50 protein-coding genes, 1 tRNA gene and 30 pseudogenes (1 of these 81 cut by a window edge) are annotated in these 55,390 nt (G+C 60.9%); 48 read left to right on the top strand and 33 right to left on the bottom strand.

The window, feature by feature from the left end:
• Nucleotides 1-220: the 5' portion of a type II toxin-antitoxin system VapC family toxin gene (locus CAF53_RS25405; protein WP_100239987.1), read on the bottom strand. Its footprint begins 170 nt before the window's first position; 220 of the gene's 390 nt are visible here — the first part of the coding sequence; it begins with the start codon at nucleotides 218-220; its stop codon lies off the left edge, out of view.
• Entirely contained in the window at nucleotides 217-465 is a 249-nt protein-coding gene (locus CAF53_RS25400; protein ID WP_100239986.1) for a type II toxin-antitoxin system VapB family antitoxin, read from the bottom strand. The genes CAF53_RS25405 and CAF53_RS25400 overlap by 4 nt, the downstream gene beginning before the upstream one ends.
• 211 nt (nucleotides 466-676) lie before the next feature.
• On the opposite strand from CAF53_RS25400, the gene CAF53_RS25395 reads away from it, so the two are divergent.
• Together CAF53_RS25395 and CAF53_RS25390 are read left to right on the top strand one after the other, a co-directional pair.
• A complete protein-coding gene (locus CAF53_RS25395; protein WP_100240028.1) occupies nucleotides 677-922 on the top strand; it encodes an AbrB/MazE/SpoVT family DNA-binding domain-containing protein in 246 nt (81 codons plus the stop codon).
• A complete protein-coding gene (locus tag CAF53_RS25390) occupies nucleotides 919-1,329 on the top strand; it encodes a type II toxin-antitoxin system VapC family toxin (RefSeq protein ID WP_100239985.1) in 411 nt (136 codons plus the stop codon). The genes CAF53_RS25395 and CAF53_RS25390 overlap by 4 nt, the downstream gene beginning before the upstream one ends.
• An 80-nt stretch (nucleotides 1,330-1,409) precedes the next feature.
• Here the strand turns inward: CAF53_RS25390 and CAF53_RS27705 are convergent, their stop codons facing one another.
• Together CAF53_RS27705 and CAF53_RS25380 are read right to left on the bottom strand one after the other, a co-directional pair.
• Nucleotides 1,410-1,775, bottom strand: a complete 366-nt coding sequence (locus CAF53_RS27705; protein WP_197707581.1) for a hypothetical protein — start codon at nucleotides 1,773-1,775, stop codon at nucleotides 1,410-1,412.
• Nucleotides 1,776-1,826: 51 nt separating this feature from the next.
• Complete coding sequence (locus CAF53_RS25380; protein WP_100239983.1) at nucleotides 1,827-4,760, bottom strand: Tn3 family transposase; 2,934 nt, start codon at nucleotides 4,758-4,760, stop codon at nucleotides 1,827-1,829.
• Between the two features lie 147 nt (nucleotides 4,761-4,907).
• Between CAF53_RS25380 and CAF53_RS25375 the strand changes: the two genes are divergently transcribed.
• From CAF53_RS25375 to CAF53_RS25360, 4 genes and pseudogenes are all read left to right on the top strand, one after another.
• Nucleotides 4,908-5,513 (top strand): recombinase family protein, encoded by a 606-nt coding sequence (locus CAF53_RS25375; RefSeq protein WP_026109404.1) that lies wholly within the window; start codon nucleotides 4,908-4,910, stop codon nucleotides 5,511-5,513.
• Nucleotides 5,510-6,868 carry a hypothetical protein gene (locus CAF53_RS25370; protein ID WP_007015766.1) on the top strand — a complete coding sequence of 453 codons (1,359 nt, stop codon included), beginning with the start codon at nucleotides 5,510-5,512 and terminating at the stop codon, nucleotides 6,866-6,868. The genes CAF53_RS25375 and CAF53_RS25370 overlap by 4 nt, the downstream gene beginning before the upstream one ends.
• A 19-nt stretch (nucleotides 6,869-6,887) precedes the next feature.
• Nucleotides 6,888-7,667, top strand: coding sequence for a TonB-dependent receptor (locus tag CAF53_RS25365; RefSeq protein WP_100239982.1), 780 nt, complete (start codon nucleotides 6,888-6,890; stop codon nucleotides 7,665-7,667).
• Nucleotides 7,668-8,123: 456 nt separating this feature from the next.
• Nucleotides 8,124-8,224 (top strand): annotated as a pseudogene (locus CAF53_RS25360) (transposon DNA-invertase); the annotation flags it as partial.
• A 46-nt stretch (nucleotides 8,225-8,270) separates the two neighbouring features.
• Here the strand turns inward: CAF53_RS25360 and CAF53_RS25355 are convergent.
• Nucleotides 8,271-9,176, bottom strand: a complete 906-nt coding sequence (locus tag CAF53_RS25355) for a LysR family transcriptional regulator (RefSeq protein WP_197707579.1) — start codon at nucleotides 9,174-9,176, stop codon at nucleotides 8,271-8,273.
• Nucleotides 9,177-9,528: 352 nt separating this feature from the next.
• Between CAF53_RS25355 and CAF53_RS25350 the strand changes: the two genes are divergently transcribed.
• From CAF53_RS25350 to leuD, 14 genes are all read left to right on the top strand, one after another.
• On the top strand, nucleotides 9,529-11,730 hold the full coding sequence (locus tag CAF53_RS25350) for a TonB-dependent receptor (protein ID WP_157801377.1): 2,202 nt from the start codon (nucleotides 9,529-9,531) through the stop codon (nucleotides 11,728-11,730).
• 94 nt (nucleotides 11,731-11,824) lie between these two features.
• Nucleotides 11,825-12,523, top strand: a complete 699-nt coding sequence (locus CAF53_RS25345; RefSeq protein ID WP_197707587.1) for a dienelactone hydrolase family protein — start codon at nucleotides 11,825-11,827, stop codon at nucleotides 12,521-12,523.
• A 315-nt stretch (nucleotides 12,524-12,838) separates the two neighbouring features.
• A complete protein-coding gene (locus CAF53_RS25340) occupies nucleotides 12,839-13,786 on the top strand; it encodes a LysR family transcriptional regulator (RefSeq protein WP_157801376.1) in 948 nt (315 codons plus the stop codon).
• The gene (locus CAF53_RS25335; protein ID WP_100239977.1) at nucleotides 13,786-14,733 is read left to right on the top strand and encodes a LysR family transcriptional regulator; all 948 of its coding nucleotides are present in this window, start codon (nucleotides 13,786-13,788) and stop codon (nucleotides 14,731-14,733) included. Before CAF53_RS25340 ends, CAF53_RS25335 begins: the two co-directional genes overlap by 1 nt.
• Before the next feature lie 303 nt (nucleotides 14,734-15,036).
• Entirely contained in the window at nucleotides 15,037-16,311 is a 1,275-nt protein-coding gene (locus CAF53_RS25330; protein WP_100239976.1) for a hypothetical protein, read from the top strand.
• A 79-nt stretch (nucleotides 16,312-16,390) separates the two neighbouring features.
• Nucleotides 16,391-16,894 carry a VOC family protein gene (locus CAF53_RS25325; RefSeq protein ID WP_100239975.1) on the top strand — a complete coding sequence of 168 codons (504 nt, stop codon included), beginning with the start codon at nucleotides 16,391-16,393 and terminating at the stop codon, nucleotides 16,892-16,894.
• Nucleotides 16,891-18,078 (top strand): alpha/beta hydrolase, encoded by a 1,188-nt coding sequence (locus CAF53_RS25320; protein WP_242443656.1) that lies wholly within the window; start codon nucleotides 16,891-16,893, stop codon nucleotides 18,076-18,078. Before CAF53_RS25325 ends, CAF53_RS25320 begins: the two co-directional genes overlap by 4 nt.
• A gap of 281 nt (nucleotides 18,079-18,359) precedes the next feature.
• Nucleotides 18,360-19,454, top strand: a complete 1,095-nt coding sequence (locus CAF53_RS25315; protein WP_100239974.1) for an aromatic ring-hydroxylating dioxygenase subunit alpha — start codon at nucleotides 18,360-18,362, stop codon at nucleotides 19,452-19,454.
• A 25-nt stretch (nucleotides 19,455-19,479) separates the two neighbouring features.
• On the top strand, nucleotides 19,480-19,650 hold the full coding sequence (locus tag CAF53_RS27315; RefSeq protein ID WP_157801375.1) for a hypothetical protein: 171 nt from the start codon (nucleotides 19,480-19,482) through the stop codon (nucleotides 19,648-19,650).
• Nucleotides 19,651-19,837: 187 nt separating this feature from the next.
• Complete coding sequence (locus CAF53_RS27310) at nucleotides 19,838-20,173, top strand: hypothetical protein (protein WP_157801374.1); 336 nt, start codon at nucleotides 19,838-19,840, stop codon at nucleotides 20,171-20,173.
• Entirely contained in the window at nucleotides 20,148-21,371 is a 1,224-nt protein-coding gene (locus CAF53_RS25310) for a CaiB/BaiF CoA-transferase family protein (RefSeq protein WP_100239973.1), read from the top strand. The genes CAF53_RS27310 and CAF53_RS25310 overlap by 26 nt, the downstream gene beginning before the upstream one ends.
• Nucleotides 21,368-22,288: a hydroxymethylglutaryl-CoA lyase gene (locus tag CAF53_RS25305; protein ID WP_100239972.1), complete on the top strand. Its 921-nt coding sequence runs from the start codon at nucleotides 21,368-21,370 to the stop codon at nucleotides 22,286-22,288. Before CAF53_RS25310 ends, CAF53_RS25305 begins: the two co-directional genes overlap by 4 nt.
• Nucleotides 22,289-22,291: 3 nt before the next feature.
• Entirely contained in the window at nucleotides 22,292-23,707 is a 1,416-nt protein-coding gene (gene leuC / locus CAF53_RS25300; protein WP_100239971.1) for a 3-isopropylmalate dehydratase large subunit, read from the top strand.
• The gene (leuD, locus tag CAF53_RS25295) at nucleotides 23,704-24,363 is read left to right on the top strand and encodes a 3-isopropylmalate dehydratase small subunit (protein WP_100239970.1); all 660 of its coding nucleotides are present in this window, start codon (nucleotides 23,704-23,706) and stop codon (nucleotides 24,361-24,363) included. Before leuC ends, leuD begins: the two co-directional genes overlap by 4 nt.
• Before the next feature lie 159 nt (nucleotides 24,364-24,522).
• Here the strand turns inward: leuD and CAF53_RS25290 are convergent, their stop codons facing one another.
• From CAF53_RS25290 to CAF53_RS25280, 3 genes are all read right to left on the bottom strand, one after another.
• Nucleotides 24,523-25,083 (bottom strand): recombinase family protein, encoded by a 561-nt coding sequence (locus CAF53_RS25290; protein WP_100239969.1) that lies wholly within the window; start codon nucleotides 25,081-25,083, stop codon nucleotides 24,523-24,525.
• A 190-nt stretch (nucleotides 25,084-25,273) separates the two neighbouring features.
• Nucleotides 25,274-25,543 (bottom strand): WGR domain-containing protein, encoded by a 270-nt coding sequence (locus CAF53_RS25285; protein WP_100239968.1) that lies wholly within the window; start codon nucleotides 25,541-25,543, stop codon nucleotides 25,274-25,276.
• A gap of 194 nt (nucleotides 25,544-25,737) precedes the next feature.
• On the bottom strand, nucleotides 25,738-28,695 hold the full coding sequence (locus CAF53_RS25280; protein ID WP_031286087.1) for a Tn3 family transposase: 2,958 nt from the start codon (nucleotides 28,693-28,695) through the stop codon (nucleotides 25,738-25,740).
• 139 nt (nucleotides 28,696-28,834) lie between these two features.
• Here CAF53_RS25280 and CAF53_RS25275 point away from each other — a divergent pair, with 139 nt between their 5' ends.
• From CAF53_RS25275 to CAF53_RS29165, 3 genes are all read left to right on the top strand, one after another.
• Complete coding sequence (locus CAF53_RS25275) at nucleotides 28,835-29,386, top strand: recombinase family protein (RefSeq protein WP_004213210.1); 552 nt, start codon at nucleotides 28,835-28,837, stop codon at nucleotides 29,384-29,386.
• On the top strand, nucleotides 29,383-30,168 hold the full coding sequence (locus tag CAF53_RS25270) for an SDR family NAD(P)-dependent oxidoreductase (protein WP_004213209.1): 786 nt from the start codon (nucleotides 29,383-29,385) through the stop codon (nucleotides 30,166-30,168). Before CAF53_RS25275 ends, CAF53_RS25270 begins: the two co-directional genes overlap by 4 nt.
• Nucleotides 30,169-30,277: 109 nt before the next feature.
• The gene (locus CAF53_RS29165) at nucleotides 30,278-30,553 is read left to right on the top strand and encodes an RES family NAD+ phosphorylase (RefSeq protein WP_100239967.1); all 276 of its coding nucleotides are present in this window, start codon (nucleotides 30,278-30,280) and stop codon (nucleotides 30,551-30,553) included.
• Between the two features lie 201 nt (nucleotides 30,554-30,754).
• On the opposite strand, the gene CAF53_RS25260 is transcribed toward CAF53_RS29165, so the two are convergent.
• Complete coding sequence (locus CAF53_RS25260; protein ID WP_100239966.1) at nucleotides 30,755-31,042, bottom strand: WGR domain-containing protein; 288 nt, start codon at nucleotides 31,040-31,042, stop codon at nucleotides 30,755-30,757.
• Nucleotides 31,043-31,190: 148 nt separating this feature from the next.
• Here CAF53_RS25260 and CAF53_RS25255 point away from each other — a divergent pair.
• A tRNA-Gly gene (locus CAF53_RS25255) sits at nucleotides 31,191-31,264 on the top strand.
• 159 nt (nucleotides 31,265-31,423) lie between these two features.
• Here CAF53_RS25255 and CAF53_RS25250 read toward each other — a convergent pair.
• The 3 genes from CAF53_RS25250 to CAF53_RS25240 form a co-directional block, all read right to left on the bottom strand.
• Nucleotides 31,424-32,596: a type II toxin-antitoxin system HipA family toxin gene (locus CAF53_RS25250; protein WP_242443655.1), complete on the bottom strand. Its 1,173-nt coding sequence runs from the start codon at nucleotides 32,594-32,596 to the stop codon at nucleotides 31,424-31,426.
• A 122-nt stretch (nucleotides 32,597-32,718) separates the two neighbouring features.
• Complete coding sequence (locus CAF53_RS25245) at nucleotides 32,719-33,066, bottom strand: helix-turn-helix transcriptional regulator (RefSeq protein ID WP_100239965.1); 348 nt, start codon at nucleotides 33,064-33,066, stop codon at nucleotides 32,719-32,721.
• 197 nt (nucleotides 33,067-33,263) lie between these two features.
• Entirely contained in the window at nucleotides 33,264-33,833 is a 570-nt protein-coding gene (locus CAF53_RS25240; protein WP_011607925.1) for a recombinase family protein, read from the bottom strand.
• A gap of 140 nt (nucleotides 33,834-33,973) precedes the next feature.
• On the opposite strand from CAF53_RS25240, the gene CAF53_RS25235 reads away from it, so the two are divergent.
• Nucleotides 33,974-36,943 (top strand): Tn3 family transposase, encoded by a 2,970-nt coding sequence (locus CAF53_RS25235; RefSeq protein WP_100239964.1) that lies wholly within the window; start codon nucleotides 33,974-33,976, stop codon nucleotides 36,941-36,943.
• Between the two features lie 60 nt (nucleotides 36,944-37,003).
• Here the strand turns inward: CAF53_RS25235 and CAF53_RS25230 are convergent.
• The 3 genes and pseudogenes from CAF53_RS25230 to CAF53_RS25220 all read right to left on the bottom strand — a co-directional run.
• Nucleotides 37,004-37,453: pseudogene (locus CAF53_RS25230) on the bottom strand (recombinase family protein); the annotation flags it as partial.
• A gap of 127 nt (nucleotides 37,454-37,580) precedes the next feature.
• Nucleotides 37,581-37,925 carry a type II toxin-antitoxin system VapC family toxin gene (locus CAF53_RS25225; protein WP_100239963.1) on the bottom strand — a complete coding sequence of 115 codons (345 nt, stop codon included), beginning with the start codon at nucleotides 37,923-37,925 and terminating at the stop codon, nucleotides 37,581-37,583.
• Nucleotides 37,926-37,935: 10 nt separating this feature from the next.
• Nucleotides 37,936-38,693, bottom strand: a protein-coding gene (locus tag CAF53_RS25220) for an IS5 family transposase (RefSeq protein WP_100239962.1) whose coding sequence is annotated in 2 segments (ribosomal slippage) — nucleotides 37,936-38,360 and nucleotides 38,360-38,693 — 759 coding nt in all. Because the reading frame shifts where the segments join, the coding sequence is not laid out codon by codon here.
• A 46-nt stretch (nucleotides 38,694-38,739) separates the two neighbouring features.
• On the opposite strand from CAF53_RS25220, the gene CAF53_RS25215 reads away from it, so the two are divergent.
• A protein-coding gene (locus tag CAF53_RS25215; RefSeq protein ID WP_206780928.1) for an IS5 family transposase occupies nucleotides 38,740-39,533 on the top strand; the annotation gives its coding sequence in 2 pieces (ribosomal slippage) (nucleotides 38,740-39,445 and nucleotides 39,445-39,533; 795 coding nt in all).
• A gap of 17 nt (nucleotides 39,534-39,550) precedes the next feature.
• On the opposite strand, the gene CAF53_RS25210 is transcribed toward CAF53_RS25215, so the two are convergent.
• Entirely contained in the window at nucleotides 39,551-40,306 is a 756-nt protein-coding gene (locus CAF53_RS25210) for an SDR family oxidoreductase (protein WP_100239961.1), read from the bottom strand.
• A gap of 2,496 nt (nucleotides 40,307-42,802) precedes the next feature.
• On the opposite strand from CAF53_RS25210, the pseudogene CAF53_RS25200 reads away from it, so the two are divergent.
• From CAF53_RS25200 to CAF53_RS25165, 16 genes and pseudogenes are all read left to right on the top strand, one after another.
• Nucleotides 42,803-43,123 (top strand): annotated as a pseudogene (locus tag CAF53_RS25200) (transposase); the annotation flags it as partial.
• Between the two features lie 423 nt (nucleotides 43,124-43,546).
• Entirely contained in the window at nucleotides 43,547-44,866 is a 1,320-nt protein-coding gene (locus CAF53_RS25195; protein WP_157801373.1) for a Gfo/Idh/MocA family oxidoreductase, read from the top strand.
• A 25-nt stretch (nucleotides 44,867-44,891) separates the two neighbouring features.
• Nucleotides 44,892-45,928, top strand: a pseudogene (locus CAF53_RS25190) (aromatic ring-hydroxylating dioxygenase subunit alpha); the annotation flags it as partial.
• A 1-nt stretch (nucleotide 45,929) separates the two neighbouring features.
• A pseudogene (locus tag CAF53_RS28680) lies at nucleotides 45,930-45,972 on the top strand (hypothetical protein); the annotation flags it as partial.
• A gap of 2 nt (nucleotides 45,973-45,974) precedes the next feature.
• A pseudogene (locus tag CAF53_RS28675) lies at nucleotides 45,975-46,087 on the top strand (hypothetical protein); the annotation flags it as partial.
• 1 nt (nucleotide 46,088) lies between these two features.
• A partial coding sequence (locus CAF53_RS28670; RefSeq protein ID WP_242443665.1) for a hypothetical protein occupies nucleotides 46,089-46,217 on the top strand: 129 nt, incomplete at its 5' end.
• Between the two features lie 215 nt (nucleotides 46,218-46,432).
• Nucleotides 46,433-46,540, top strand: a pseudogene (locus CAF53_RS28655) (aromatic-ring-hydroxylating dioxygenase subunit beta); the annotation flags it as partial.
• A gap of 1 nt (nucleotide 46,541) precedes the next feature.
• The coding region (locus CAF53_RS28650) for an aromatic-ring-hydroxylating dioxygenase subunit beta (RefSeq protein ID WP_242443654.1) at nucleotides 46,542-46,723 on the top strand (182 nt) is incomplete at its 5' end.
• 824 nt (nucleotides 46,724-47,547) lie between these two features.
• Nucleotides 47,548-47,769: pseudogene (locus tag CAF53_RS28645) on the top strand (hypothetical protein); the annotation flags it as partial.
• A 37-nt stretch (nucleotides 47,770-47,806) separates the two neighbouring features.
• Nucleotides 47,807-47,870: pseudogene (locus CAF53_RS28635) on the top strand (hypothetical protein); the annotation flags it as partial.
• Between the two features lie 22 nt (nucleotides 47,871-47,892).
• Nucleotides 47,893-47,937 (top strand): annotated as a pseudogene (locus CAF53_RS28625) (hypothetical protein); the annotation flags it as partial.
• A gap of 1 nt (nucleotide 47,938) precedes the next feature.
• Nucleotides 47,939-48,193, top strand: a pseudogene (locus CAF53_RS28620) (2,3-dihydroxyphenylpropionate 1,2-dioxygenase); the annotation flags it as partial.
• Nucleotide 48,194: 1 nt separating this feature from the next.
• Nucleotides 48,195-48,335: pseudogene (locus tag CAF53_RS28615) on the top strand (hypothetical protein); the annotation flags it as partial.
• 1 nt (nucleotide 48,336) lies between these two features.
• Nucleotides 48,337-48,405: hypothetical protein (locus CAF53_RS29160; protein ID WP_277949231.1), on the top strand; the 69-nt coding region annotated here is incomplete at its 5' end.
• A complete protein-coding gene (locus CAF53_RS25170) occupies nucleotides 48,402-48,632 on the top strand; it encodes a hypothetical protein (RefSeq protein WP_100239957.1) in 231 nt (76 codons plus the stop codon). The genes CAF53_RS29160 and CAF53_RS25170, both read left to right, overlap by 4 nt.
• 84 nt (nucleotides 48,633-48,716) lie before the next feature.
• Nucleotides 48,717-49,547, top strand: coding sequence for an IS5 family transposase (locus tag CAF53_RS25165; protein WP_100239956.1), 831 nt, complete (start codon nucleotides 48,717-48,719; stop codon nucleotides 49,545-49,547).
• Between the two features lie 161 nt (nucleotides 49,548-49,708).
• Here the strand turns inward: CAF53_RS25165 and CAF53_RS28610 are convergent.
• From CAF53_RS28610 to CAF53_RS28530, 17 genes and pseudogenes are all read right to left on the bottom strand, one after another.
• Nucleotides 49,709-50,000 (bottom strand): annotated as a pseudogene (locus CAF53_RS28610) (oxidoreductase C-terminal domain-containing protein); the annotation flags it as partial.
• A gap of 1 nt (nucleotide 50,001) precedes the next feature.
• A pseudogene (locus tag CAF53_RS28605) lies at nucleotides 50,002-50,077 on the bottom strand (hypothetical protein); the annotation flags it as partial.
• A gap of 1 nt (nucleotide 50,078) precedes the next feature.
• Nucleotides 50,079-50,176 (bottom strand): annotated as a pseudogene (locus tag CAF53_RS28600) (hypothetical protein); the annotation flags it as partial.
• 1 nt (nucleotide 50,177) lies between these two features.
• Nucleotides 50,178-50,442: pseudogene (locus CAF53_RS28595) on the bottom strand (FAD-dependent oxidoreductase); the annotation flags it as partial.
• A gap of 1 nt (nucleotide 50,443) precedes the next feature.
• Nucleotides 50,444-50,659, bottom strand: a pseudogene (locus CAF53_RS28590) (NAD(P)/FAD-dependent oxidoreductase); the annotation flags it as partial.
• Nucleotide 50,660: 1 nt separating this feature from the next.
• On the bottom strand, nucleotides 50,661-50,823 hold a 163-nt coding region (locus CAF53_RS28585), incomplete at its 3' end, for an FAD-dependent oxidoreductase (RefSeq protein WP_242443664.1).
• A gap of 45 nt (nucleotides 50,824-50,868) precedes the next feature.
• Entirely contained in the window at nucleotides 50,869-51,183 is a 315-nt protein-coding gene (locus CAF53_RS25155) for a 2Fe-2S iron-sulfur cluster-binding protein (protein ID WP_100239955.1), read from the bottom strand.
• A gap of 81 nt (nucleotides 51,184-51,264) precedes the next feature.
• Nucleotides 51,265-51,319: pseudogene (locus tag CAF53_RS29155) on the bottom strand (hypothetical protein); the annotation flags it as partial.
• Nucleotides 51,320-51,337: 18 nt separating this feature from the next.
• Nucleotides 51,338-51,793: pseudogene (locus tag CAF53_RS28580) on the bottom strand (nicotinate-nucleotide diphosphorylase (carboxylating)); the annotation flags it as partial.
• A gap of 1 nt (nucleotide 51,794) precedes the next feature.
• Nucleotides 51,795-52,037: pseudogene (locus CAF53_RS28575) on the bottom strand (nicotinate-nucleotide diphosphorylase (carboxylating)); the annotation flags it as partial.
• Nucleotides 52,038-52,145: 108 nt separating this feature from the next.
• Nucleotides 52,146-52,220, bottom strand: a 75-nt coding sequence (locus tag CAF53_RS29150) for a hypothetical protein (RefSeq protein ID WP_277949230.1), incomplete at both ends; no start/stop codon positions are given.
• 10 nt (nucleotides 52,221-52,230) lie between these two features.
• Nucleotides 52,231-52,496: pseudogene (locus tag CAF53_RS28570) on the bottom strand (MarR family transcriptional regulator); the annotation flags it as partial.
• Nucleotide 52,497: 1 nt separating this feature from the next.
• Nucleotides 52,498-52,622, bottom strand: a 125-nt coding sequence (locus CAF53_RS28565; protein ID WP_242443663.1) for a hypothetical protein, incomplete at its 3' end; no start/stop codon positions are given.
• A 1-nt stretch (nucleotide 52,623) separates the two neighbouring features.
• Nucleotides 52,624-52,710: pseudogene (locus CAF53_RS28560) on the bottom strand (hypothetical protein); the annotation flags it as partial.
• A gap of 1 nt (nucleotide 52,711) precedes the next feature.
• Nucleotides 52,712-52,995: pseudogene (locus CAF53_RS28555) on the bottom strand (MarR family transcriptional regulator); the annotation flags it as partial.
• A 1-nt stretch (nucleotide 52,996) separates the two neighbouring features.
• A pseudogene (locus tag CAF53_RS28550) lies at nucleotides 52,997-53,228 on the bottom strand (MarR family transcriptional regulator); the annotation flags it as partial.
• A 76-nt stretch (nucleotides 53,229-53,304) separates the two neighbouring features.
• Nucleotides 53,305-53,384, bottom strand: an 80-nt coding sequence (locus CAF53_RS28530) for a hypothetical protein (protein ID WP_277949229.1), incomplete at its 3' end; no start/stop codon positions are given.
• Nucleotides 53,385-53,593: 209 nt separating this feature from the next.
• On the opposite strand from CAF53_RS28530, the pseudogene CAF53_RS29145 reads away from it, so the two are divergent.
• From CAF53_RS29145 to CAF53_RS28500, 6 pseudogenes are all read left to right on the top strand, one after another.
• A pseudogene (locus tag CAF53_RS29145) lies at nucleotides 53,594-53,715 on the top strand (hypothetical protein); the annotation flags it as partial.
• A gap of 1 nt (nucleotide 53,716) precedes the next feature.
• A pseudogene (locus CAF53_RS28520) lies at nucleotides 53,717-54,072 on the top strand (Gfo/Idh/MocA family oxidoreductase); the annotation flags it as partial.
• Nucleotide 54,073: 1 nt separating this feature from the next.
• Nucleotides 54,074-54,137, top strand: a pseudogene (locus CAF53_RS28515) (hypothetical protein); the annotation flags it as partial.
• Nucleotide 54,138: 1 nt separating this feature from the next.
• Nucleotides 54,139-54,366: pseudogene (locus tag CAF53_RS28510) on the top strand (gfo/Idh/MocA family oxidoreductase); the annotation flags it as partial.
• Between the two features lie 423 nt (nucleotides 54,367-54,789).
• Nucleotides 54,790-55,116: pseudogene (locus tag CAF53_RS28505) on the top strand (ABC transporter substrate-binding protein); the annotation flags it as partial.
• Nucleotide 55,117: 1 nt separating this feature from the next.
• Nucleotides 55,118-55,390 (top strand): annotated as a pseudogene (locus CAF53_RS28500) (ABC transporter substrate-binding protein); the annotation flags it as partial.

Below are 55,390 nucleotides of genomic sequence, written 5' to 3'. Positions count from 1 at the left end.
CGACTGTCACCGGCTCGATCATGATGCCGGCGCGCCGGAAGAAGGCTTCAGCCTGCCGCATCCCTTCCGGCCCCAGCTGGTTTTCGATCACCATGGACAATTCGAGATGATTGGCGACGCTGATGCGACAGGCATCGGCATTATGGATGGCTTGGACGAACGCCTCCGCTTCAGGTTCGCGGTAGAGGATTGCGACCAGTGCCGATGTGTCGAGGATCATTTCGGCAGGCCATTCTCATCGTACAGCAACTCGGCATGATCGGCATAGGGCTGCGTCACATGCGCGGCCGCCCGATCGGCGATGGCCAGCAGTTCGTGCACGCTTGCCTTGCCTTTGCGGCGCTTGATGCTGGCATAGCGTTCGCGCAGCGCCTCCGTGACGACCCGGGTCATGCTCTCGCCGGTCGCTTGGGCGATGGCTTGGGCAAGCCGGTGCGCTTCGGGGTCTTTGATGTTGAGGCTCACAAAGCACCTTTCTAGAAATATAGGTATTTTTCTACCATATAGACACTAAGGGGCAAAGGCTTTGATAAAGGACATTATCAAAGGATCATACGCATGCTGGGTGCAGATGGCGCAATTACGCCATCTACCCACAGTCGTGACATAAAAAGCAGAAAGTGCCATAAATTGGAAAAATGGCAAAATCGGCAGTCAATGGATTTTGGTGGGCAATATGACCTTTCAGGTAAACGTCACCGCAAATGGCCGCATGAGCCTTCCGGCGGATGTCAGGAAACGTTTGGGCCTCACAGGCGGCGGGGCGTTGATCGTGGAGGAAACGCCCGATGGCGTCATTCTGCGCACAGTCGCTCAATCCGTTGCCCATGCCCGTGCGCTGGCCCGCAAATATACGGTCGACAAGCCAGAGGCGTCGGTCGATAGCTTCCTTGCTAACCGTCGCGCGGAAAGCGGCGAATGACGTCGATCGTCCTCGACGCCTCCGCCTTGCTCGCCATGCTGCGTGATGAGCCGGGCGGTGACAAGGTTGCGGGTGCACTGATCGGCTCGCGCATGTGCACGGTGAATCTCGCCGAGGTGATAAGCCACTTTGTGCATAACGGCATGCCGCCCCAGGAAGCGGACGCGATGCTACGCCCCCTGCCCGTCACTTGGGTGGAGGCAGACGCGGAGCTTGCGAGAATCGCAGGCCATCTGCGCGCCGCAACGTCCGAAGCAGGACTGTCGCTTGGTGATCGCTTCTGTCTGGCCTTGGCTCTTCGTGACGGATTGCCAGCCTGGACGGCAGACCGACAGTGGGCCTCAGTCGCCGAGACAACGGGCGCTAAGGTGAAGATTATTCGTTCCCTTAGACGATCAAGCCAATGATCCAATGATGAGCGCCTTATTCCGTTCGTGTGGAACTTGCACGAGCAGCGACGATAGGGTTAATCCACTATGACGATAGATTACTGCCGCCAGCGTAACCAAATGACGATAGCGGCGGTGATGAATGTATAGACCCCCACCCCTATCCACTGCGAAGGCAGAAACGACCTGCCAATACTAGGCATCATCGTTGATGAGGTGTCGATCGGCCAGCCCCCGTTTTGTCGGCCGCCAGCAACTCTAAGGACGGGGACCGCGAACGATGATGCTATCAACATTGACAAATGTACATACAAATGCCATTTTTCAGCATGGATAGCAAAAATGTCGCTGGCTTCGATTGGGATGAAGGCAACCAGGCTAAATGTCAGAAACATGGTGTCACGCTTGCGGAAATCGAAAGCGTGTTCGCCGGTACGCCGTCCATAGGGCCAGATGTCGCCCATTCGACGGTGGAGACGCGCTTTCTGGCCCCTGTGCATTATCAGGACACGGATTCACGGTAGCGGTTTGATGAGCAGCGGCATGAGGCCGTTGGCGTCGAGATCGAGGTGATCGGACCAGACATAATCGCCGGTGAGATTGATGCGATCCCAACCCAACGGCGAGAGCCGGGACAGCATAGCTGGATCGATGGGGCTTCCTCGACGACGCATTTCGTCGACGGCGCGCCCCAGATAGCGACAGTTGAACAGGATAATCGCTGCGGTGACGAGGTTGAGCGCGGCCGCTCGGGTCTGCTGGTTCTCCAGGCCACGGTCGCGAAAACGGCCGAGCCGATGGAAGGCGACCGCCCGGGCAAGGCTGTTGCGGGCCTCGCCCTTGTTCAACTCGGCAGTGACGGTACGGCGCAGAGCCGGATCCTCGAACCAGCGGAGCGTGAACAGCGTGCGCTCGATCCGCCCGATCTCCCGCAGCGCCGCAGCGAGGCTGTTCTGCTGGCGGTAGGCGGACAGCTTCTTCAGGATCAACGATGGCGTGACGGTGCGGTGACGGATCGCGCCAATGACACGTTCAATATCGGGCCAGTGGCTGACGATCAGGTCCCGGTTGAGCCTGTGACCGAACAGTGGCGCAAGCCTGCCATAGCGCTTCGAGGGTTCGAAAGCGTAGAGGCGCCGGTCGGACAGGCGAGGAATGCGCGGCTCGAAATCGAGCCCGAGGAGATGCATCGTCGCGAATACGATGTCGGAAACGCCGCCTCCATCGACGTGCAGCGCGGTCAGATCGGCGTTGCTGTCATGGCCGAGGAGCCCATCGAGCGCATGGATGGCTTCTCCTGCCGTGCCGGCGATCACCGTCTGGTGCAGCGGCGCGTAGCGGTCGGTGATGGTGGTGTAGATCTTGACCACTGGGTCGCGACCATAATGGGCGTTGACCGCTCCGCCGGCTTCGCCCGGCCCGCCCAGGTAGAAGGCCTGGCCATCCGCGGAAGCCCGGTGTCCTTGCCCAAACCAGGCGGCGATCGGCTCGGCGTGGATGGCGTCGGTCAGACAGGCGAGCGCCGCCCGAAAGGTTTCCTCGCGCATGTGCCATGTCTGCATGCGCAGCAGCGCGCGGCGTGACCCTGCGCCGCATACCTCGGCCATGCGCGACAGCCCAAGATTGGTCGCTTCGGCAATCAGAGTGGCGAGGAAGGCCTGCTCATCGCCAGGCGGCAACCCGGTCGAGACGTGCCCGAAGTGCCGGGTGAAGCCGGTCCAGCGTTCGACTTGCGACAACACGTCGGTGATACGCGTGGCAGGCAGCATGTCGTAGCAGGCAAGCGTCAGGCGCCGTCCTTCGTCGTGCCTGGCATCATCGTCCTGCAGTTCCTTGGGAAATCGCAATCGCTCGCCAGCGAACAGGGCAGCATCGCGTCCGGCCAGATTGTGGGCGACGTCGCGCAAGGCGCTGTCGAGCTGCGCGGCGCGCTGATCGAGCCATGCGTGTGGATTACCGAGCGAGAACGGCGGTTGCAGCGCTGCGCCGGATAACGGCGCGAGCAGCACGTCCAGCGACCTGTGCAGCCTTGACCTCGGCACCCAGATATCACCCGAGGCCAGTGCATTGGTGAGCGCGCCGTAAGTCGCCATCTCCCAGTGCGTCCGGTCGATCTTGCCGGCGACCACGACATGGCGGTGCCAGCGCCGCTCGACATGACCGAGCGGAACGTCGGCAGGGAGGGGCTTGCGCCAGTCGCCATCAAGATTCGACAGGATCGCCATCGCGTCGCGCAATGCCGCGGTGCCGGCCCGACCGTGGAAATCGAGCGCTTGCAGGAATAGAGGCCCTGTTCGCTTGAAGGTCCGGTATTCGGCTGCGATCTCGCTCAGCACATCGTCCCTGTGAGGTGCCGCGGTACGACGGATGATTGCGGCATCAGCATCGAGCATGTCGAGAGGCACGATATCCCTGAGGGCCGCACCGATATCTCCGCCGGCGCGTGCTGCCTGGCTAACTGTTTCCAGCACAGTGGCGATCCGCATCAGCCGATCGCGGCCTTCGCGTCCCGAAATCGCGACCCTCTGCTCCAGGCGTTTGCGAGCACGAAGGTGAGCGCGTCCCATCAAGGCGCTGAACATGGCGATCGCCGCGTCGGTAAGCGTGGCCTCCATCTCGCGCAGCGTTGCAAGCAGGATGACCCGCCTGCGGGAGACGCGCATCTGTTGGAAAGCCTGGGCTGTATATCGCACGCCTTCGCGGGCGAACTGCGTCAGGCGGGGCTCGTGCAGGGGATCGACCGGAATGCTGGAAATACCGGTCCTATGGATTATCGCGACCTTCTCGAGGATTTCGGCAAGCGAGGCTGACGCGACGCGGGGCTCTGGTTCGCGCAGCCAGGACAAGCGGCTCTGCCGGTCATGTACCTTCTCATCGATCAGCATATCGAGACGCTGACGCATATCCGCATCGAGTTTAGCATCGACCGCGGCGACCAGATCGGTTTCCGTCCGAAGCATCGCCTCGGCCGCCATCCGCTCAACGACGCTGATGCCAGGGATGACGATGCGTCGCGTGCGCAGCTCGTCCAGCAATCGATCAAGCAAAATGCGCCCGTCCACGATAGCCATGGCTTCGGTTTCCAGCCAAGTCATCATGATGCCGCGCGCTGGCCGGCTCAGATCGGTGAATCCGAAGCGCGCCTTGATGGCGGCAAGCTGATCGTAGCGGGTCGGCGCTCGCCGCGCGAAGTCGGCGACGACGCCTGCATCCACTCCGACCTGTTCGGCGATGTGGTCGAGCATGATTGCAGGCAACAGCTCGCCTGTGCGCAGATGTCGCCCCGGATAGCGCAGGCAGCAGAGTTGCAGGGCATAGCTCAAGCGGGTCGCCGGAGTGCGTGCGAAGCCGATCGCAGCAAGGTCCTCGGCATCGAGGCCATGATGTCGCACCACCGCCGCCTCGCTGTCGGGCAAAGCAAGCAACGCGGCGCGCTGCCGCTGGGTCATCGGAATACGTGCGGGCATGTTTCATCCTCCAAAAACCTCTTGCCTTTTGTTGGCTTAGTGAAAGAGGATTGTGAAAGACCCAAGGCTGCGGAAATTGGTGCATGCTGTTTCCGCCTCCAGATACGGCCGTTTGTGAAAGAGACGCAGATGACGCGCGAACCCTATCTGATCGGTTATGCCCGCGTGTCGAAGGGCGACGACCAGTCGAACGCCGCGCAGCGGCGCGCGCTCGATGCGGCCGGCTGCAAGCGGGTGTTCGAGGAGACCGCCAGCGGTGGGCGGTGGGACCGACCCAAGCTTCTGGAGATGATCGGCCAGTTGCGCGACGGAGACGTCGTCGTCGTCTGGAAGCTTGACCGGCTGTCGCGCAGCCTAAAGGATATGCTGCACATCATGGAGCGGATCGAGCTGGCAGGCGCGGGCTTCCGCTCACTGACCGAGGCGATCGACACCACCACCGCGGCAGGGCGGATGATGATGCAGATGGTGGGAAGCTTCGCCGAGTTCGAGCGGGCCATGATCCGCGAGCGTACCAGCGCCGGCCTTGCCCAGGCTCGCGCAGAAGGACGGATCGGCGGGCGTCGGCCCAAGCTCGGCGACAAGCAGCGCCGCGAAATCGCCGAGTCCGTCACGTCCGGCCGCAAGTCCGGTGCCGAGATGGCGCGGCTCTACGGCGTCAGTGAACCCACCGTCTCGCGCATCGTCGCCGCGCACCGCCAGCAATTCAGTCAGCAGCAGAGGGAACAGGCATGAAGCGTGGTCACGATCTGTCCGGCGTCATGAAGTTCGCCACCTCGCCGGCCTGGGGCGAGCATCTGGGCGAGGCGCTCGGCGATCATCTCGGGCTGGCGATGGAGGAGTTCGACTTCGAAGCGGACGAGCTGGCGGACATCGTCGGCGATCATTGGGCCGGCGTGTTGTGGGGATGCGCGTTCGAGGATCTGCTGACGCGCACCATCCAACCCGACCGGAACATCGTCGATGACTATATTCGGCGCCGGGGCTGGAATGAGAGCGGCCCGACCAAAATCTACCTGCGTGCCCTTCGATCGTCAGTGATGAGCCTCCACGAGGTCAGCGAGGTCGAGCCCGGCAGCGGCTTCCTCGTGCGCGACCTGATCCGGGGCGGCGAGCCGCTTCGAGTATCCGAGCGCAGCGCCTCGCAGACGCTGAAGCAATGGGACAGGATCGGTGCCCGCGTCGTGCAGGTCGGAGGCAAGCACCTCCTGTCGGGCGGCGTGCTGTCGTTCACGATGGAGGCGGCCGAGGCGCTCGTCGCCGATCTACGGCGCTCGAAGGGCAAGCGCAGCCCGCGCACCGCGTTGAACCTAGACGCCGACGATCTGGCTGCACTTCCGGCCCTCATCAGCACGGCATGGCTGTTCGATGTCGTTCCCAAGACCATGGGACCGGCGCCCATCCCCACGCTGCACAACATTGATGGCGAGGAGGTGATGTTCCACCGCGTGCGCTTTCCCTTCGCACGCGGCGTGACCCAGGCGCTGGTCGGCGAGCGGCTTGATACTGTCCCTGCGCTTCAGCGGGAAACCACGCACTTTTGGAACTGGCTGGGCGAGAAACCGAACGGAAAAGCGAAAAGCACCGGGCGCATGGCGTGGGGTGTGACGATGGCGGACGGCACCCCGGTGCTCGGCAATGTCGAATTGAAAGGCCGCGCCCTGATGCTCGCCGTCACCTCGGCCGAGCGAGCGAAACGCGGCACCGCGCTTATCAACGATGCGCTCGCCGGGTTGGTCGGCTCGCCGCTGACCACGATTGAGACGGTCGAACAGGCCATGGCGGCGCGGGCCGAGGGGCTGACATCATCCGAACCGGCACCCGCCATTGCGCCAGAGGTTGCAACCCCGCTCATCCATGCCATGCTCGACCGTCAGTACCGCGCGACGCTCGATGAACCCGTCGGCATGCTCGGCGACATCACCCCGCGCGCAGCCGTTCAAACTGCCGCAGGCCGGCACCGAGTAGCCGGGTGGCTCAAGCATCTCGAAAACCGCAGCAGCAGCCAACTCGACGCGAACGACCCGATGGCCACCTACGACTTCACTTGGATATGGCGCGAACTTGGCATCGAGAACCTGCGCAAATAGTTCGCTACCCCTGACGTCGATGCCTACCGTGAATCCGTGTCCCTACAATGCACAGAGGCCTACTGTCAGTCGTGGCTACAAGGGCGGATCCTTCCCGATTTCGGGAGCGACATCCTATCTGCAATACCGCCCTGTTAAGCAGGAAAGCCTTCTCGACTTAGAGGCAGGATTAAAAGCGAGCCTGTTTGACCGCCGCGCTCAGCTGAATTTGGCAGGCTTCTATTATGAATACCAGGACAAGCAGGTTCGCGGTAAATTCATTGACGCAGCTACGAAACTGGCATTTAGCGGCCTTGTCAATGTGCCCAAGTCGCGGCTTTACGGTGCCGAAGCGCAACTTTCATTGCGCTTGTCCCGTGCGTTGACGATCGGCGCTGATGCGACCTATGTGAACTCGAAGATCAGCGCACCGTTCGCAAACGTGGATTTCTACGGCTTCTCCAAGGATTTTGAAGGTGAACCTTTGCCGTTTGCGCCGAAGTGGTCAATGGTTGGCCGCGCCGACTTCGATCAGCCGGTCACCGAGCATCTGACTTTCTTTGCTGGAGCTAACGTCAATTATCAATCCTCAACCAATGCTGCGCTCGGGCAGCAGCCAGCGGCAGACATACGGAGTTTTTATACGCTGGACGTCCGCGCTGGCATCAGGACGTTGGACGATAAGGTTACGGTCAGCGTTTGGGGCCGCAATATCACCAACCAATATTACTGGACTGGCGTCAATCTCGTTTTGGACGTGGTCAGCCGGTACGCAGCTCAGCCCGCAACCTATGGCATGACGCTATCCTACAAAATCTAGCAGGAACCGCCTGTGAGCCGACCGGGTCGGCTCGGGAGGTGGGGGCAGGGGTCAGGCGGCATCGCGGGTTTTGAAGCAACAGCGTTCATGCCAGTCTCGACGATGTCGCAATGGTGGGTGACCTTATCCATCAATTATTGAGGCAACCGATCTCTTCTTTTCAGGGGCCGGCGAGCTTTCGCCGGCTCTTTCCTAAGGCGCTTGCAGCGCGATGCTGCGCAGGACTCCGCACACTGACCAAAGTTTCAGAACCGACTCGGGGACCTCGCCGGCGGATTTCCATCAAGGCCAGCGGTCACCAAATGCCGCACAAACAGGCCGGACATATGAAAGCAACCGATCAAACCCATCCCGACAAACGACCCTTGCCCAGGGGGCGTCCACATATGAATCACGACACCCTGCCATCCGCCAGAGGTTTTTAGAGGCGTCCAATCGCATTGAGGGTGCGCATGCGTGTCGAAAGCCGATGGCTCGCAGTCGCTCGACCTCCAACACGATGCCCTCACGCAGCCGGCGTCGAGCCCGACAATGTCTATGACGATCGCGCGTCCGGCATGATCCGCAGATTATCGCGACCAGCCTGATTTTCGAAACCGACTCTCAGCGGATTTCGGCGCCGGATCGGTTGAAGCCTTCCTTTACCAGCTCGCGAAGCCAGCGGTTCGCCGGATCAAGGTGGAAACGCCGGTGCCAATATTGGCGAAGTGCGAAGGCCGGGAGCGAGATAGGCGGGTCGCGCAAGGCAACGATGCCGTACCGGCTGAACTTTACCCCGAGGGATCGGGGCACCGTCGCGACATAATCCGAGTGCTGCGCGACCAACCAAGGCACGCTGAGGAAGTTGGTCGTTGTGATGGAAACATTCCGCTTCACGCCGGCCTCGTCGATGGCGGCGTCATGGCGAACGATCACGCCGGCTCGGCCAACGTCGACCACGACGTGCGATAAAGCAGAAAACTCCTCCTGTAGGATAGGCGCCCCGCCCGCTGCGTTCGAAGGATGCACGATGCTGAGATAGTCGTGCATGAAGAGCTCCTGCTGGACGAGTTCTTCGGGCAACTGTCCCAACCGTCCAATCGCGAGGTCGGCCTCGCCCGTGCCGAGCACGGTGTCGAGTTGCCGGCCGGCGGCCTGCATTGTGCGCACCTCTATCAACGGGGCGTCCTGGCGGAGCCGCTCGACCAGAGCGGGTAGGAAGACGAGCTCGCCCATGTCGCTTAGGCAAAGCGTAAAGGTTCGGCGCGAATTCCGTGGGTCGAACGGCACAATCGGCAGCACCTCGTCGCGGAGTGTAGCTACCAGGCGCGACACGGTCGTACCCAGTGCCCGGCCCTTAACCGTGGGAACGACGCCGGAACCCGACCTAACGAAGAGCGGGTCCCCGAAGAAAACTCGGAGCCGCTTGAGGGCATGGCTCGCGCCACTCTGGGTGATGCCCAAGCTCTGGCCCGCGCGGGTTAGGGTCTTCTCGCGCAACAGCGCATCGAACACGAGCAGAAGGTTCATGTCGAACTTTGCAAAATCATGCCGATTAGTCATAGTCTTAATATATATTATTCACCTCCCGAATGTCAAAGCAGGGCCTTTGCCTCTACAAAGAACGGATCGCGCACGCCTCCTGCATCGTGGTCGATGGAGGCCGTTCGGTGCTCTAACACGAATAAACGAGCCGGGCCGCTCCGCGAAGCGACTGACCGAATAAATGAATGGGATTCATGAAGAAGATGATATCTACTCGCTTGCATAATGATGGAAGACTGCGGTAGATTTGTTGAAACAATACGAGAAAACGGATTGGACTCGATACGAAGGGGGGGGTATGGTTGGAAGAGGGGCCGGCATAATTGCCGCGGCATCAATGATCTCGGCCGCCGCGCAGGCGCAAACCACGTCAGGCACGAAGCAGCACGCCATTCTACCTGCCGAGCAATCCACCACCGATAGCGCCAGCACCAGCGATGTCGCGGCTTCCTCGACGCAAGGCCTCGAAGAGATCGTGGTGACCGCGCAGAAACGTTCGGAAAATCTTCAGCGAGTACCGATCGCAGTTACGTCCTTGTCGGCGAACCGAATCCAGACTGCCAACATCACCAGCACCGTCCAACTCGCGGCGGTCTCGCCAGGTGTCAACATCGAACTCGTCAATGCCAATTTTCAACCACGCATCCGCGGCGTAGGCACCTCGTCGCAAGGTCCAGGTGTCGAGAACCCAGTCGCCCTTTATGTCGACGGTGTCTACTATGCCTCGCAGCAGTTCGGACCGGGCGATCTGAGCGACGTCCAGTCGCTGAACGTGCTCAAGGGCCCCCAAGGCACTCTGTTCGGTCGCAACGCCACCGGCGGTGTTATCCAGATCAATACCCGTGATCCGTCGCGGACGTTCAACGGCGAGCTCGAGGCCCGCCTCGACTCTTACTTGACCAGCCGCATCTTTGGCTACGTGAGTGGCAGCCTAACTGACGACGTCCAAGCTGGACTGTCGATCGCTTATGCAAAGCAGTTTGATGGCTGGGGCGAGAACTTGGCGGACGGCAAGGACGTCCACCGGGCCGACAACGACCTCAACGTGCGTTCGAAATTCTTCTTCGAACCGACGTCGTCGACGACCATCAAGCTCTTGTTCGACTACGCCCACAGGGATGGCACGAACGGACTCAATTTCAGGCCCTACCCCGGCACCAAACCACTTTTGCCGGGCTACCGGCAGGGCGGTAGCAAGTGGGATATCGACAACGCCCAGGCCGGCGATCTCCGGTTCGATGGCGGCGGCGCGGCCCTAACGATCGAGCAGGACGTCGGCTTTGCGCAGCTGGTCAGCACGACCTCCTACAGGCGCTACTCCTCCTTCACCAATTTCGCGGCGTCAATGGTCCCGCAGCCTGCCCAGATCATCGACATCAGCCGTAGCGGGAACCAAGAAACAGAGGAGCTCCAGCTTCTCTCGAAAGCGAGTTCCAAGCTAAAATGGGTCTTTGGCGTGTTCGGGATACGGTCCAGCGAGACGGTGGACCCGCTTAGCGTAAAACTTTTCGGTCCGCTTGCCCCCGCACCGGACTCGCTGGCGCTGATCGACATCAGCGCCAAGACGGTCGCGAAGTCGATCGCGGTCTTCGGGCAGTCTAGCTACGAGGTGCTCCCCCGTCTGAACTTCACCGCCGGCTTGCGCTACACTTACGAGCACCGCAGCTTCACCGGCGGCGAGACCGGGATGTTGAACAACGGCTTTGACCTCGGCGCCCTGCCGATCCCGGCGGTGCCGCCAACCGTCTCGTTTAATAACGTCTCTTGGCGGCTCGCGCTGGACTACCAGCTCACCCCGTCCACCCTGCTGTACGCGTCCAACAATCGCGGCTTCAAGAGCGGTGGCTACAACGGCCTCGATCCGACCAACCCGCCCTACCTTCCAGAACGACTCGACGCCTACGAGGCAGGTATGAAGACCGAGCTGTTCGATCGGCAGCTGCGACTCAATGTTGCGGGCTTCTATTACAACTACCAGAACATCCAGGTCAGCCGTTTCCTTCAGACGGCAACGATCTACAACGGCGGCCAAGCGCATCTGTATGGCGTCGACATCGACGTCGATGCCAAGTTGGGCGCATTCACTATAGAGGGCGGGCTCGAGTACCTCCACAACAAGTTCACCCGGTTTCCCGATGCGCAGTTCAGCGTGCCCCAGCCTAACGGGGGCAGCCTGATCACCTCTGGCGACGCAGCGGGCAATCATCTTCCTTTCGCCTCGACGTTTTCGGGCAACCTCAGCCTGACCTACACCACGGCGCTCGCCGGAGGCGACTTGGCGCTCAACGTCAACGGCTCCCACAATAGCGGCTACTGGCTCGAGCCGGACAACATCCTCAAGCAGCCCGACTATGATCTTCTTGGCGCCAGCATCAGGTGGGCTCCGTCCAACGCCAGGTATACCCTTCGCCTCTGGGCGACCAACCTCCTCAACAAGGCGGTGATCGGCTTTATTGCAAGCAGCGCGCTCGGTTCGGAGACCGACTACAGCAATCAGCCGCGTACTTTCGGCGGGACACTCACCATCAAGTTCAGATAACGATAAGACAGGAACAAACAAGCATCTGGAACGGAATATGATAGAAAAGACGATCGACATCAAAACGCCAGACGCCAGCCCAATCGGCGGAGGAATGACGACCCTGATATTTCATCCCGAGGACGACCCATCGCCGGTGATCATCCTCTACATGGACGCCTTCGGTATTCGCGAGGAACTGCGGAACATGGCGCGGCGTCTCGCAAGCGTCGGCTACTATGTAGCGGTTCCCAACCTTTATTATCGTTCGTCGCTATTGGAAGTCGATCAGATCGCCAGCATGCCGGACGAAGACGGTGCTCCCAAGATTATGCCGCTCGTGCGGGAGGTAACCGTCCCGCGCGTGATGGCCGACAGCGACGCGCTCCTGGGCTTCATCGACCAGGACTCCGCAGCAGCGAAGGGGCCGATCGGTACGGTGGGCTATTGTATGAGCGGTCGCAACGCGATTGCTCTGGCCGCCCGGCATCCCGATCGTGTCGCGGCAGTGGCATCGATCTACGGCACTTGGCTGTTCGAGGACAGCCCGACTAGCCCCGCCAACATGCTGCCATCGGTCCGGTGCGCGCTCTACATGGCCTGCGCGGAGCACGACCCGTTCGTGCCGCTGCACGAGGTAGAGGCGCTTCGGAATATGCTGATGACCCGCGACGCGCCCACCGAGGTCGAGCTCTACGCGGGCGAGCATCACGGTTTCGCCTTCCCCCAAAGGGCGAGCTACAGCCGCGTCGCCGCCGAGCGTCACTGGGAGCAGCTCTTCCGCCTGTTCCGACCGCTTCTGGCAACTGCATGATCGCAGGCAGTTCTCAGACCCACTGTCTGGACGCCGGTCGATGCGCCTGAGTAGACGTCTGGGACTACCCCCGTCGACACCAACAGAACAGATTTGAGGGTTGTGATTTAAGGAGGATTTGGGCTTCGCCGTAGTGACGAAGGAGCGAAGATGAAGCCCAAATCCTCCAATGCAAAATAGCCGACCAAGGCCTCTACCAAAACGGGATAAAGGACATTTGGCGGCAGACCCGTCGGCATTTCTAGGCCAAGAACAGCATTTCGAACTATGCCAACAAGGAAGGCATCGTTCAGAGCTTGTAGGTCAAAAGAGTTCATGAGAAGCCTGCGCGCCACCAACCTGAACCTGCTGCCCGTGCTGCGCGCGGTGCTGCGTTTCAAGAACGTCACTCGAGCGGCACGAGCGCTTGACCTGAGCCCATCCACGGTGAGCGAGATGCTAGGGCATCTGCGCCATATGTTCGACGACGAGTTGCTGGTGGCGCGAGGCAAGACCTTTCGCCTTACGGTCGTTGCGGAACGTCTGGACCAGCAGCTCCGTACCGTGCTCAAACCGCTTGACCACCTCATCGACCTGGAAATCTCCGCCACCTCGCACGAGAGCCCGAAACTCGACATCGCCATCAACGACTATTCGATGCTGGTGGTCGGCGAGCAACTGGTCCGCTTCTGCGCCGAACTGCATCCGGAAATAATCCTCAACCTCCACGATGTGAACGAGGAAACTGCGATCGCGCTGTTGCAGGGAGACCTAGATTTCCTCATCTCGCCCGAAATTCCGGCGGGGCTGACCGATCCACAATTCGCCCGGCTTGCCCTCGTCGACGATCGGATGATGGGTCTCGTTGACGCAGGGTCGCCAATCATTGGCAACATCTCGGAAGAGATGTACTGGCGCGCGCAGCATATCTTCCTGCATCATAACCCCGGCCACTACAACGCTAGTCGCACCACGATTTTGCAGCATATCGGTGAGAACCGCGCCGATTCAATACTAGTCGAGAGTTACCCGCTCCTTGCCTTTTTGGTTGAAGGAACGGAGAGCATCGCCCTGGTGCTGGAGCGTGCTGTCGCCGCGTTGATGCCGCAACCCAGTGTTCGGCTAGTCGAGGTGCCGTTCGAAGTGACGCTCAGGACCTTCGCTTATTGGGATGACACCTATCCTCGGGACCCGGTGCAGCGCCGGTTCGTTGAGATCCTCCGCGACTTCGCCTCACAGATTAGTCGTCGGGCGACGACGCGCGCGAAGGCGTTCTATCCCTGATGGCCAATCGACGAGACGTCCCCGGACTGGACAAGCAGAAGCGCGGAATTGCGCGCGGGGCGGCCTTGGACCGCTCACGTCAGACTGGGCGCTTTCCCGGGCTCAACCACAATCTCCTTCCAGCCCTGCGCGAGCTGCTCAAGTCGCGCAGTGTTGCCAAAGCTTCCACCGCACTGAACATGAGCCAGTCGGCGATGAGCGATTCCCTCGCTCGGCTGCGCGGCTATTTCGACGACCCGCTTCTGGTCAGCGCCGGCCGCAAGTTCGTACTTTCGGATCTTGCTACCCAGATCGAGCCTGTCATCGATCAGATGTTGAGCCGCGTCGAAGTGCTGCTTGGCCTGCAGCCGTTCGATCCTCAGGCCTTCCTCGGGCGGGTCAAGGTGTCAGCGCCGGAAAACGCAGTGCTCACGCTGCACCCTAAGTTCCTAATCGAGGCGCGGCACTTGGCTCCGACAATGTCGATCCATTTCGTGCGCGATTGCGCCGACGTTCTGCCGACACTCGCGAGCGGTCTGCTGGACTTCGCGCTAATCCAGGCGATCGAAGCACCGGAAGTGGACAGGTCTTTGGGAATCGAGCTCCTATATGAGGAGGAATTGGTCTTGCTGAGCGATCGCGCTGATGCGGCGGACGATCGCGTTGCCGAAGTGCGCGACCTCTTGCTGTCTACGCCCTCGGCAGTGTTGCGCGAATGCCGAAAGATTACGCACAGTCATAGTGCGCCTGAGGTTCTGATCCTTCCGGCGTTGCAGCTCGTAAAGTTGGCGCAGGCGCGTAACATAGTGAGCGTGGTGCCTCAGCGCCTGGCCCAGCGGCTAGGCGCGAGCGTGGCTAGGCCGAATCTGCCGCGCCTCTCGACCTTCATGGTGTCACGGCGTTTGCGTGAGAAAGAGCCATTGCAGATCTGGGTATCGACCCTACTGAAGAACAGTGTCGTTAGTTGACCGCCTGCGGCGAAGGCCGAAAGTAACATACCTGCCGATACCTACCGTCCCTATTTCCGATTGTTCTTTTTCGATCGGCACGCCTAGTCTTCCCAGCAGCCAAAATCGATCCACAGCGTGCAGCAGCTGCATAGTTGAGTTCGGCACGAGGGCGGCGATTGATAATCGGGCCATGAAACGCGCAAGCCATTGATATTGATCGGCTGTGGGTGCGGTCCGAGCATATCATGTGGCCATCTCGCGAAGCGCAGTCACAGTGCCCCGAGTCGCCCTGATGCGATAAGAGGTTTAAGGAGAAGTTCGATGGTTTCGATGATAGCTCGCGTAGCGGCGCCCGCTGGCCGCCAGTGGGACTGGCTGGACAAGGAAGATCTAGCGCAGCTGACGCCGGCACTATTGCTCGACCGCGCGCGCGGTATCCGTGACCTTGCGGCGCAGTGCGCCGAGGAGACCGAGCGGCAGCGTCGCCCGCTCGATCAGGTCGTCGATGCGATGCGCGCTGCTGGGATATTCTACCACTTCGTGCCCAAACGCTTCGGCGGGCTAGAATTCGGCCTTCAGAGTTTCATCGATATCGTCACAACGGTGGCAGAGGGCTGCATGTCCAGCGCGTGGATCATGTCCTTTTACATGCAGCACAATTTCCTGATGAGCCAGATGCCTAGGCAAGCGCAAGACGAAGTCTACGGCGCCTATCCCTACATTTGCGCGCCTGCGACCACCGCTCCTCCGGGCAATGCCATCCCAACCGACGGAGGCTATACGGTCAGCGGGCATTGGAAATACGCTTCTGGCATCATGCATGCCGATCTGCTGCAGCTGATGGCCATTGTGCAGCGCGACGGCAAAGCGGCCGAGATGCGTATGTTCGTGTTGCCAGTCGATCAGGGGCGGGTAATCGACACCTGGTATGTTGACGGCCTTTCGGGGACAGGAAGCGCCGACGTGGTGGTAGACAGCGTGTTCGTGCCCGAGCATATGTCGGTGGATTTCGAGCAGGTTCGCGCTGGCGAAGGCTTCGGTCGGGACTACCACGACAACCCGCTGTACGGCATCGCGGTCGACATCCTTCTCAACATCTCGTCCGCCTCACCGGCTATTGGCGCGGCCCGGGCCTGTGTCTCGGCGTTCAGTAAGCGGCTGCAGGAGCGCAGTCCTCGCGGGACCGATGGCGCGCCACAAATCAAGCCAACGGCGCTCGTTCGCCTAGCCGAAGCGAACCTCGCCGTAGAGGTCGCCGAAGTGCTGCTGCGCGATGCCGCGCAGCGCACGGAGGAGGTAGCGCGCGCCAGGCGCGTCCCGACCGCCGAGGAACGGCTCCTCATCCGCTCGCACATCGTGTTCGCGGTGGATCAGTGCAAGCGGGCGGTACGGACCGTCTCGGACGCGGCGGGGACGAGCGCGCACAATCTGGACAACCCGATCCAACGCGCAGTGCGCGACGTAACGGTGTTGGCCAGCCATGCGGTGTACGACTGGGACAACTCAATGGAGTTGTTGGGCCGCACCATCACCGGAGTGGCAAACGCCAACATGTTCAAGCACCATTCCCACACCCAGGCTTCCAAGGCGGCCTGAGGGGGAAGTCCCTGATGCCCATGGCGACCAGAGGCCGCTGGCGGCTGTGCTCGCAGATTTAGGAAGAGGATCCAGAACGATGCTCAAGAAACTTCATCATGTCGCCTATCGCTGCGTCGATGCCGAGCAGACGACCAAATTCTACACCGAACTGCTCGGTCTCAAGCTCGCAGCGGCCTTGGTCCACAATTATGTCCCGTCGACTAAGAAATCGGACCCGCACAATCACATCTTCTTCGAGATGGATGACGGCAGTTTCATTGCCTTTTTCGACGTTATGAATGACACGAGATCGTCGTCAGTTCCTGAAAACGACTGGGCGCAGCATCTGGCGCTGGAGACCGAGTCGCACGAACGCGCCGAACTGCTCGCCCAGCGGCTGCGGGACAATGGCGTCGAAGTGATCGGTCCCATCGGTCACGGCTTCTGCGACTCCTATTACTTCTATGATCCCAACGGTCATCGCCTAGAGATGACCGTGCGCACCGATTCAGCGACGATGTGGGATGATTTCGCGCGGGCCGCCGGCGACGAAATGACCAAATGGCGTGAGCGGAAAGCCACCGGCAAGGCAGTAGCGTGAAGGTAGAGGAACTGCGCGAGCAGTTGGAACGCCGCGCCTTCACGATCTCGTTCGAGGAAAGCGCGCTCTTCACCGAGGTGTACGGCTTTGTCGGCCGCAGCGGGCGCATTTTCCTGGAGGGACAGCTGTTGCTTCCCGGCAATGCGCCGTCCGACACTGTGCTGCTGTTCATGCACCCGTCGTCCGCGCTCAACCTCCTGCCACTGCCGCGCGCCTTCGCCGAGGCCGGGCTACACGTCATGTGCTGCGGCAGCCGCTACATCCGCAACGATACATCGCTGATCATGGAGAAGGCGATCATCGATATGGGCGCCTATGTGCGCTACGCGAAGGAGGTTCTGGGCTACGGAAAAGTGGTGCTGGTTGGCTGGAGCGGTGGCGGCTCGCTTTCGATAGCCTATCAAGCGGAGGCTGAACAGCCTACCATCACGGAAACGCCGGCCGGTGACCCGATCGACCTCGCGGCTGCCGGACTGATCCCCGCCGACGCAATCTGGAGCGTCGCCGCGCATCTGAGCCGCGCCGAAACACTGACCGAATGGCTCGACCCTTCCGTGGTTCACGAAGGCGATCCCGACCACCGGGACCGCGCGCTGGACATCTACACCTCCGAGGCGCTGGCGGCGATGCCTTTCGATCCGGCCTTCGTAGCGCGCTTCAGAGCATCGCAGGTCGAGCGCAACCGTCGGATCACGTCATGGGCCGACGCCATGCTGCGTGACCTTCGCGCGCGTGGTACCGACGAGATGGAGCGCGGCTTCATCGTCCACCGCACGATGTGCGATCCGCGCTGGATCGACCCCAGCGTCGATCCCAACGGACGCAAGCCCAACTGGTGCTATCTCGGCAATCCCCGCACGGCCAATGCCGGCCCGGTGGGTCTTGCCCGCTACACCACACTGCGCTCATGGCTGTCGCAATGGTCTTATGATCGTTCCAACGCCAGGACCTCCCTTAATGCGCCGCGGATCACCGTGCCGGCGCTGGTAATCGAGAACGGCGCCGACGACGCAACGCCCGCGACGCACCCGCGCAAGATCTTCGAGCTGCTCGGCAGCGCCGACAAGAGCTTCGAAAAGATCGACGATGCGACCCACTACTTCCAGCAGCAGCCTGCGTTGCAGGAGCGTGCCGTGGCGATCTGTAAAAACTGGCTGAGAGAGCGCTGTATGATTAAAGCGTGACCCGAAGAAAGTGCTCTCGAAACATCGACACAATCGGAAATGGACGAGCCGCCCGGTTGCCCGTGCCCAAGCACGAGATCTGACCGGTGCCACTTCGCTCGCTCCGCAGTCTTAAGGGGCACAGTCCATTCTTCCCGAAACTTAGTGTCGGAAAACAGGGGACTGGGTGCCGGTTGGATCGTCAAAGCCGCGCGTATATGAACACACATAATGACACTAATTATGCTTAGGCTAGACGATTGTCGGTCGGAGCATAACCCAAACCATAAGGAGACCATAACATGCGCGCGACAGGCAAATTAGCGCCCACTACTCAGTCGTTCGGCGCGTTCCAGCGCTATCCACGCAACGCTTGGTATGTAGCGGCGGGCGACACCGAAGTGACGCGCAAGCCTATGGCGCGCAAGCTCCTGGGCGAGGTGGTAGTAATGTATCGGACCGAGGCGGGTGAACCGGTGGCGATGCAGAATGCATGTCCACATCGCGGCTTTCCTTTTTCGGAGAGCCGAGTGGTCGGGGACAGCATCCAGTGTGGCTATCACGGGATGGTGTTCGATACGCAGGGGCGCTGCACGAAGATCGCTGGTGGAGCTTCACCTCCCCGGGCGATGCGCGTCCGGTCCTATCAGGTTGTCGAGCGCCGGAACTTTATCTGGATTTGGATGGGCGATCCGGATCTAGCTAATCCCGCCGACATCCCCCATGCACCACATGAGGCGGACGACCATTTCGATCACGTCTATTACTTCCCGCTACCCATGGCTGCGAACTTCATGCTGGGCCACGATAACCTATTCGACACTACGCATGTCAGCTTTCTCCATGCCGGTATGATGGATAGCGGTGACGACCGGGAGATTCTGACCGCAACCATCAACCAGGATTATGAGCAAGACGGGCGAAAATTCACACGGATATTGCCAATGCCCAACTTCATCGCCCACGAAAATGTTGCCCGTATTTGGCATGTACCGACAGGCCGCCCACTGAATCGGACAATCACGATGATTCATGAGTTGCCCGGCAGCGTTAAGATCTACAACCAGTTTACGGATCCCGCGGACGGCAATCGTATCATAAGCCAGCGCTGTACTAACGTTGGCCTGACCCCCGCCGACGACAGTCACTGCTATCACTTTACGGCGGTCAGCTCGAGCTTCCGACAAACCGAAGACGACAAGGCCGCCCAGTTGGAGGTCTTCTCGCAGGACCTGTCTGCCTGCGAAGCAATCCAGAGTCACTTCAACGCAAACCCGGATACGGCCTCAGAGATCAGCGTCATGTCCGATAAACTCGCTATCGTCGCACGACGCCTGATCGACGAGATGGTAGAAGCGGAGAACAAGGCCACTCGACTGCAAATCATCGGGAGCTGATGGGCCGGTTTCACTGTCGGACGCGATGCCGGTGTTGATCATCGGTGATTTCTCGCGACGCGAGATCGCTGCGGATTGCGCCTGCAACCTGCAGCGTTCCGCGAATCTCCTGACGGCATGGCTGCCACCGCAGAACCGTTTGACCAAGAGCGGCGCAACCATGGGATCGGCGACGACCGTTGAGGTTGGGCTGTAAATCGGCATGCAAAAGGGATCCACCGGGCGGCAAGACTGGCTATCGGCGGTGCCCCGAGCCTTGGTGCGCGATGTCAATCGCGAGCGCACCAGACCCGCCGATGCCCCCTAGAAGAGACATGACAACCGCGTCCCAGTATGGCGGATGAGAGCATCCTCGTTCCCGCACCGGCTGGAGACATGTTTCCGTGAACGCCTCGGTCCCTCACATCTCCGCTGCCGTCGATCCCTTCGACAGCATGCGGCGCCCGCTCAGCGAACCCCATCAGCTGCCAAGAGAGATGTATCCGGTGCTGGGCCTCATCACCGGTTCGTCAACATTACCAAATCGAGCATCTTTGACGCCAAAGTGGCAGGCCAGTGCCAGCGGCGAATATACGACGCCGCTGTCGTCCCGCTACGACGGATTGATCGCGTTCGACTATACCTACCAGGACATGTTCAACTCCGGGCTGGGGCAGCTGCCGCAACTCCAGATGCCAAGCTATAGGAATTATTATGATCGAGACAAATCTTCCACTTGAAGGCTTGCGGATCCTAGAGATTGGCCACTTCGTCGCAGCCCCCTTTGCGACGCGGCTGCTTGCAGACCTCGGTGCGGACGTTGTCAAGATCGAGCCGCCAGGCGGTGACCCCATCCGCCAATGGGGCGAGCACGTGAACGGCCAGTCGCTTTGGTGGTCGGTACACGGCCGTAATAAGCGGAGCATTGTCCTAAACTTGAAGCATCCCGGCGCGATCGACATCGTTCTCGATCTGGTCGAAACTTGCGACGCCGTGGTCGAGAACTTTCGGCCTGGGCAACTCGAGAAGCTCGGGTTGGGGCCTGCCAAGTTGCGCGAGCGATGCCCTGGCCTGATCGTGACGCACATCTCTGGCTTTGGGCAAAGCGGGCCTTACCGCGATCGCGCCGCCTTTGGCGTTATCGGTGAAGCGCTCGGCGGCTTGCGTTATCTGACCGACCAACCTCCGGGTACCAGCGATCTTCCGCCCGTCCGCGTCGGCGTCAGCATCGGAGATTCGGTAGCGGGTCTCTACGCGGCATTCGGCCTCCTTGCAGCGCTGTGGCAGCGAGATCGGCCCGGCGGAGAGCGGACCGGTCGCACGATCGACGTCGCGCTGACCGAAAGCGTCCTGAGCCTCATGGAAGGCATGCTCCCGGAGTTCGGGCGGTTGGGTAAGATTCGCCAGCCGACCGGTGGTGGCATTGCGACCGCGGCACCGACCAACGCCTATCCGACCGCGGATGGGGCGTTCGTCCTGATCGCCGCTAACTCCGAGCCTCTCTTCGCGAAGCTGATGACCCTTGTCGGCCGACCCGAGCTGATCGGAGCTCCTGGCTACGCCGGCAACCAGCAGCGCGTTGCGAATTCGAGCGCTCTCGACGAGATCATTGGCGACTGGACACGCAGGCACGCGTCCGCCGCGCTGATCGAGGTTCTTGCGACGGCCGACATTCCCAGCTCGAAGATCTACACGGCGGCCGACATCGCCAGCGATCCTCAGTATCGCGTGCGCAAGATGGTCCGGGAGGTCGACGACGACCTGCTTGGCGGACCGGTTCTCCACCCTGGCGTGGTCCCTTCGTTCGATGGAGGCGCTGTCCCCATCCGATGGACCGGGCCGGCCATCGGCGAGCATACCGAGGAGGTGCTTCGATCAGCGTTGAAGCTGACTGACGCTAAGATCGAGACTTTGCGCTCGGAGGGCGTGATAGCATGAGCTCCGCAATCGCCTTGGTCGAAGTCGGTCCGCGTGACGGGTTCCAGCCCATCGGACCGCATATCGCTACCGACGTGAAAATCGCATTCGTCGAAGGGCTGTACCGCGCCGGACTTCGCAGAATGGAAGTGACCGCCTTCGTGAATGAACGGGCTGTGCCACAATTGTCGGATGCGGCTGAAGTCCTGCGGGCAGCGCAATTGCTGCCCGGCCTAGCGGCCCAGGTCCTTGTACCTAACAAGCGTTTTTGCCATCGAGCCTTGGAAGCTGGCGCTTCCCATATAGCGTTCGTGCTTTCGGCCAGCGAGAAGCATAACCAGAACAATGTCCGGCGCAGTCCGGCCGAATCGGTCGAGGAATATGGCCGGCTCGTTGCCGATTTGCCCGGAGGCACTCGGGTGCGCTTGAATCTGGCCACCTCCTTCGACTGCCCGTTCGACGGGCCCGTGCCCGAGGCGGATGTTTTGAAACTTCTCGACGCCTTGATCCCGCTGCGGCCCGGTGTGGAGGTCGCGCTGTGCGATACTACCGGACGGGTCACGCCCGATCGGGTGAGGTCGCTGTTCGAGCGGTCGATCCGCCGATATGGGAACGGTACGGGATGGGCGTTCCACGGCCACGACACCTACGGTCTGGGCGTAGCAAATGTGTTGGCCGCCTATGACGCAGGCGTTCGCGTGTTTGACAGTTCCTTTGCGGGGCTTGGCGGCTGCCCCTTCGCTCCGGGCGCGACCGGCAACGTCGCAACCGAGGATGTCGTCTGGACCTTCAACAACATGGGTCTCGAGACGGGCGTGGATCTCGGGTCGCTCCTCGAGGTCTCGATGAGGGGTGCGGAGATCCCCGGCGCTTTCTCCGGCGGGCGTGTGCGAAACGCGCTCGAAGGCCAGCGCTGTGTTCAAGCGTTGGAGGGGTGATCGATGGCGAAGACGCTCTATGAGAAGATCTGGGATACCCACGTCGTCACCACACTCGGCGACTCGCCAGACAGACTGCTCTATGTTGATCGCCACCTCGTCTATGAGGTGACGAGCCCGCAAGCCTTCGATGGCCTGCGCACGAGCGGACGAACGGTACGACGTCCCGATCTGACGTTGGCGGTCGCAGATCACAACGTGCCGACCGAGCATCGGCAGCAGGGCCTGCTCTCGGTCGCCGACCCAGAGAGCAGGCGGCAGATTGAGCAACTCGAACTGAATGCCCGTGAATTTGGCATTCGCTATGTTCCGCTTACCAGCCGCCGACAGGGGATCGTTCACGTGATCGGACCCGAGTTGGGCCTCACGTTGCCCGGCACCGTCATTGTCTGCGGCGACAGCCACACCTCAACCCACGGCGCGTTCGGCGCACTGGCCTTTGGGATTGGCACCTCTGAGGTCGAGCATGTGCTCGCGACCCAGACGCTGGTGCAACGACCGTCGAAAACGATGCTTGTTCGCCTCGAGGGCAGACTCGGTACGGGCGTCGCGGCGAAGGACCTGGCGCTCGCTATCATCCGGCAACTGGGCGCCGGCGGGGGCAGCGGCTATGTGGTCGAGTACGCCGGCTCGGCGGTAGATAGTCTCGACATGGCCGGCAGAATGACGATCTGCAATATGACCATCGAGTTGGGGGCTAGGGCTGGTCTGATCGCTCCGGACGCGGTGACATTCGACTACCTTGCAAACACCCCTTGGGCCCCGAAAGGCCAAGAGCTCGAGACTGCTCGGGAAGCTTGGTCGCGTCTCCGGAGCGACGCAGGAGCGTCGTTCGATCGCATTGAGACACTAGACGCGGCCACAATCGAGCCGATGGTGACCTGGGGCACTAGCCCGGACGCTGTGACGACGATCGGTGGCTTGGTGCCTGATCCAGCGCAGGAGACGGACGAGGCGAAACGAGCCCAGATCGCGCGAATGCTCGCGTACATGGACCTTGAGCCAGGTCAGCCCTTGGCAGGGCTTCCGATCGATGTGGTGTTCATAGGGTCGTGCACCAACAGCCGCATCGAGGACCTTCGCGAGGCGGCCCGCGTCGCCAAGGGTCGAAAGGTCTCGCCCGGCGTGAGAGCGCTCGTCGTTCCAGGATCGGGAGAGGTCAAGGCGCGCGGTGAAGCCGAAGGTCTGGACACGATTTTTGAAGAGGCCGGCTTCCAGTGGCGGGAGCCCGGCTGTTCGATGTGTCTCGGACTAAACCCCGATCGATTGGCCCCGGGCGAGCGCTGTGCCTCAACGTCGAACCGCAATTTCGAGGGACGGCAGGGACCAGGCGGGCGGACACACCTCGTCTCGCCAGCCATGGCTGCGGCCGCGGCCGTGAATGGCTGCTTGGTGGACTCAAGGGCGCAACTGCAATGACCCCCTTTGTCAGGCTCGAGGCCGTCGCTGTATCGGTGCCGATCGCGAACATCGACACCGATATGCTAGTCCCCGCCAAGTTCCTTAAGACAACGTCGCGCAAAGGTCTGAAGGATGCTCTGTTTTTCAATCTTCGCGCCTCAGATCCGGACTTTCCACTCAACAAATCACCATGGAACAAAGCAGGCATCCTGATCTCTGGCTCAAACCTTGGATGCGGCTCTAGCCGCGAGCATGCCCCCTGGGCGCTGCTGGATTTCGGAATCCGCTGCGTCATCGCGGAGAGTTTCGCCGATATCTTCTACCTGAACTGCTTCAAGAATGGGATGCTCCCCATCCGCCTGCCAGCAGCCCAGATCAACGCTTTGCAGGCCGAAGCGTCGGCCGCCTCATCCTCCTGGATGACCGTCGACCTGACCCAGCAGAAGATTACGACAGGTTCCTCGGTTGTACCGTTCGAAGTCGACGCGGAGAGGCGGCGCCGGCTGATCGAGGGTATCGATGATATTGCCCTCAGCCTCGCCCATTTGGGAGAGATCGAGACGTTCGAGCGGACGGCGGCACTGGTACAGCCGTGGGTAGGACCTATTCCGAAAGCGATCGGGGCTGTTGAAAAACGCCCCGCTGGTGGCCGGGTACGGTTGGGGGCGGAATGACACCCCAAGGCTCCAATCCGTCCCACAAGGATGATGTTTTGAGAATGGGGCGCGCTCTTGGAGCGCGCGCCCTCCGTATCGTTGCGCGATTACAACAGGCGTCACCGGAAGCTTTGTGCGCCGGACAAGGATTTGTCGGACATAGTGAGAACAAAGGCGTCATGGGGTGTTGCGGAGATACTGATAGAGGGTTTCGCGACTGATCCCCAGGTCGCGGGCGATAGCGGCCTTTCGCTCGCCAACCGCTATGCGGCGATGCAGTTCGGCGACCATTTCGTCGGAGAGGGAGCGTTTCCGTCCACGATAGGCGCCGCGTTGCCTGGCGATCGCGATGCCCTCGCGTTGCCGTTCCCGGATCAGGGCGCGCTCGAATTCCGCAAATGCGCCCATGACCGAGAGCATCAGATTCGCCATCGGAGAATCCTCGCCCGAGAAGGCCAGGCTCTCCTTCACGAACTCGATCCGGATACCTCTTTTGGTGAGGGAGTGAACCAACTTGCGCAGGTCGTCGAGATTGCGCGCCAGTCGATCCATGCTGTGGACCACGACGGTGTCGCCCTCGCGGGCGAAAGCGAGCATGGCGTCGAGCTGCGGCCGGTTGACGTCTTTGCCCGATGCCTTGTCAGTGAACACCCGGTCGAGCGACTGCCCTTCCAACTGGCGATCGACATTCTGATCGAATGTGCTGACCCGGACGTAACCGATCCTTTGGCCTTTCATCGCCACCCCCTGTGCGATTTTGTCAGGTTGAAATCTATGATACAGCGCGACAGGCGTCAATAAACTCGTATCACAACTCTATCCTGACAGAAACTGGCGCACCGTCCTGACGTCGGGTTAGGCTATACTCCAGATTGACATAAGGATAAGGGGGTCGATCAGCTTCGACACGCGAGCTCTGTGTCCGGTGTCAGACAGGCCGATAGGCGACACCGATCCGCCTTTCAGCCGTACCACGCTTTTGGAGAAGCGCTGCGATATACCGCTCGGCTGCGGCATGATCGGCGAAGGCATGGCGCTGGGCTTGGCCGCGCGCGCCGATCCGGCCCCAGCGGCTTTCGACGACGATCATGCCGAACAGGTCAACGCTCACGGTGATGCTGTAGCGTCGGCGAATATTACGCGCCGGATCAAGCGCGATCAGCTCAACGGGATTAGGGAGAAGACCTGCGCCATTCATGTCGCAAAGCCTACAGCATCGGTTTGCCGATGTCCGACGACTTCTCTGAATCAGTCATGCTGCACTGATTCACGGAACCGATGATTCCGGGGCGCCTTTTACCTCGATTGTGCAGCGCACCGGTCTTTTCGCTTTTTGGGGTGACTACACGAAAGTGACGTATCTGCACGGAAAGGGCGAACGGATAGCGAACGTCACGCGGCAAGTAGGGAGTTGACGGCGCGCAGCGGTCGCAAGGCGTCCGGATCGGGTTGATCTTCAACATTCCAGCTATAGTCACCGGTCAGCGAGATATGCTCCCAGCCCAATGGCGCGATGTGGCGTGCGATTTCGTCGGCTGTGCCGATGTCCGCCAGCGCCATTTCGAGATAGCGAGTGTTCCACAAGATGATGGCGGCGACGAGCAGGTTGAGGCCGGAGGCGCGATAGGTCTGGTTCTCGAACCGACGATCGCGCAGTTCGCCGAGCTGGTTGAAGAAGAGCGCGCGGGCGAGCGCGTTGCGGGCTTCGCCTTTGTTGAGGCCCGCCTGGGTGCGCCGGCGCAGGTCGATGTCGCGCAGCCAGTCGAGCATGAAAATGGAGCGTTCGAGGCGGCCCAGCTCGCGTAGTGCGAGGGCCAGTCCGTTCTGTCGCGGATAGGCGGACAAGCGGCGCAGCATTGCCGAAGCAGTGACGGTGCCGGTGCGGATCGACGTGGCGAACCGCAGCAGTTCGTCCCAATGCGCCGCGACATGACCCAATGCGATCGGTTCGGCCGTCATGCCGGCAAGCAAGGGGCCGGATTCTTGGCCGGGAAGGAGGTGTAAACGACGCTCCTTGATGTCGCGCAGGCGCGGCGCGAAGCGGTAGCCGAAGAAGGGCATGAGGCCGAACACATGGTCCGATGCCCCGCCCGTATCGGTGTAGTGCTCCTCGATCGTCAGGCCGGTCTGGTGATACAGCAAGCCATCCAGCACATAGGGCGCTTCGCCAGCGGTCGCCGCGATCACCCGACTTGCGAAGGGGTCATATCGATCCGAGACATGGGTGTAGAAGGCAACGCCTGGTTCGTTGCCGCTGCGCGCGTTGATGTCGCCGATCGCGGCCCCACGGCCCCCGGCATGAAATTGCTGTCCGTCGCTCGACGAAGTGGTGCCGTCTCCCCACAGCGCGGCGAGCGGCATGGCGCGATGGGCGTCGATCAGCCTTCCCAACGCTTCGCCATAGGCGGCTTCGCTGATGTGCCAGTCGTGAAGATGGGCGAGCTGACGCAGACTTGCGCCCCGGCAGGTTTCCGCCATGCGTGTGAGGCCGAGATTGATGCCATCGGCGAGGATGACCGTGAGCAGCGCATTGCGATCGTCGGCTTCCCGGCCCGAACGACGATGGATGAAGCATTCGCTGAACCCGGTCCAGGCATCGACCTCCAGCAGAAGATCGGTGATCTTCACGCGCGGCAGTCGATCATAGGCGGCGCGACGGGCAATCTCGGTGGCGGGCGGTGTTGCCGCCTTCAGCGGCGAGATGATGAGACCGTTTTCGTCAAGCTTAACCTGGGGCAGCTCCCCTTGCCGTGCAAGGACCGTTACCTGCTCGATCGCCGTGTCGAGCCTGGTGCGCCGTTCCTCGATATGGCGCTCGAAATCCGTTTCGATGGCGAGCGGCAACGGCCCCTTCTCGCGCAGCGCCGCAAAGGTCGCCGGCGGTATGAGATAGCTGTCGAAATCGCGAAACTGCCGGCTTCCCGCGACCCATATATCCCCGGCTCGCAACCGCTCGCGTAGTTGCGACAAGGCGCATAGTTCATAAGCGGCACGATCAACGATGCCATCCCGCAGGACGAACGGGCGCCATGCGGGCGGCACAAAGCGTAGCGGCACGCGATCAGGCAAGCGCCGTTTGCCGGTCCGATATAGCTCCGCGATGATGGCCAGCGCTGACAGGAGCCCCTGAACCGCGCCGGCGCCGCGAAACTCGAAGGCGTTGAGAAAAGCGCCGACAAAGAGCTTCACCGTCCGATGCCGCTCGATCAATTCGGCGGTGCGATCGACGGTTTCCGGTCGCCCGAGCACTTCGGCCTGCTCGACGGCCACGGCGAAGTGCTGCCAGTCCAGCGCCTCGATCTGCGCCAGAGAATCCACGCCCTTGCTGCGCGCGTCGATGAGGAGGCGGCAAGACCCCGTGAGCGTCCGGAGGTGGCCTTGCAACTCGCGCACCGTCTTGAGGGCTTTGTCGCGGGTCCGGTTCTCGGCGCGGCGCGCCATGCTGCCCAACAGCTTGTCGAACATCGTCAGGGTGGCGTCGGTCAGGCTTTCCTCAAGCCGGATGCCGGTTGCCGCCAGCGTCGCATGGCGGCGCAGGGCATTGAGTTCGCCAAGGTGCTGGGGTGTGATGCGGCTGCCTTCGTCCGCCAGCCTGTCAAAAGTCAAAGCCGGGATCATGTCGGCACGGGCGCGATCGAGGCCCAGCGCGCGGATATAGGCGAGCCGTTCGATCAGGCGCAGGATGTTGCGCGCTGCCGGCGATTGTGGCGCATTGCGCATCCAGGATAGCCATGTCGCGACCTGCCCCGGTCGTCGGGCCAGCAAATCGTCCAGGCCCTGAAGGGTGTCAGGCAGCAGGCCATTCGTGAGCACTTCATAGGTAAGCTGTTCGGCTTGCTGGCGCGCCCGCCGCAGCACCGCTTCGAGAATCGACGGAGAAGGCAGGAGGATCTGCAGGCGCCGGAGTTCATCGACGATGACGTCTGCCATCTGGCCGGGGTGTATGATGGTCTGCGCGATTGGGACCGAGAAGGCGACAACTTCACGGAAAGCGTTGCGGTCAAAAATCCTGAACCCGTGCGATCGTCGGATTTCGACGAGATGCTCGCGACGGGTCTGGTCCCGATGGGCATAATCCGCGAAGGCTGCCGGCGCGACGCCGAGTTGCTGCGCCACATAGGCGAGCACAGGAGCGGGCGGGACTTCGCCCGCTTCCAGCGCACGGCCAGGCCATCTCATATATAGCATGAGCATCGCATAGCCGAGCCGGGTGGCATCGCCGCGACGGCGGCCGACAATTTCCAGGTCGTCGCTGGTCAGCGTATAATGACGCGCGATCTCGCGCTCATCGAGCGGCGCGCCATAATGCCTCGCCCAGATTTCCAGGCTCACCAGTCGCCGTCTCGCCAAGCATCATCTCCTTCGCTTTGCGTGTCCGTCAGACGGTCCTCTGGCGGCCAACAGGAATATGTCCGTTAACTCTGGACCTGTAACGGCGATTCGGACAAGATCGCATAATGACGGGAAAACGGACAGGATCGGGCATCATGTGGCGCTGATCGGCTATGCGCGCGTCTCGACCGCAGACCAGAAGCTGTCGCTCCAGCTTGACGCGCTGAACACTGCCGGGTGCGACCGTATATTCGACGATCACGCATCCGGGGCAAAAGCCGATCGGCCTGGCCTAACCGAAGCGCTCGCCTATTTGCGCCCCGGCGACACGCTGGTGGTCTGGAAACTCGACCGCCTCGGCCGCTCGATGAGCCACCTGATCGAGAAGGTCGGCGAGCTTGCGGCGCGCGGCATCGGGTTCCGCTCACTCACCGAGAATATCGACACCACCACTTCGGGCGGCATGCTGGTGTTCAACATCTTCGGCTCGCTGGCCCAATTCGAGCGTGACCTGATCCGTGAACGCACTCATGCCGGCCTCAAGGCCGCACGCGAGCGGGGCAACAAGGGTGGTCGCCGGCCTGTCGTTACCCCCGACAAACTACGTAAAGCGCGGGCGCATATCGCAGCGGGCCTCACTGTTCGTGAGGCGGCGGCCCGGCTCAAGATCGGCAAAACCGCCCTATACAAGGCTCTGGAAAACGCGTGAAACCGCTGGCGATCAAGAACTCGTGGGTGCTGGTCACAGGGGCTTCGACCGGTTTGGGCAGAGCGTCCGCCCTCCGCTTGGCGGCATCGTACCAGGCCAAGCCCCTGATTGTTGGACGAAGGCTCGACAACTTGCGGGAGCTACAGACCGAAATTGACGAGCGGTTCAATGTGCCGTGCGAGATTATAGTGGCTGATCAACGTGAAATCGAGGGCAGGGAGAAAATCGCGGCTAAGGTTGCAGAATTGCAAGTAACAGCCGCTTTGTTGGTTGCCGGAATGACGAGCGTTGGTTCATTTGATGCAGGCCGTGCCGACACTTATGCCGAGGTAATTGAAACAAACATACTCGGTTTCACGGATTTGCTGGCTCGCCTGATTGCGATTTTCAGGGAGCAGCCGTTTGAATCCTCAGTAATCGCCGTGTCGAGCCTGGCGGGCGAAACATCCGTGCCCTTCCAAGCGGTCTACGGCGCGTCGAAAGCCTATGTGAGCACCCTCATGCGAGCGCTTTCCGTGGAGCTTGCCGGGACGGGAGTGAGTGTTGGGTCTTTTGCACCCGGTGGAATCGACACAGACATGGCTGCCCTCAGCGATTTGAAGTGGGGGAGGTTGGGTTTGATGGACGTTGACCGGTGCGCGGCCCATGCAGTCCACGCTCTGGTTTATCGGCAATCCTTCGCCATACCGGGGATGGGCAACCAGCTCACATATTTGGCGAGCAGGGTTCTACCTCGATCGTTGGTCAATCGGATTGCCGCCCTCCCATATCGGCGCCCGTAGGGCGGCACCACATAAAAGGGGCAGGAAAGCCTGCGAATAGCATCTGCTGGCATCGTACCGGATTTGTTCGCCCTTAGCGTGCAGATACGTCACTTTCGTGTAGTCACCCCTGGTAGGTGAGGATTACCGCGACATAAGAGGGCTACAGGGCGATCATTCAGATCATTACCGTCCCGACAGCTATGCCGCCGCGCAGCTCTTTGGCGCACAGGTCCGATCCGAAGGAAAAGCAGGCATCATCTTTGACAGCGTGCGGCGTCGAGGCGGCACCAACATGGTGGCCTTCATTCCGCCCCAGGTCACGAATGTCATGCAGACCGACCATTTCGAGATCAGCGTGGAAGCCAGGGCACGGGCCATCAACGTCCGCCGCCTGCGTCTTTAGAGGGCCTGCCCTCGCTCAGTCCGGCGACAGGCGAGCCGAAAATCGACCCGATCTGCTTTTTTTCGAGCCACACCATTTCAGGGATGCAGCGTATGGATGGCTTTCCGATATCCAGATAGTATCGTGAAGCTCATGCATAGAGGCGCGGGAATTCCACACTGGAGGGGCAGGCCTTTTTAGGCCCCCGGCGCGTTCACCGGATCAGGAGCTTTCAGCCCGCCGCGCCATAAGTTGGTACTCGACCCCAATCCGCTTTCTCGATCCGCGCCGTTTTCTAATGATCGCCCGGACATGGTGCCGCGCGGAGGGCGCGTCCGGGAAGCTGCGCCTTTGCCGCTGTCCCTTGGCGCCGATCCGTCCCCAGCAGGTTTCGACCACATAGTCGCCGAACAGGTCGACGCTCATCCAGATGCTATAGTCGCGCGCGATGTTATGGGCTGGGTCCAAGGCGCGCAGGTGGATCAGGCGGGAAGGAAATGCGTGCTCCATCGCCCTAGGATAGGCATAAGCGCCCTACCCGTCTTACGACTTGTCTGACTCAGTGCCGGTCCATTGATTCACCGCACCGATCAGCGGAACCGCAGCAGTTGGATATTGCAGAGCCTCCGAAAAGATGGCAGTGCGCATGGCCTGACGGGCGGGTATAGCTCAATGGTAGAGCACTAGCCTTCCAAGCTTGTGATGCGGGTTCGATCCCCGCTACCCGCTCCAGTCTGAATCCCGGTTTCCAATCCCGACAGCTTTCGCCTTCATCGGCAAGTCGCTGCGGCGTTGGCTATTTCACGATTGATGAAGCTGCCGCCGGGGATCGGCGACAAGGCGTGTAGCTGTCGAATGCACCCGCCATGATCCTTTTGGCCGATCGGTTAGTCAGGTTTTAGCTGCACCTCGCACTTCTTGAACCAGGGCCAGTGTTTTGAGCCGCGCGAGCAGCATGGCCGACCACTGCTCGCCCAGAAGATCGGCTGCCACCGTGGGCCAGATATCCAAAGCGCGTTCCACCGTCGCCTTGACCTCGCGAACGATCCACCTGGGGTCCACACGGAGAAAGCTCGCCACGCGTTCGAACCGGCGAAGGTTGACAGTATCGAAGCTGTGGGTGCCCACAAGCCGAAGGGCGAGCGTCTCGCGCGGCTGAAAAAGAACAGTCGGGACAATGTCATAGGCTGGCGACAAGCGGACCTGTCCTGGTTCGGGAAAACGAAACGACCAGTTTTTGAGGTGATTGTCGCCGTTGCCGATCAGCACATCGGCGACAATGCGGCGGATTGCCTCAAGGATGTCGGCGCGCCGGTCGGTACTGAAGCGGCTGATCATGTTGATGACGGTTTCGGTGGTCGCCATGGTATATTTGCGATCCCCGATTGCCCCGATGACCTGCCCCGCATCCTCGATGTGAATGCGCGTGTCGTCGGCTGCGCGATCGAACCGATCGACGACCAATACCCGCTCGCCGTGCGCGAGCATCTCGTCGGGCACGCCCGCAACAGCGGCACGTGGCATGAGCTGGCAAGTCGCTGTTTCGACTCCGATCTTGGCTGCCAGCGTCATTGCGCCATACTCGGCTTCCGGAAGTCCGCGATAGGTATCGCTCGCTACCTTGATGATGCAGCGGCCCGTGTCGCCCCGGGCGGGGAGCGTAAGCCGTTCCCCGTCGATATTGGCCGTGAATTTGAGCTGGACTCCGGCGAGGGAGAATTTGATCACCCCCTTGGGTTCGGCCGCCCGGAAGCCTTTTATCGATATCAGATCAAGAGGACCGGCGGAGGCTGGTGCGTCGGTCTCGGCCGTTACCAGCACGGCGCCAGGAAGGTCGGCGCCAAGCCGGGCGAGCACGTCGAACTGGTCATGATCCCCGGGCCCCATTTCGGTGAGCACCAGTTCGCGAAGCGCGCCTTCGGGAAGCAGCCCGGCGAACCAGGGCGGGATCGAGCCGTGCAAGCCGATCTTATCGCCACGGGCGGCAAGCCGATCGCGGGTGCCTGTGTCAGACGTGGGATCATGCCAGCTAAGGCTGAGTGTCGGTCGCGCCGCGTCGCGCATATAGGCTTCGGATACCGTGAAAGCGACCGCGCCATGGTATCGCGCGTAAGCGTCCCGATCTTCACTGGGCCAAGCTTTGCATCGAGCAGGTGAACGCCAAGGATCGCAGGAGCCTTCGCCATCTAGCGATCCTCCTCTTCGTCCTCACCAAGATCGACGAACAGCTCGTCGAACGTCGAGCGCACCGGTTGATTGAAGTCGATGCTCCGCGTGCCTTCGACCTGATCACGAATGGCGCTTGCTTGAGACCTTGGCACCAAGAGGGGCACCAGATCGAGTGCATCGCAGATTTCGGCGAATAGTGTCAGGCGGTCGCGGCCTTGGCGTCCGCCGATCAGATCACGTTCCAGCTCAGAAATGCGTGCGCGATCGCGACCAAGCCGCTGCGCCAAACCCAATTGGCTCATCGAGCGCCGCTCGCGCCAGCAGCGCAATTGATCCCCCAACAGGGAAAATACATCATTTCGCACGCGGAATTCCGCTCTATTGGTAGGTTATGTGCGGAATATCGCTACATATAGCCAAAAGATCAAGCGGAATTCCGCGCAGATGATAGCTATCGGCTATCTATAGGGTGGCTCTTTGAGGGCATAGCGTGGAAAGTACGCTAAACAACGCTAAGCGAGAACGCATGGCGAACGCTCGATGCGAACGGACGGGCGCTTAATCAGGCGGGCCGTTCGATTCCCATCCTACGCATTTCGCGATAAATGGTCGATCGGCCGATGCCGAGTTGCCGCGCTGCTTCGGTAGGCGAGATACGAGCTTCGACCAGCTTGATGGCCGCATCCACTTTGGACATGTCCAGCGGCTGACGGCCAGGCTGTTTGCCCTTAGCACGGGCGGCGGCAATACCATCTCTGGTTCGCTCAGAAATCAGCCGTCGCTCAAAATGGGCGATGGCCCCAAACACATGGAAGATGAGCTCGCCGGCAGCTGACGAAGTGTCGATCTTTTCTTCAAGGCTCAGGAGCGCGATGCCCTGACCGCGTAGCGTCTCAACCGTGGTGAGAAGTTCGGCAAGCGAGCGCCCAAGCCGATCGAGGCGGACCACCGCCAGCGTGTCACCCTTGCGGGCATAGGCGATTAGCTCAGCCAGACCGGGCCGTTCCATGCTCTTACCTGAAATGACATCGGTGAAGATTTTGATGGCGCCAGCCTTCTCCAGACGCATGGTCTGGCCCGCAACGTCCTGATCGCCGGTGCTGACGCGGGCATAGCCCAGAATATCACCCATGCCGCACGTCTCCCAAACGGTCGTTCTGTGGACGCTATGGAGGGCAGCCGCTGCGCCCCACCCATATCCGTCCACATACTATGTCTCTTTACTCCTCGCTGTCCATAGGCCCAGATGACCTTTTGTGGACAGGAAACGGCATGACGAAGCGCAAGCATCAACTCCTGACCGAGAGCGAACGCGATCAGATACTCGCCATCCCGACCGATCGCGACCATTTGGCCCGGCTCTATACCTTCGAGCCTTCCGATATCGAGATCATCGGCGCGCGACGGGAGCGACGGAACCAGTTGGGCGTGGCGCTGCAACTCGCGCTCCTGCGGCACCCGGGCATCACGCTTGCGCAGTTGATACAGGACAGGGGAGCAATACCCCATGATCTCGCCGCTTTCGTCGCGGAGCAACTTGGTCTGCACGTAACCGAGCTGGCCAACTATGCGGCGCGGGATCAGACAATTACGGATCATGCCCGTGAGCTGGCGGCGCGTTTGGGGCTTCGGGGGCCAACCCGCGCCGATATTCCCTTCATGGTCGAGGCGGCCGCGAGAACGGCATGGGCGACCGACAAGGGGATGACGATTGCGATGGGCGTGGTCACCGCCCTGCGCGAGGCCCGGATTTTGCTGCCGTCCATCTCCACCATCGAACGCGCCAGCAGCGCGGGACGTGCCCGCGCGCGCAAGCAGGCCGCCCACGCCCTGATCGCCGATCTCAGCGCCGAACAGGTCCAGGCCCTCGATCAGCTCTTCGACGCCGCCGGCGGCATGAGCCATCTCGCCTTGCTTAAGACCATCCCCGTCGCGGCCAAGCCCGATCACGTCCGCCAGATCCTCGACCGTCTGAGGCAGGTGCGGAAGATCGGCATTTCCCCCGACGTCGCGGGCCGCATCCACGCGGACCGATTTCGGCAATATGTCAGGGAAGGCCGTGCGTCGCCTGCCTATATGATCGAGCGCTATATTCCCTCCCGGCGACGCGCCACGCTCGTTGCCTTCCTGCTCGATCTTGAAGAACGGCTGACGGACAGCGCCCTGGAGATGGCGGACAAGCTGATCGGCGGCATCTTCACCCGCGCGAAGAACGCCCAGGCGCGCAGCTATGCCGCCACGTCGAAGAACGTGGCCCGGCTGATGCTGATCTTCCGCAGGACGATCGACGCGCTCACCGAAGCAGTCGATACTGGCGAAGATCCTATGGAGGTCCTGGATGCCTCAGTAGGATGGCACACCCTCCTGAAGGCCAGACCGGAAGTGGCGACGATCGCGGAAACCGCCAATCTTGATCCGCTGAGGGTCGCGGCCGACCGCTATGCGACGTTGCGCAAGTTCGCCCCTGATCTGCTTGAAGCGCTACAGTTCAGGGCCGGAAAGGGCAGCGCGAAAACGATTGCCGCTATCGAGATGCTGCGCGACCTCAATAGGTCGGGCAAGCGCGATCTGCCTGCCGACGCTCCGATGCCCTTCCGCAAGGAATGGCAGAAAATTGTCATGGGCGATGACGGCAAGATCAATCGGCGGCTCTGGGAAATCGCGACTATCGCGCATCTGCGCAACAAGCTGCGCTCCGGTGATGTCTGGGTGGAACGATCGACGGGATACCGCCAGTTCGACAGCTACCTGCTAAGCGAACCGAAGGCCAAGCCGATCGTGTCGGCTCTTGGTCTGCCACCCACAGCCGGCGAATGGCTCGAACAGCGGGGCCGCGAACTGGACTGGCGGCTGAAGAAATTCGCCCGGAGCCTGAAGCGCGACGCTCTGGAGGGTGTGCGATACCGCGACGGCCGCCTCCAGATATCCCCCGTTCGCACGATCGCAACGCCCGACGCCGAAGCCCTGGCCGACCGGCTCGATGCGATGATGCCACGCATCCGTATCACCGAACTGCTACATGAGGTGGCGCAGGAAACTGGCTTTCTTTCGGCGTTCACCAACCTGCGCACCGGCGAGCTATGTCCCAATGAAAATGCGCTGCTCGCCACGATCCTCGCCGACGCCACCAATCTCGGCCTGTCGCGCATGGCCGCCGCGAGCCAGGGCGTCACGCGCGATCAACTCCTATGGACCCATGACGCCTATATCCGCGACGAGAGCTACCGCGCGGCGCTCGCCGTCCTCATCAACGCGCACCACCGCCTGCCATTCTCGCGGGTATGGGGCGACGGCACAACGTCCAGTTCCGATGGTCAGTTCTTCAGGGGCGCGAAGCGCGGCGCATCGGGCGGCGACATCAACGCGCGCTATGGCGTCGATCATGGCTTCAGCTTCTACACCCATGTTTCCGATCAGCGCGGGCCCTACCACGTCAATGTGATCTCGGCCGCCACGCATGAAGCGCCCTATGTCCTCGACGGCCTCATCAGCCATGGCACCGATCTCAGGATCGTCGAGCATTACACCGACACCGGCGGAGCGACCGATCATGTCTTCGCCCTGTGCGCGATGCTGGGATTTCGCTTCTGCCCGCGCCTGCGCGACTTTCCGGACAGGCGGCTTGCGCCGATCGCGCCGGTTTCGGCCTATCCGTCCATCGCCCCGTTGTTGGGCAAGCGTATCCGCACCGACATCATCAATGAACAATGGGACGACGTGCTGCGCCTCGTGGGGTCGATCAAGGCTGGCCACGTCGCGCCGTCGGTCATGCTGCGAAAGCTCGCCGCCTACGAACGGCAGAACCAGCTCGACGTCGCACTACAGGAGATCGGCAAGATCGAACGGACCCTGTTCATGCTGGACTGGCTTGAAAATCCCGATCTGCGCCGGCGATGCCATGCCGGCCTTAACAACAGCGAGCAGCGCCATGCCCTGACGCAAGCGATCTACACCTTCCGCCAGGGCCGCATCATCGACCGCAGCCATGAAGCTCAACAATATCGGGCATCAGGCCTCAACCTAGTCATCGCGGCGATCGTCTATTGGAACACGATCTACATGGCCGACGCCGCCCAGCATCTGCGATCGGCAGCGGCCCCGGTCCCCGATGATCTGCTTGTCCATACGTCGCCGGTTGGCTGGGAGCATATTGCCTTTTCCGGCGATTTCCTCTGGGATCGAGCCGCCGCTTCCGCTGGCCGCAAGGCCCTCAATCTTCCGCCGGACAGCCGCGCCGCCTAAGCGTTCCTCGGTTGTTCTCCCTTAGCGTTGTTTAGCGTACCTTCCACGCTATGCCCTCATACGGCCGCGGGCACGCCCTGCCGCCAGGCCGGCCCGGGTACGTTCGCCGATAAGATGCCGCTCAAAGTCGGCGAGACTGGCGAAGATATTGAACACCAGCTTGCCCGATGCCGTGGTCGTGTCGATCGCCTCGGTGACGCTCTCGAACGCGATGCCGCGGCTTGCCAGCTCATTCACCGTCGCGATCAGGTCCGGCAGCGATCGGCCAAGCCGGTCGAGCCGCCATACCACCAGCGTGTCGCCGGCGCGTAACGCCTTCATTGCCTGCGCCAGTTCGGGCCGGTCGGCGTGCTGGCCGGATGCATGCTCCGAATAGATCGGCTCGCATCCCTTGGCGCGCAGCACGTCGAGTTGGGGGGCGAGGTCCTGGTCGGCGGTGGACACGCGCGCATATCCGATCCGGCGTGTGCCAGCCTGGCCGGGCAGGGGGGTAGCAGCCATGTTCAACATTCAACCTACGGCAGGGGTTTTCTGATCGTAGTTTCTCGCACGGGTTGTTGAACAGTTCAACGCCGCAAAAGGCCAGCTTTTCTGCTGCCGCCGGCAGTGTTCAGAAAACGGCCGTTTTCTGAACAGATCAGGCGGCGGTGGATGCTGGCTCGTCACCTGGCGGGTGGATTACGTCTAGCCCCGGAAAGTATCTCAGGAAGTCGTCCTGATTGGTCGTAACCAATGGCGCACCCTCGGCTTCGGCAAGCGCGCCGATCAAGAAATCGGGAAGCACGTTGGTTTTGGCAGGCTCGCCCGGGCCCCGCTTCTTTTTACGATAAGCCTTATATGCCTGCCCCGCCTTGAATAGGGCATCATCACTACTGCGGAGGCGCTCAAGCGCCCAAGCTGCTATAGCTGCATCCGTATCCTCACGGGAGGCCATACCCGCTGAAAGCTCGCTATATACAATGTCCGCAATGACTAGGGTCATGACTCGTTGATCACAGCCAGAAGATGACGGTTGCAGCGAGGACGATGGCGGAGAAGAAGGCCGTAGGGCAGCGATCGTAGCGGGTGGCGACGCGGCGCCAGTCTTTGAGGCGGCCGAACATGATCTCGATGCGGCTGCGGCGCCGATAGCGGCGCTTATCGTACCGGACGGGCTCGTTGCGCGACCTGCGGCCTGGGATGCAAGGCTGGATGCCCTTGGCCTGAAGAGCGTCCCTGAACCAGTCGGCGTCGTAGCCGCGGTCGCCGAGCAGCCACTGCGCTTTTGGCAGGTCGTCCAGCAGCGCGGCCGCACCGGTGTAGTCGCTGACCTGACCGGCGGTCATGAAGAAGCTCAAGGGGCGACCGTTCGCGTCGGCGAGGGCATGGAGCTTGGTGTTCATGCCGCCTTTCGTGCGTCCGATCAGGCGGCCGAGATCCCCCTTTTTACCCGCAGGCTCGATGCCGTGCGGTGCGCCTTCAGGTAGGTCGCGTCGATCATCACCGTTTTGGGTTCGGCGCCCACCGCAGCCAGACCTTCCATGATGCGCGTGAACACGCCTGCCTCACCCCAGCGCTTCCAGCGGTTGTACAGCGTCTTGTGCGGGCCGTACGCGCCAGGAGCATCGCGCCAGCGCAGCCCGTTGCGGTTGACGAACACGATGCCGCTCAGCATCCGCCGGTCATCCACTCGAGGCTTGCCGTGGCTCTTCGGAAAGAACGGCCGCAGCCGCTCCATCTGCTCATCCGTTAGCCAAAACAGGTCGCTCATCCCGGTCTCCTCGCGGAGCCTGAATCAGATCGCGACGCTCATATCAATGGGTCCTGACCCTAGCGATATGACGGATCGGGAGTGGACGTTGGCAGCGCCGTTCATCCCTGGGGCCAAGCGGGGAGGTCGGCGCCGGGCAACGGACATGCGCGAAGTCCTGAACGCCTTGCTCTACATCGCGGCGAGCGGTTGTGCCTGGCGGCTTCTGCCCAAATGCTTCCCGCCAGTCTCGACGGTCCAGCGCTATTTCTACGCCTGGCGCAACGCTGGTCTGCTCGAGGCGATGAACACGGTGCTGGTCATGAACCTGCGCGAGATTGAAGGACGCGAGGCAAGCCCAAGTGCCGGTGTGGTCGACAACCAGTCGGTCAAAACCACCGAAAGCGGCGGCCCTTGCGGCTACGACGCGGGCAAGAAGATCAAAGGCCGCAAGCGGCACATCCTGACCGACACCTGCGGCTTCCTCATCTTCATTCTCGTGCATACCGCCGATATTCAGGACCGCGATGGCGCGGCCGATGTCCTCAAGGCTGTGCGGCAGCGCTTCCCCTGGTTGCGCCATGTTTTTGCCGATGGCGGCTATGCGGGCGACAAACTCCGCGATGCCATCGCTGGATCGGGGCAATGGACGATCGAAATCATCAAACGGTCGGATAAGGCCAACGGCTTCAAGGTCCTCCCGCGCCGCTGGGTAGTCGAGCGAACCTTTGCATGGCTCGGCCGATGCCGCCGTCTTGCTAAGGACTGGAAACAACCATTGCCTCGTCCACCACATGGGCAACAATCGCCTCCATCCGCATGCTCACCCGCAGAACGGCAAGGTATTGCTATGTTTGGTGAACTTCCGAGTCAGGCTCTCAGATGGCGCGGTAGCCGCCATCAACCGGGATCATCGCGCCGGTGACAAAGGAGGCGGCGTCAGACAGCAGCCATTTGACCGCTTCGCCCACTTCCGGAGGTTTGCCGAAACGGCCAATCGGGTGGTGCTCCAGCAGCTTGCCAAATCCCGCTGCAAAGTCGGGATGCTCGATCGCCCGGTCAATCATCGGCGTGCGGATGATGCCGGGCAGGACTGCATTTACGCGGATTCCCCGAACGCCGTAATCGATCGCGGCGGCTCTCGTGAGACCCGTCACGCCATGCTTGGCCGTTACATATTCCGCAGCGTTCGGAATCGCGACCTCGCCCAATGCCGACGCGGTGTTGACGATTGCGCCGCCGCCGTTTTCAAGCATCGCCGTGATTTCGTGTTTCAGGCACAGGAAGATGCCTGTCAGGTCTATTCTGATCGCGCGGTCCCATTGGTCGATGCTCAGCTCATGGAGGGGCACATTGGCCTGTTCCAGACCGGCATTGTTGAAAGCACCGTCCAACCGTCCGTAACGCTCGACGGTCTCACTGACCAGCGCGGCAACCTCTGGTTCTGATCCGACATCAGCTCTGATGAAATGGCCAGTACCCCCGGCACTGCGAATTGCCTCGACCGTGTCCGCGCCGTTTGCGTCGATGTCACTTGCGACGACATTCGCGCCCGCAGCTCCGAGGATAAGCGCTGTCGCGCGGCCGATTCCGCCCGCCGCTCCGGTTACGATGATCGTCCGATTCTCGAGCATTTTGCCTCCATACTCGCCACGTGAAACATACTCGCCACGTGAAACCCGCCATCGACTGCCGGGGATGGCAGGTATATCTGCCATTTTCCGGTGCCAGCGGCAAGGTATTTACTTCTATGAAAAGCCTATTGCATAGCGTTCGGCAGAATACTACCAGATAGAAGAAAATCGAGAATCGAGAACCGTGATGAGCGGTCTGCGATCTTTGGGAGGATGAGAGATGTTGACCCGGAACCTTTTGCAGACGCCGGCTTTAGCCGCACTCCTGGCTGGCGGAGCGCAGGCGGCCACGCCCGATCCCGTGCTGCGGGACACGTCGGCGCAGTCGCAAAGCGATACGGCTGCAACCGACGACGGTCGCGGACTCGCGGATATTGTTGTCACAGCGCAAAAGCGCGGAGAATCGCTCCAGAAGACTTCTGCGGCCGTCACATCAGTAGGCGGAGAATCGCTGGTCGTCGCAGGCATAACCGATCTCAGAGCCGCCCAGATGCTGGTGCCGTCAGCCCGTTTCCAGCAGCAGAATGCCGCAACCGAGGTCTATATCCGTGGCGTCGGCTCGACGCTGGATTACCCGCAGGTGGAACCATCGGCCTCGTTCAACTTCAATGGCATCTATATCCCGCGTGAAGCGGCCGCCGTGCCATTGTTCGATGTTGATCGGCTGGAAGTCCTGCCGGGACCGCAGGGCACGCTCTATGGTCGCAGTTCGCTCGGCGGCGCCATAAACGTCAGTTTCAAGCGCCCAACACGCGAGTATGAGACCAATGTTGTCGGCGAGGCTGGAAATTTTGGCCTTTTTCACGGAACAATCGTCCAGAACCTCCCGATCGGCGACAATATTGCGATACGTGGCGGTCTCGATTACATTCGAAACACTGGCTATGAGACCTCCGGCGCGGATTCGAAGGATGATTTCGCAGCTCGCCTTTCAGCGCTTTATGAGCCGAACGCCGATTTCACGGCCTATGTCTGGGGGTATTATGTTACCAAGAACGGGAACTCGCCCAACCTGCTGACCAAGGGCGTCGATCCGGTGACNGGAGGCTTTTCTCCGGACACCTATCTGAACAGCAATCCATGGAACGACCTTCGCAGCCCGCAGATCATGGCGCTTCCGGCGAACCCTTTGCTGCCTCCTCCGTCCGTCCCTTTTGCCCGCAAAACCGACTATGACAACTATACCCTCGGCGCGCAGTTCGACGTGAAGCTCNGGGACGAGCTCACCCTTACATACATTCCGTCTTATCTCGATATGGATGTGTCTTCCGACTATTTCCTCGGTGCCTATCCGGGCAACAAGACTGATCATTTCGATCAGCAGACGCACGAACTGCGTCTTGCGGGCGACGGCGAACGGCTGAAGTGGATCGTTGGCGCATATGCCTATCGCGTTCACAGCCACGGGACGTTCNTTTTCGATTCCCTCCCGATCAGCATTGTCGATACTCACCGGCTGCAGGGCGTTGCCGCCTTCGGGCAGGCGACGCTCAGCATCGCCGACAGCTTCAGGCTCATCGCGGGCGGGCGGTTCAGCTATGACGACCGTATTGGCACCGGGCGCGCCGGACTTGCGTTGACGCCTTATGCCTATGCCCGCAATTTCAAGCGCGCTGATTTCAAGCTGGGTGTCGAATATGATGCCGGCCCGCGGACGCTCCTCTATGCTACCCTGCAGACCGGATACCAGCCGGGCACGTTCAACGCGTTTCCGAGCTCGCCGGCCGCAGACAACGAAGTGCGGTCGGCCAAGCTCACCGCGCTACACCTGGGTTTCAAGACGCGGCTCTTCGACAATCGCCTCCAGATAAACAGCGAGGCCTTCTACTATGATTACCGCGACCTGTTCGCCTCGGCCTACAACACCGTGCTTAATACCAACCAGACCTTCAACGCAGCAAAGGTGGAGATCTACGGCAACCAGCTGGATATTCTCTTCCGTCCGACCAGCGACGACCAGCTGAGTCTTTCGGTCGGGTATCTCCATGCGCGCAACAAGAGCTTCGATCTGCCGCCGGGAATCGTTTTTCCGGGGATGCCCACCAANNATGACGGCCTGCAGCTGCAATATGCGCCGGATTGGACGATCAGCGCCGGGTATCACCACGACTTCCAGCTGGCGCGCGGTTACATCCGGGCCCAAGCCTACTCGCGTTTCGAGAGCAGCNTTTTTCGCGGACTTCAACCACACCCCGGGTGGCAGGCAAAAGCCGTATACCAAGACCGATGCCTCATTGACCTATTTTGCGGAAAATGGCCGATGGAATGCCGGCGTGTNGGTGAAGAACATCGAGGACGAGCCGGTTCAGGCGGGAACTGCGGGCGGCAGCAATCAGCCATTCGTACCTATTGCGGCCTCCACGTTCCTGGAGCCGCCGCGCACCTTTGGGGTACGTGTCGGCTTGAACCTCTAGCCTTTGCGCTAAGAGCCCGACCCAAAAGTTGTTGAGCAATACCAGTCCATGCCATTGATCACTCCATCTCTCGCAGGATGCCCGAGTCTTCCGCTCGGGCCGCCAATTCGCCGCCTGGCTCGGCCTCGTGCCCAAGCAGCACTCCTCAGGTGGCAAGGAGCGCATGGGAGCCATCTCCAAGATGGGAGATCGCTACCTGCGCCACCTCCTCGTCTTCGGCGCCACCGCCGTCATCCGCTACACCCGGCGCAAGGCAACCACCGTCAGCATTTGGGCGGACCGGCTGCTTGAGCGCAAACCAGCAAGGCTGGTGACCGTCGCCGTCGCCAACAAGATGGCGCGGATCGCCTGGGCGGTGATGGCGCGGGAGGAGAATTATCGCGCGGCGCCGGCGATCGCCTGACACTCGCGCGCAACCAGTTTTAGCAGGAGAGAACGACACGCGTGATGCTGATCCGGTCAAGCCGGGGATCGGGAAACCTGCGTGATTCAGCGCGCTCCGAGCGCGTCACAGTGATGAGGACCGATCCACCGACACCATCATGGCCAGCGGCCCCTCGCGCCGCGCGAAAAGGCCGAACACATGAATGAACCTGACCAGGCCAGCCGCACGCGTCAACTTCCCCTTGCCCAACGAGGGTCGTCCACACATGAATCACATCGGCATGGCTTTTTCAACAGCCCCGCTCGACATGGTCCGCACAAACGGTGGCGATGGAAGCTGAATCTATCAGCGTATGGCGGTTCTTTGGTGCTAGACATCGCCTGCACGGGTCAGTATTAATACTTCTGTATAAAAGTGAAAAACGAGTGACGAGCTCGTTCTGTGGCAGGAAAGAGGATTGACATGTCTGTATTGACCCAAGCCGGACACGCTGAGCTCGACTGCGCAACGGACAAGATTCTACGGATCGGAATCGTCGGCCTCGGACAGGCATCCGGCCTGGTGCTCAACTGGGAGCGGCAGGACATACGTACTCTTCCGATACGCTTCACGGCCGCTTGCGATCTTCGCGAAGATGCACTCGCGCAATTTGCCAAGGAGTATGATGCCGAAGTCTATACCGACGTCGAGGCCATGTGCCGCAGCACAAACGTCGATGCGGTTTACATATCCTCGCCGCACGAGCTGCACCTTGAGCACACCCTGATCGCTGCGCGGAACGGCAAGCACGTCCTGTGCGAAAAGCCGCTCTCGCTTTCGGTGGAAGAGGTTGATGCCATGATCGCGGCATGCGACAAGCACGGTGTCCACCTGATTGCGGCGCACAGCCACGCGATGGACGCCCCCATCCGGGCGATGCGCGAGGTGATTGCAAGCGGGCGGCTCGGCCCCGTCCGGCATATCAATGCGCTGAACTATAATTTCTTCAACGCGCAGCCATGGCCGACCCGCGAGCTCCAGATGTGGCACGGCGATCTCTACAATCAGGGGCCGCACCAGATGGACATCATCCGCTATCTCGGCGGCGGGGTCGTGAAATCGGTGCGCGCGCACACATGGTGGGACCACCTGCGCAATGTCGAAGGCGGGTATTCGGCTTATATCGAGTTTGCCAACGGTGCAGCTGCCAACGCCCTGTTCGACTGGCGCGGCTATTTTGACAGCACTTGCTATACGTTCAATGCGAGCGAAGGCGGGTGGGCTCAGGATCCGGGATCGGGCTGGTTCTTGCGGGGCAACATGAAAAAGCTGCTCGCCGAGAAATCGCCGGAGGACGCGGAAGCGGAATTGTGGAAGCTCAAGAACGACCTGCGGTACGGCGGCGTCAACGAAAATGAATCGTTCCAGCGCTGGGGATATGCGCCGGTCACGCCGGGTTTCGAACCCTTTGCCGAACCCGTGCAGCCCTTTTTCGGCCTGATCATCGTTGCCTGCGACCGCGGCATCATCCGTCAGTCGCTCGAGGGCCTCTATATCCACGACGACAATGGCGTGGAGGAAGTCGTGGTGACGGGCCATTCGGGCCGGGCGGCGGAATTCATGCAGGTCTATGACGCGATGTTCAACGACACGCCGAGCTTTCACGACGGACGGTGGGGCAAGGGTACGGTCGAGCTCTGCCAGGCGATCGAAGAGTCGGCTAGGGAAGGCCGTCCTATCGACCTCAAACACCAGGTTGCAGTCGGCGACGAGCCAACCTAACACGAACCGCATTACGGAGATCATCATGGCCACAGCCCTCATGAACCACCCCGAGATCGAGACCGACGATCTACACCGGCTCGTCGATCCGGCCCGCGGCATCGTGAACAGCCGCGTGTTCAATGATCCGGAGATCTACCAGCGCGAACTGACCCAGATCTTCATGAAGACCTGGACCTATGTCGGTCACGAGGCTCAGATTCCAAACGTCGGCGATTATGTGACCGCATTCATCGGCGAGGATAGCGTTATTGTTTCGCGAGGCAGGGGTGGCGACATCAATGTGTTGCTCAATTCCTGTCGGCATCGCGGCCTTGCCGTCTGCTCGTCGGATCGTGGCAATGCCAGCCTGTTCCGATGTCCCTATCACGGCTGGACCTATGGGCGTGACGGCGCGCTTCTGGGTGTCCCCAAGATGCAGGAGGCCTATCACAACGAGCTCGACAAGGCGTCGCACGGCCTCGTCCGTGTGCCACGTGTCGAGATCTATCGTGGTTTTATCTTCGCCAACTGGGACTATGGTGCCGTTTCGCTCGAGGACTATCTCGGTCGCGACATGCTCTGGTATCTCGACATTCCGATGGTCGGGGCCCTTGGCGATCTGGTCCCGATCGGCCCCGTGATGAAGTTTCGCATGAAGACCAACTGGAAGCTCGCCTCGGAGAATTTCGCGGGCGACGACTATCACGTGCTATCGACGCACGGTGCGGCATTCCGCATCGGCTTCCTGCCGGACTATGACCATCTCGCCGACTACACCGCAAACTTTGACCATGGCCACGGCATGGGCGATATTCCAAAGCCCGGCCGAGCGATCGAGAACGATCGGGGCATGGCCCAGATGTTCGGTCCGGACGCTGCGGCCTATGTTGAGGCGTTCAATGCGCGCGTCCGCGAGCACCTTTCCGAAAGGCAGGCGGACATCCACGGAATCGGCGAGGGCAATATCTTCCCGAACCTTTCATGGATCAAGTTCGGATGCTTTCATGCCTTTGGCCTTCTGCAATGGCTGCCAAAAGGGCCCAATGAAGTGGAAGTGTGGCAGACGACCTTCTTTGATTCNGGGGCCCCGCAGAGCGTGAAGGACTATGCCAGGTCGCAGATGTNNCAGGAAAATGCTGCCGCAGGTATTTTCGGGCAGGATGACGGCGAGAATTTCGAACGGATCAGCGAGGTGCTTCGCGGGGCCGTCTGCGGAAAGCAGGATCTGCACTATGCAATNGGTCTTGGTCACGAGGATGAAATGAAGGTCGAGGGGCTGCCTGGGCGATTGGGGCCGCACTACACCGAAGCCAACCACCGCAATTTTTACCGCTATTGGCTCCAGCTGATGACCGGACGGGAGGGCTGAAATGGGCGAATATCTGCTTGAGATCCGGCCAGGGGTCGAAGCCTTTCTGTTCCATGAAGCGCTGTTGCTCGATGATCTGCGCTTCGACGAATGGCTTGAGCTTTTTACGGACGAAGCACGCTACTGGATGNCGATCGCCGAGACGNCTCGACTATGACCAGAGCCGCGTTTCCGCGGAGGGTGAATGGGCACTGGTTGAGGAGACTAANGCATTCATGGCCAAGCGGCTGGAGCGCATGAAGAGCGGTATGGCGTTCTCCGAACAGCCACGTTCACGCACCCGGCACTATGTGTCCAATGTCCTTGTGACCGCCGGCGAGGGCNGGACTGTGATCGCACGTTCGAACATCCTCGTCTTTCAAGGCCGCCGCGACAGAAAGGGCGAGTTCTTCGCAGGCTATCGGCTCGACTCCCTGGTCCGCGATGACAGCAGTTGGTTGATCACGGAGCGGCGCGTGTTTCTCGATCAGCGGGTCCTTCCGCGCGCGCTGTCGGTGTTCCTGTGAGCGCCAGCTTCTCGGGCGAGGTCATAGGGGCCGAGACGCGTTTCACCGACGTGGGCGGCCATCGCACCCGAAGCGTCGTTGCNGGACAAGGCGCTCCGGTCATCCTGCTACACGGCATAACCGGCCACGCCGAAACGTNGATCCGCAACATTGTACCGCTTTCTGCCCACCATCAGGTCCACGCACTCGACATGCTGGGCCACGGCCTCACCGCAAAGNCCCGACATTTCCTATTCGATCGCGTCGCTGGGCGAGCACGTCCTTGCGTATGTGGATGCCATAGGCGCGCCTTCAGCGATTATTGTCGGGCAGTCGCTNGGCGGCTNGGGTCGGANGCTGGATCGCGGTCAATCACCCGGATCGGGTACNGGGCTATGCCTGCGTCACCGGTGCGGGGCTGGAGGTGTCGGCAGACGCCGACGCGCTGACCCAAAAGATCGGTGCCAAGGTCGCCAGTGCCACCGCCAGTGCGATCAGCGCGCCGACACGCCAGAGCGTGCGCGCCAGGCTCGAATGGCTTATGCATGACGCCAGTGTCGTGACCGATGAACTCGTTGAAGCGCGCTACAGAATCTATGCCGACCCCGCGTTCATGGCGATTTCAGACAGGATGGTCGGCGAGCTCACCGGANGCGGAGCCTGGACCCTGACCCGCGAACGGCTTGCCGCCATTGCGTGTCCGGCGTTGGTCCTCTGGACACGGCAAAACCCGACTATGCCTTGGGAGGTGGGGTACGAAGCAAGCCGCATAATTCCCGGCGCTTCATGGTATCTGATGGANGACGCAGGCCATTGGCCGCAGTTCGAAAAGCCCGCCGAGTTCAATGGCGTGCTCCTCAATTTCCTTCGTCGGCTCTAGATCGACCATGGCGCACCTAGTCGCTGGCTATGCAACATCGCACACCGGGATGATGATCCGCACCTTCGACCGGGAGGATCCTGTACAGGCCAGGGTTCATCGGGCGTTCGGGCAGCTTCGCGAGGAAATCGCAACCCTTGCTCCTGACGTGATCGTCATGGTCAGCAGCGATCATCTCAACAGCTTCNTTTACGATTGCTATCCGCAGTTCTGCGTCGCCCTCNGTAAGGAATCCCAAGGCTGGGGTGATGCCGGTGTGGCCGCGAGGAGCGTTCCGATCGCCGGCGANTTTTCGCAGCACCTGCTTGANTGCGGAATCATCGAAGGATTTGACCTGGCGTGGGCAGTGGAGCCTNAACTCGATCACGGCTTCTTGTGCCCACTGAGCCTGTTGACGCCAGAGTTCGATATTCCGGTCGTTCCGTTATTCATGAACTCCAGCACACCCCCTCTCCCAACGTTTCAGCGCTGTGCCGCGCTGGGCGCGATGATCGGTCGCGCGATCGAGGCGCGGGAAAGCGACGAGCGCGTTGTGTTGCTGGCAGGCGGCGGCTTGTCGCACTGGGTCGCGACGCCCGAGATGGGAAAAGTCAATCCAGTCTTTGATCGTTNGTTCCTTGATTGCTTGGTGCGGGGCGACCTTGATGCTGTGACCGCGCTCGACACTGACGATGTGGGCAGGCAGGCCGGAAATGGCGGTCAGGAGATCCGGAACTGGATCACGGCGATAGCGGCTTGCAACGGTCGAGCCGANGTACTGTGCTATGAGCCGGTTACCCGATGGGGAACCGGGATTGCCCTTGCGAGATTGAGCGCCGCATGAACCTTGCGCTTGACCGACTGCTTCGAAAAGTCGCCCGCGATGCGTCGCTGCTCGACGGACTCGACGCGGACACAGCCAGAGGCGGCATCGAGGAGGGCGATATCGCAGCTCTGCTGGCCCGCGACCTGCCAGCCCTATCTGCGCGCGGTGCTCATCCGCTTCTGATCATGCAGTTCGCCGGCGCCTTGCATATCGAGGCGATGGCGTCGCTCCGGCGAGAGGGCTGAGCAACCTCAGAGCCCGACCCAAAAGTTGTTGAGCGATACCAGCATGTTGTGATTCAAGCCGTCCTGCGAGAGATGGAGTGATCAATGGCATGGACTGGTATTGCCCGGCAGGAGCATAGCCGGAAAGGCTTGCGCTATTCTAGCGATATGACGGATCGGGAGTGGGCGTTGGCAGCGCCGTTCATCCCTGGGGCCAAGCGGGGAGGTCGGCGCCGGGCAACGGACATGCGCGAAGTCCTGAACGCCTTGCTCTACATCGCGGCGAGCGGTTGTGCCTGGCGGCTTCTGCCCAAATGCTTCCCGCCAGTCTCGACGGTCCAGCGCTATTTCTACGCCTGGCGCAACGCTGGTCTGCTCGAGGCGATGAACACGGTGCTGGTCATGAACCTGCGCGAGATTGAAGGACGCGAGGCAAGCCCAAGTGCCGGTGTGGTCGACAACCAGTCGGTCAAAACCACCGAAAGCGGCGGCCCTTGCGGCTACGATGCTGGCAAGAAGATCAAGGGACGCAAGCGGCACATCGTGACCGATACCGATGGCAATCTCGTGCATGCCGTGATCCATACTGCCGACGTCCAGGACCGCGATGGCGCGCCGCTCGTGCTGGCCGAGATCATCCGGCGCTTCCCGTGGTTACGGCATGTCTTCGCCGATGGCGGATACGCCGGTGACAAGCTGCGGCAAGCGCTGCGCAAGATCGGCAAGAGCAGGTGGTCCATCGAAATTATCAAGCGGTCCGACCGCGCCAAAGGCTTCGAGGTCTTGCCCAGACGCTGGGTCGTTGAGCAAACCTTTGCCTGGCTCGGTCGCAACCGGCGTCTCGCCAAAGACTTCGAGCAAACCATTGCCTCAGCAACCGCTTGGCTGTTTATCGCATTGATACAGTTCTTCATAAGCCGCATCGCAAGACCATGAAATTACGACGGATAATTATCAATTAGACTCTAACAGACAGCCGCGTCACGTAGCGAGTGTTTTGAGAGGAATTTCACAGTTCGAAAGTCGGGATTTGTCGGGAGTGGCGTGGACGAGAACAAGTGCCTTGCCCTGCACATAATCCTTTACCGAATTGACGNCAGTCGAGAGCGATGACCCTGCCCTGGTTGAGATACACCAAGGTGAAGCTGCGGTTCGCCGGATCACCCCGCATGACGATATCGTCATATCCCAGGTTGAGGCCGATCGTCTGGAGTTTGAGATCATACTGGTTCGACCAGAACCACGGAACGGAATGATAGGGCGTGGGTTCGCCCATGATATGTTTCACCGCAATGATCGCCTGGTCGTTGGCATTCTGCACCGATTCCAAGCGAATCTTCTGGGTACTTGCAAAGGGGTTGGCATGGATTGCGCAATCGCCGATCGCATNAATGTCCGGCAGCGAGGTTCGGCAAAATTGGTCAACCTCCACGCCGTTGACGCCCGCAGCGCCTGCCGTCGCCAACNGTTCAACGGCCGGAACAATCCCAATCCCAACAACGACCATGTCGGCGGACAATATCGAGCCATCCGCCATGCGAACGCCCGATACCCATCCATCTTTANCGATCAGGCAATCCATTTGGGCATTCAAACGGATGTCGACGCCATGCGCCTGATGTTCCGCCTCGTAAAAACGGGACAATGGTTCGCCCGCCACCCGCGCCAGGACACGATCCATGGCCTCGAGCACCGTCACATGTTTGCCGATCTTGGCAAGCACCGCCGCAGCCTCCAAACCGATATAGCCGCCGCCGATTACCACGATGTTCCGCGCTCGAATTGTTTCGGCGAGCATCCTGTCGGCGTCAGCCCGAGTACGCACGCTATGNACGCCCCTGAGATTACTGCCGGAGCAACTCAAGCGGCGCGGCGCGCCGCCTGTCGCCCAGATGAGCTTACCATAGCCGAGGTGGGCTCCATCCGAGAGCGCAATGCGATGCTCCGCGGGGTGGACCGCCGCAACGCGTCGCCCAAGCAATAGCTCGATATTCCGCTCCGGCCAGAAAGTCGGCGGCCGGATCAAAATCCTTTCGAAGCTTTTCTCGNCCGAGAAATATTCCTTCGAGAGCGGCGGGCGTTCATAGGGAGGATCCGGTTCGTCGCCCAGTAGTGCTACGCTTCCCGCGAACTTAAGTTGACGCAATGCGAGCGCAGCCTGAGCACCTCCGTGCCCGGCTCCGACAATAAGTACATCGTAACGCATCTGCATGGGATAACAATTTCCTTGCGACCGGCAGTCGCTATTCGTGGCGAACTAGTCTTCTGGCGCGATGGTGACGCTAACACCGTCAAGAGTATCCGAAATCGGAACCTGGCAGGATAAGCGAGATCCTGCACAGCGCTGCTCGGACGAGTCCAAGAGATCATCCTCATCGGAGCCAATGGGCGGCAAGCGATCGAGAAATGCTTCTTCAACGTGGACATGACTAGTCGCACAGGAGCAACACCCGCCGCACAATGCCAATAGCTCGTCGATGCCTGCTTCGCGGATCACTTCCAGCAAAGTGGTTGCGCCATTTGGCGCGATAGTCACGCGCTCACCGGTGCGCGTTGTGACGATAATTTCCATTTGCCCTCTGTTTCCGACTATCTATTTACCGATGTTCTGCAAGCAGTCNGGGAGTGTTTGCTCACTGCAGAGCGGCAGCCCTCATGAGGAAAGCGCGTAATCCAACCCGATATCGGCGGCCGGCGCACTCTGCGTTNTGCGGCCCACAGACACNAAATCGACCCCGGTTAAAGCGATCTCTCTGATCGTTTCGAGACGCACCCCGCCCGATGCCTCTATGGGTACCCGTCCGCCGACAAGAGCGACGGCCTGCTTGAGCAAGGCGGGGGACATGTTGTCGCAAAGCAGGCGATCAGCGCCTGCTGCAAGAGCAGGCTCGATCTGCTCAAGTGTGTCGACCTCGACCTGTACTTCCAGCCCGGTATTGGCGGCCTTCGCTGCCTTGACGGCCTCCACGATGCTACCAGCGGCGGCGATGTGATTATCCTTGATAAGGATGCCGTCGTCGAGACGCATGCGATGATTGCGTGCGCCACCTACCCTAGCGGCGTATTTCTCAATCGTTCGCAGACCTGGAATTGTCTTGCGCGTGTCGAGAAGTACGCAATCCGTGCCCGCAACCGCTTCTGCATAGGTACGGGTCATCGTCGCAATTCCGGTAAGGTGCTGGNGCGTATTGAGAGCCGAACGCTCAGCTGCGAGCATCGGCTGGGCATTTCCCTCGATGCGCATAAGCGGCTGGCCGACGCCGGCCGCGTCGCCATCCTGCACCAGCAATTCTATGTCCACATCCGGGTCAAGCTTGCGGAAAAAGGCATCCGCCAGCTGAAGTCCGGCGACCACCACCGGTTGGCGAGCCGCCAAAATGGCGGAAAAGCGCGCGCTCGCGGGGATCGCCACGCGTGTCGTGATGTNCCCGCTCCCCATATCCTCGCTCAATACAGACTCGACNAAATTATCGAGTTGCTGCGGATTCAGCCCCGCGGTGGTTGGCAAATCGCACATCAGGAAGCGGCATCCGNCATCGCGTCGACCTCTTCATCGTTACTGACGGAACCCGCCAATTGCTTCTCTTCCTCGGAGACGTTGATCAACCGNCAATTATANCCCTTGGGCACCAGGCCTTCAAATGACTTGAGCTTGGCCAAGGGAACACGCGGTTCGATCGCTCCGATGGCAGGCTCCCCTTTTTGCACGGCCTGGGCAGCTCGGTACATTTGCGTGCGGAAGGTGAAGATGGCCTTGTCGCTGGAACCCAACAAATCCTCGCTACGATCCGCGATCGCCCCCATTGACTCCCACATCGCCATATCCTGGCAGGGGATGCCGTAGATTCCCGTAAAATCACCAGCCTTCATCAAGGCGCGATCCTGNAGATAGTTATTCTCGGCGGTCCGCACCTTCTTGTAGGTGATAGGCTCGACATCCTTGCCGATTTCCGCGCCGCAGAACTTGCGCCAGGCATCCTGGCTGATGCCTTTGGTCGGGTGCCATGCGATNCAGTAGAACATGGTGTTCACGTCATCGATCGGAACCAGCATCTGCGACAGATTATATTGGTCGTTGGGCGGAATGTGGACCGTATATNGCGCCTGAAACAGCGTCATGCGGACATAGTCCTGCTTGTCCGGATCGACGATCGCCTTGCGAATGGCGACATAGCGGAAGCCGAACGGCGTTTTCTGCACCTCAATGCGAGGCGACTTGTCAGCCGACGGACGCAGCCAGGCAGAATCCGTTGCCATGGACCCGCTGACTTCGGATGCGGTCGGCATGTTCGACGAATGCAGGCTCGAGCTGTGCGCGGAATCGATCGATCCTTCCAGGATCTGCGCCCAGTTGCATGCCCCGTGCATCTTAACGATGCTGATCNTCTCGGCAGGGGCGGCCGACCAGTTGGGCGGGCTGAACGGGATCACGTTCTCGGGATCACCCATCCATACCCAGACGAAGCCAGCCGACTCGACGACCGGATAAGCTTTCGTCTTCATCGTGCTGCGCAGTTTCGCATCGGTCGGCTCGGAAGACATATCGACAGCGTTGCCAGCCACGTCGAACTTCCAGCCATGGTACAGACAGCGAAGGCCGCACTCCTCGTTGCGCCCNAAAACGAGCGAAGNCCGGCGGTGGGGACACAGCTCATCAAGCGCGCCGATGCGANCTTCAGTGTCACGGAACACNACAATGTTCTCGCCCAGCAAGCGAACGCGCAATGGCGTGCCATCGGGTTCGGCCACTTCCTCGATCATGCAGGCAGGCATCCAGTGCTGCCGCATCAGCTTCCCCATCNGGGCTTNACCTTCCANACGACAAAGCAGATCATTTTGCCCCNGAGTCATTAGCTACCCTCCTTTTTTGGCTTGGCACGAGGACGAAACACTCTACGTGCGTCCTTGCCGCTACTTCTATATTGTAGTAGTGGCTTTTTCAAGCTCTTATCGTTCGGGATAAAGGGAGCGGCGGAATACGAATGAACACGAACGCGTTGCGACTAGGAATCGTTGGGCTTGGCCGCGGCTTCATGCTCACCCTGCCCGCCTTGAAAGCCGATCCTCGCGTGGCGTTTGCCGGAGCATTCGATCTGCGGGACGANGNGCGGGTGCGCTTCGCGGTCGAGTTCGGAGTCCCCGCATTCGAAACGCTCGACGCCCTCCTGCGTTCGCCTGATATCGACGCCGTTTATATCGCGACGCCGCATGAGTTGCATGCCGAGCAGGTGATCGCCGCGCTCCGAGCGGGCAAGCACGTGCTGGTTGAAAAGCCGATGGCGACGTCGCTTGCCGACTGTGCGCGTATGGAACGAGCGTCAGCGGAAGCGGGCAAGGTGCTCGTGGTAGGACCAAGCCACGGTTTTGACGCGCCCGTCCAGGTCGCCGCGGAACTGGTCGCGTCCGGCAAGTACGGTGCGGTGCGCATGGTCACGGCGTTAAACTTCACCGACTTCATATTNCGCCCCCGACGGTCCGAAGAACTGGATAGCGATCGCGGTGGCGGTGTCGTCTACAGCCAGGCAGNCCATCATATCGATGTCGTGCGCCGTCTTGTGGGCCTACCCGTCACATCCGTGCGCGCCGTCGCCGCCAACTGGGACAGCAGCCGCTCTAGTGAGGGAGCCTATACGGCACTGATGACCTTCGCCGCTGGTGCCGTGGCGTCGCTCACCTACAGCGGATATGCCCATTATGACAGCGACGAGCTCCTTGGATGGATATCCGAGCTTGGCTATGACAAGGATCCAGCCCGNNATGGCGAGGCTCGCAAAAACCTTGCCGCGCTTTCGTCGCAGGATGAAATTGAAGCCAAGCTGAGGCGCACATATGGTGCCCCGGATGCGTCCGCAAATGATGCGCTGGCGCGATATCATGAGCATTTCGGTTTTATCCTCCTCAGCTGCGAGCGAGCGGACCTGAAACTGTCGCCCAAGGGTCTTTCGATCTACGGCGATGCCGAACGTGAATTCCTGCCCATCGCACCGCCGGAGCTGCCGCGCAAGGAGGTCATCGACGAGTTCGTGGGTGCCTGCCTGGGAACCCGTCGCCCCATCCATGANNNCCGCTNGGGGTTTGATACCATAGCCTGTTGCGTAGCGCTCCTCGAATCGAGCCGACGGCGGACGGACGTAGCGCCGAACCGACTTCTCGACACTCTATCGGAGAAATTGTAAAAATGGCCAGACTGAGCCTTTCCCTCGCTTGTTGGGGCTATGACCGGACCGAAGCCCTGCAGACGGGTGCAGTGCGGCCGGACGGTATCGATCTCAACTTCCAGGTCTTGGATGTCGAGGAAACCTTCTTCCGCATGCTGCGCAATCGGGAATTCGACGTCGCCGAACTGTCGATGTCGTCCTATTGCGTTACTCTGGGGCGGGAGAATCCCGGTTTCATCGCCATTCCCGTCTTCCCTTCGCGCTTCTTCCGCCATTCCTGCATCTTCGTGTCGGCCAAGAGTGGTATCGAAAAGCCCGAGGATCTCGTTGGCAAGCGGATCGGCGTGNCCGAATATCAAATGACCGCGCCAGTCTGGATCCGTGGGATTCTGCAGGACGAATATGGCGTGGATCCCGCCTCTGTCACCTACGTCACCGGCGGCGAGGAAGAGCCGGGACGCGAGGAGAAGCTGAAGCTCAATCTCCCCGAGAAGTTCAAGGTGCAACCGATCGGGCCGACCCAGACGTTGACGCGCATGCTGGCTGACGGCGAGATCGATGCACTGCACGCAGCGCGCGCGCCATCGACCTTCTATTCGGAACCTGACAAGGTCAGGCGCC

The organism is Sphingobium sp. LB126, from assembly GCF_002795205.1.
GTDB classification, from domain to species: Bacteria; Pseudomonadota; Alphaproteobacteria; order Sphingomonadales; family Sphingomonadaceae; genus Sphingobium; species Sphingobium chungbukense.
The sequence above is the reverse complement of the archived record's forward strand: the minus strand, read 5'-3'. Positions and strand labels throughout refer to the sequence as shown.

Coding starts and splice junctions, on each gene's coding strand:
- CAF53_RS25395 (WP_100240028.1), top strand. CDS start 677: ATGACCTTTCAGGTAAACGTCACCGCAAATGGCCGCATGAGCCTTCCG.
- CAF53_RS25390 (WP_100239985.1), top strand. CDS start 919: ATGACGTCGATCGTCCTCGACGCCTCCGCCTTGCTCGCCATGCTGCGT.
- CAF53_RS27705 (WP_197707581.1), bottom strand. CDS start 1,775: ATGGGCGACATCTGGCCCTATGGACGGCGTACCGGCGAACACGCTTTC.
- CAF53_RS25380 (WP_100239983.1), bottom strand. CDS start 4,760: ATGACCCAGCGGCAGCGCGCCGCGTTGCTTGCTTTGCCCGACAGCGAG.
- CAF53_RS25375 (WP_026109404.1), top strand. CDS start 4,908: ATGACGCGCGAACCCTATCTGATCGGTTATGCCCGCGTGTCGAAGGGC.
- CAF53_RS25370 (WP_007015766.1), top strand. CDS start 5,510: ATGAAGCGTGGTCACGATCTGTCCGGCGTCATGAAGTTCGCCACCTCG.
- CAF53_RS25365 (WP_100239982.1), top strand. CDS start 6,888: ATGCCTACCGTGAATCCGTGTCCCTACAATGCACAGAGGCCTACTGTC.
- CAF53_RS25355 (WP_197707579.1), bottom strand. CDS start 9,176: ATGAACCTTCTGCTCGTGTTCGATGCGCTGTTGCGCGAGAAGACCCTA.
- CAF53_RS25350 (WP_157801377.1), top strand. CDS start 9,529: ATGATCTCGGCCGCCGCGCAGGCGCAAACCACGTCAGGCACGAAGCAG.
- CAF53_RS25345 (WP_197707587.1), top strand. CDS start 11,825: ATGACGACCCTGATATTTCATCCCGAGGACGACCCATCGCCGGTGATC.
- CAF53_RS25340 (WP_157801376.1), top strand. CDS start 12,839: ATGAGAAGCCTGCGCGCCACCAACCTGAACCTGCTGCCCGTGCTGCGC.
- CAF53_RS25335 (WP_100239977.1), top strand. CDS start 13,786: ATGGCCAATCGACGAGACGTCCCCGGACTGGACAAGCAGAAGCGCGGA.
- CAF53_RS25330 (WP_100239976.1), top strand. CDS start 15,037: ATGGTTTCGATGATAGCTCGCGTAGCGGCGCCCGCTGGCCGCCAGTGG.
- CAF53_RS25325 (WP_100239975.1), top strand. CDS start 16,391: ATGCTCAAGAAACTTCATCATGTCGCCTATCGCTGCGTCGATGCCGAG.
- CAF53_RS25315 (WP_100239974.1), top strand. CDS start 18,360: ATGCGCGCGACAGGCAAATTAGCGCCCACTACTCAGTCGTTCGGCGCG.
- CAF53_RS27315 (WP_157801375.1), top strand. CDS start 19,480: ATGCCGGTGTTGATCATCGGTGATTTCTCGCGACGCGAGATCGCTGCG.
- CAF53_RS25310 (WP_100239973.1), top strand. CDS start 20,148: ATGATCGAGACAAATCTTCCACTTGAAGGCTTGCGGATCCTAGAGATT.
- CAF53_RS25305 (WP_100239972.1), top strand. CDS start 21,368: ATGAGCTCCGCAATCGCCTTGGTCGAAGTCGGTCCGCGTGACGGGTTC.
- leuC (WP_100239971.1), top strand. CDS start 22,292: ATGGCGAAGACGCTCTATGAGAAGATCTGGGATACCCACGTCGTCACC.
- leuD (WP_100239970.1), top strand. CDS start 23,704: ATGACCCCCTTTGTCAGGCTCGAGGCCGTCGCTGTATCGGTGCCGATC.
- CAF53_RS25290 (WP_100239969.1), bottom strand. CDS start 25,083: ATGAAAGGCCAAAGGATCGGTTACGTCCGGGTCAGCACATTCGATCAG.
- CAF53_RS25285 (WP_100239968.1), bottom strand. CDS start 25,543: ATGAATGGCGCAGGTCTTCTCCCTAATCCCGTTGAGCTGATCGCGCTT.
- CAF53_RS25260 (WP_100239966.1), bottom strand. CDS start 31,042: ATGGAGCACGCATTTCCTTCCCGCCTGATCCACCTGCGCGCCTTGGAC.
- CAF53_RS25250 (WP_242443655.1), bottom strand. CDS start 32,596: ATGCGCGACGCGGCGCGACCGACACTCAGCCTTAGCTGGCATGATCCC.
- CAF53_RS25240 (WP_011607925.1), bottom strand. CDS start 33,833: ATGGGTGATATTCTGGGCTATGCCCGCGTCAGCACCGGCGATCAGGAC.
- CAF53_RS25235 (WP_100239964.1), top strand. CDS start 33,974: ATGACGAAGCGCAAGCATCAACTCCTGACCGAGAGCGAACGCGATCAG.
- CAF53_RS25225 (WP_100239963.1), bottom strand. CDS start 37,925: ATGACCCTAGTCATTGCGGACATTGTATATAGCGAGCTTTCAGCGGGT.
- CAF53_RS25210 (WP_100239961.1), bottom strand. CDS start 40,306: ATGCTCGAGAATCGGACGATCATCGTAACCGGAGCGGCGGGCGGAATC.
- CAF53_RS25170 (WP_100239957.1), top strand. CDS start 48,402: ATGAACCTTGCGCTTGACCGACTGCTTCGAAAAGTCGCCCGCGATGCG.
- CAF53_RS25165 (WP_100239956.1), top strand. CDS start 48,717: ATGGCATGGACTGGTATTGCCCGGCAGGAGCATAGCCGGAAAGGCTTG.
- CAF53_RS25155 (WP_100239955.1), bottom strand. CDS start 51,183: ATGGAAATTATCGTCACAACGCGCACCGGTGAGCGCGTGACTATCGCG.